Raw genomic sequence first — 57671 nt, forward strand, 5'->3', positions numbered from 1 at the left:
CCAAGGCGGATTTTCGGCGAGCCGGCGTGGGATATACTTCTGGACCTGTACATCGCCAGCAAACGCGGCATGGAAATCCAGGTTTCCAGCGTGTGCATCGAGGCCGGTGTCCCTTCCACCACCATCCTGCGGTGGATTGCCCGACTGGAAAAGGAAGGCCTGCTTTACCGCAAGGCTGACCGGGGAGATGCGCGCCGCCGCTTCGTGCGCCTGACCGATGAAGGCCATGCCGTGATGCGGCGCGTGTTGCGCGCGATCGGGCCGATCAGCTGAGAAGCGGCGGACCGTGGTGATTCCCGACGGTCGCTGCGAGCCGTCGCTGGCGCGTTCCTGAAGCGTTCGACCCGCCGGTTGGAACGGGCCACCGGCGGGTCGTCGCGTCTTTAGAACCGGCGGTTTCCGGTCTGGATGTCACCAGAAGTATCTGGGCGTTACCAGAAGAAATCGTAGATCACGTCCACGACCTCGCCGGAATAGACATCTACCAGCAGGACGTCGTTGTAGTAGCGAACCCAGCGATAGGGGCCGTACACGTCCGGCAGACGATAGGACCACGGATCGTTGATCCAGTACTGGTTGCCGAAGAACACGCTATCCAGGAAGAAGCCTACCCTGAGGCGGCTGTACGAATACCCGCGATAGGGCGCATAGTAGGGCCGGGACCGGAAGATGCTGCGGTTTTCGGCACGATAGCCGCGCCAATCGTAGCGCCGGTCACGCCGCCAGTCGCTGTTCCAGCCACCGCCATTGTTCCAGCGTCCGCGGTCCCCCCGCCAGCTTTCACCCGAGCGCCAGCCGTCGTTGCCGCGCCAACCATCGTTGCCACGCCAGCGATTGTCCCGCCCGCGATCGTATCCGCGATTGTCGTTCCGCCACTGGCCGTTGCCATAATGGACGCCCACGCCATCGCGATAGGTCGGCCCGGGGCGGGTATTGTCGGGACGCGGGCCATCGGGCCGGCGACCGTCCGGGCGCGGGTTCGGATTGCCGCGCTGCCAGTCGCCATTGCGGCCTCCCTGCCAGCCACCCCCCTGCCAGCCACCTCCTTGCCAGCGATCACCGCGGTCCTGCGGCGCCGGACGGACACCACCATCGCCGCCTCCCTGCCAGGAGCGGGGCGCGCGTGGCGCCTGCTGCTGGGGCATGGAGGGTTGCGATTGAGGACGATTCTGGTTCCAGCCGCCCGGATTGCCGCCACCCCAGTTGCGTTGCGGCTGGGGCTGGGGCTGGGGCTGCGGTTGGGCCTGTTGTGGAGCGGGGCGATTCCAGCCGCCTCCACCGCCGCCGCCACCATTGCCCCCTCCGTTCCAGCCGCCACCCCGGTTGCCACCGCGGCCCGGACCGGGCTCAGTCCCGCGCGCCTCGCGCCCCGCGCCGCGCCAGTCGCCCTGCTGGGCGAAAGCGGCCGTGGGAAGCGCGGCCACCGTCGAGGCGAGCGCGGCCGCCGCCAGCAGGCTGTTCCTGAAGAATGTGATCCCGGCCATGGCCGCTCTCCGATGCACCTGTGGTCACGGCCCATCCCGTGACGTCATGTGACACAGTGTTACCGGAGTCGCGCTGTCGCGCCGCTGAACCGCTTGCAAGGGCATTCGTTCAGCTTTCCCGAAACGGCACAGCGAAACGGGGCGGGAACCGTGCTCCCGCCCCGCACCGTGTTTCAGGCTCCGCCGATGGAAATCAGCGTGTCAGTTTCTTGTAGGCCAGCGCGGTGGGCCGGTCGGCCGCGTCGCCCAGGCGACGGCGCTTGTCTTCCTCGTAAGCCGCGAAGTTGCCTTCGAACCATTCGACATGGCTGTTGCCCTCGAACGCGAGGATGTGCGTGGCCAGACGGTCGAGGAAGAAGCGGTCGTGGCTGATGACCACGGCGCAGCCGGCGAAGTTCTCGATCGCGTCTTCCAGCGCCGCCAGCGTTTCCACGTCGAGGTCGTTGGTTGGTTCGTCGAGCAGCAGCACGTTGCCGCCGGCCTTTAGCATCTTGGCCATGTGCACGCGGTTGCGCTCACCGCCCGAAAGCTTGCCGACGTTCTTCTGCTGGTCCGGACCCTTGAAGTTGAACGCGCCGACGTAGGCGCGCGTCGACATGTCCTGCCCGTTGACCTTCATGTAATCGAGGCCGTCCGAGATTTCCTGCCACACGTTGTTGGCCGGGTTCAGGTCGTCGCGGCTCTGGTCGACATAGCCGAGGTGGACGGTCGAACCGATTTCCACCGAACCGGTGTCTGGCGTTTCCTTGCCGGTCAGGATCTTGAACAGCGTGGATTTGCCCGCGCCGTTCGGCCCGATCACGCCGACGATGCCGCCGGGCGGCAGCATGAACGACAGGTCTTCGAACAGCAGCTTGTCGCCATAGGCCTTCGAGATGTTCTTCACCTCGATCACCTTGCCGCCAAGGCGCTCGGGCACCTGGATCACGATCTGGGCCTTGCCGACCGGACGGTTGTCCTGCGCGTTCTGCAGTTCCTCGAACTTGCGGATACGCGCCTTGGACTTGGTCTGGCGCGCGGCCGGGGTCTGGCGGATCCACTCGAGTTCGCGCTGCAAGGCCTTCTGCTTGCCGCTTTCCTCGCGCTCTTCCTGGGCCATGCGCTTGGCCTTGGTTTCGAGGTAGGTCGAGTAGTTGCCCTCGTAGGGGAAGTACTTTCCGCGGTCGAGTTCGAGAATCCAGCCCACCACGTTGTCAAGGAAGTAGCGGTCGTGGGTGATCATCAGCACCGCGCCAGCATAGTCCTTGAGGTGGTTTTCCAGCCATTCGACGGATTCGGCGTCAAGGTGGTTGGTCGGTTCGTCGAGCAGCAGGATCGAAGGCTTCTGGATCAGCAGGCGGGTCAGCGCGATGCGGCGCTTTTCACCGCCCGAAAGGCTTGCCACCGACCAGTCGCCGGGAGGGCAGCGCAGCGCTTCCATGGCGATCTCGAGCTGGTTGTCGAGCGTCCAGCCATCGACCGCGTCGATCTTGTCCTGAAGCTCGGCCATCTCCGCGCCCAACGCGTCGAAGTCGGCGTCTTCCTCGGCCATTTCCATGCCGATCTGGTTGAAGCGCTCGACCATGTCCGCCGTCGCGCGCGCACCGTCCTTGACGTTTTCGAGCACGGTCTTGCTCTCGTCGAGCTGCGGCTCCTGCTCGAGATAGCCGACGGTGATGTTCTCGCCCGGCCATGCTTCGCCGGTGAAGTCCTTGTCGATCCCGGCCATGATCTTGATCAGGGTCGATTTACCGGCGCCGTTCGGGCCGACGATGCCGATCTTGGCGCCCTGATAGAACTGCAGGTTGATATTGTTCAGCACCGGCTTCTGTGCGCCGGGGAAGGTCTTCGTCATGTCCTTCATGACGTAGGCGTATTGGGCGGCCATGATCGTTCCTTGGTGGAATGGCGTGCGAACTCGGCACTTGATGCGGCCTCTAGCCAAGCGGGAAGGGCCGGGCAAGCGGGCGTTTTGGCGGATAGGGTGTTGGCAGGAGAGCACCCCAAAGATAGGAGAGGTTTCATGCGAAACAAGCTCCGCGCGCTCGCGCTCTCCGCCGCCTTCGTTCCCCTCGTTGCCGCGCAGGCGGAACCGCCGAAGGACGATGTCGCGTGGAACATCGTGGCGGGGCTGACCACCGATGTCGGCCCGCGCCTTGCTGGCAGCGAGGCAGAGGCCCGGGCACGGGTATGGGCGTCGGAAAAGCTGAAGGCGCTGGGCTTCCGCAATGTCGCGGTCGAGCCGTTTCCCATCCGCGGCTATGTGCGCGGCGTGGATCGCGCGCGGCTGGTCGCGCCGGTGCCGCAAAATCTGGCCGTGACCGCGCTGGGCTATAGCGGCACCACCCCGGATGCCGGGATCGAGGGCGAACTCGTCTATTTCCCCACACTGGACGCGCTGAAGGCCGCGCCGGACGGTTCGCTCGCCGGCAAGATCGCCTACATCGACCACGCCATGCGCGCGGCGCAGGATGGCAGCGGCTACGGCCCCTATGGCAATGCCCGGCGGCAGGGTCCGGCCATCGCCGCGCGCAAGGGCGCGATCGGCGTGGTGATCCGCTCGATCGGCACCGACAGCCATCGCAACCCGCATACCGGCGCCACCAACTGGCCCGACGGCGTGAAGCCGATCCCGGCCGGGGCGGTTTCGAATCCCGATGCCGATCTGATCGCGCGCACGGTGGCCGGCGGCAAGGCGGTGCGCATCGCGCTCACGCTAACCGGCAAGACGGCAGACAACCTGCCGTCCGGCAACGTGATCGGCGAACTGCCGGGCAGCGATCCATCGCTGCCGCCGATCCTGGTCGGCTGCCATCTCGATAGCTGGGATCTCGGCACCGGGGCCATCGACGATGCCGCCGGCTGCGCGATCGTGACGGCCGCCGCGCTGAAGGCGCAGGAAGGGGGCAAGCCCTTGCGCACGATCCGCGTGCTGTGGGCGGGGAGCGAGGAACTGGGCGGCTTCGGCGGCAAGGCCTATGCGGACAAGCATGGGGAACCGCACGCGCTGGCGATGGAAAGCGATTTTGGCGCGGATCGGGTGTGGCGCGTGATCACGAAGTTCGCCGCGGGCAACAAGGCGCTGGGCGATCGCATCGCCGTCGCACTTGCGCCGATGGGCATCGTCGCCGGCCATGGCGAGGTGGAGGGCGGAACCGACGTGGGCTTCGTGATCGCCAGGCAGAAGCTGGCCGTGGTCGATCTCAACCAGGACGGCACGCATTATTTCGACCTGCACCACACGCCCGACGATACGCTCGACAAGGTCGATCCGCAGGCGCTGGCGCAGAACGTGGCGGCGTGGACGGCGGTGCTCAAGGTCGTGGCCAACGCGGCGGAGCCGATCCAGCTGGTCGAATGACGCGCGGCATGTAAAGCGCGTCATCCCCGCGAAAGCGGGGATCTCGTGAGGTCGGGCGGTGCCTTGTTCCCCTGTAAAGGCCTGAGGCCCCCGCTTTCGCGGGGGCGACGGTGTACTGTATCAGATCCGTTCGATGATGATCGCGGGCGCCATGCCGCCGGCGGCGCACATGGTGACGAGACCATAGCGGCCGCCGGTGCGCTCCAGTTCGTCGAGCGCGGTGCCGATCAGGATCGAGCCCGTGGCGCCGATCGGGTGGCCCAGCGCCATCGCGCCGCCGTTGGGGTTCACCTTCGACCGGTCGAGGTCGAGATCGCGGATGAACTTTTCGGCGACCACCGCGAAGGCTTCGTTGATTTCCCAGACGTCGATGTCGTCCTTGGTCAGCCCGGCCTTGGCGAGCACCTTCTTCGCCGCCGGAACCGGGGCGTTGAGCATAAGCGTGGGGTCGTCACCCTGGTTGGCGTAAGCGACGATGCGCGCGCGCGGCTTCAGCCCGTGCTTGTCGGCATAATCCTTCGACGTGACGAGGATGGCGGCGGCGCCATCGACCACGCCCGAGGAGTTGCCAGCATGGTGGAAATGCTGGATTTCCACGTCGGGATAGCGGCGGTTGATCTGCTTGCGGAAGGTGGTTCCGCCAAGGTCGAAATCGGCCAGCCCGGCGAAGCTGGGCTTAAGCGCGGCGAGGCCCTCGGCGGTCGTTTCGGGGCGGGGGAACTCCTCGCGATCGAGCGCGACCGAGCCGTCCTCGTTATAGACCGGCACCACGGATTTGGCGAAGCGGCCTTCCTTGATCGCCACGTCCGCACGCTGCTGGCTGACGAGCGCGAGAGCATCGAGCGCTTCGCGGCTGATGCCCTCGATCGAGGCAATCGCATCGCCGCAAACGCCCTGGTGCGATTGCGGGTGGATGGCGTCGAGCGCCGCATTGCCCGAACCCATGCCCAGCGGCTTGATGCCGGCATTGGCCTGTTCCGCGCCGTGGGCGGCGGTGAAGCTCATCATTTCGGTGCCGCCGGCGATCACGCAGTCTTCCATGCCCGACATGACCGAGGCACAGGCGAGGTTCACCGAGGTAATGCCACCGCCGCAGAACCGGTCGAGCGTGGTGCCGCTGGCGGTGATGTCATAGCCGGCGGCCAGCGCCGACATGCGGCCAAGGTCGCCACCCTGCTTGCCGACCTGCGACGAGGTGGACCAGATGATGTCGTCCACGGTGGAGGTGTCGAGGTGGTTGCGGTCCTTGATCGCCTTCAGCACGGTGGCGGCGAGGTGCTGCGGATGCAGGTGCGAAAGCGCGCCCTTGCCGGGCTTGCCCACGCCGCGCGGCGTGCGGACGGCGTCGATGATGTAGGCTTCGGCCATGGTCAGTCTCTCCCTGTGGCGGTGCCGGGCAACGGTGTCCGGCGGCGCGCTGGATGAAGTATTTAATCGATCGATTAATACGCGTGAGCGGTCTCTGCAAGTCCAATTCGCCGGGCGCAACCATGCGGCATCCGCATCCGCCCCTCTCGACACCGTTTCGGCGGCGTGCCTATGATGTCCGTCATGCTCACCGACCAACTGCTCGATCAGGCGCGTGGACTGTCCGAACGGATCGTCTCCTTGCGCCGCGCGATTCACGCCGAACCGGAACTGGGTCTGCAGACGCCGAAGACGCGCGACAAGGTGCGCGCCGCGCTGGCCCATCTGCCGCTCGAATGGCGGGAAGGGCCGTCCACCACCGGCCTTGTCGCCACGTTGAAGGGCGGCGCGGGGGAAGGGCGCACCGTGCTGCTGCGGGGCGACATGGATGCCCTGCCGATGCCCGAGGAAACCGGGCTACCCTATGCCTCGACCATTCCCGGCGCGATGCACGCCTGCGGGCACGATACGCATACCGCGATGCTCGCCGGCGCCGTCGAGCTGCTGGCGGCACGTCGGGAAAGCTGGGCGGGCGAGGTCCGCTTCATGTTCCAGCCGGGCGAGGAAGGCTGGCACGGCGCGCGCTTCATGCTCGAAGACGGTCTGCTGGGCGGTGATGATCGCCCGCTGCCCGAGGCGGCGTTCGCGCTGCATATCATGCCCAACAGCCCGCATGGCCTTGTTGCCGGGCGTGCCGGCCCGCTGATGGCCTCGGCCGACCAGTTCGAGATCGTGGTTCGGGGCAGCGGCGGCCACGCCTCCATGCCGCATTACACGCTCGATCCCGTGCCGGTTGCCTGCGAGATCGTGACCGCGCTGCAGGCCATGGTCACGCGCAAATTCCCGGTCGCCGATCCCGTCGTCGCCACCGTGGCCAAAGTGGAAGCCGGCACGGCGCACAACGTGATTGCCGATACCGCGACGTTGGGGGGCACGCTGCGCACGCTCTCGCCCACCAACCGCGAGGCTCTGCGCGAGGGATTGCGCACGCTGGCAACGCATATCGCCGCGGCGCACGGTATGACGGCAGACGTGACGCTCACGCCCGGTTTCCCGGTCACAGTCTGCGATGCTCGCGCGGTCGATCTTGGCGAAAAGGTGGCGCGGCAATTGCGCGGGCCGGATGCGTTCCACCGCCTGACCGACCCGATCATGGGGGCGGAGGATTTCTCCTACGTGCTGGAAAAGGTACCGGGCGCGATGTTCTTCCTGGGCGTTGCGCACGAGGGGACCGACTGGCGGCACGCCTGCGGCATCCATTCGACGCGGATGGTTGTGGATGAGGCTGTCCTTCCATTGGGAACGGCATTGCTGGCGGGATGTGCCGAGGCGTTTCTGGCGGAAGGTTTCGCATGATCTGGTGGAATGGGGAGATGCCCTCGCTCGAGCGGCTGACGCGCATGGGCACGAAGGCCATGCCCGCGCTGCTGGGTATCGAGTTCGACGATTGCGGGCCGGACTGGATCCGGGCGCGAATGCCGGTGGACGAACGCACGCACCAGCCGTTCGGGCGGCTGCATGGCGGAGCTTCGGTGGCACTGGCGGAAACAGTCGGCTCGATGGCGGCGGCGATGACCGTCGATCCGGACAAGTTTGTCGGGGTCGGGATGGAGATCAACGCCAACCACGTTCGTCCCGTCCGCGATGGATGGGTCTATGCGACAGCCCGGCCGGAGGCGCTGGGCCGCACCACGCACGTCTGGTCGATTCGCATCGAGGACGGGGAAGGCCGGCTGGTGTGCGTTTCACGCCTGACCGTGGCGATCATTCCGCTCGACCGGAAGTAACGTGCCGCCAACTATCAACATGGTCGCTGTCAAAATTTACCGTGTGCTGGAACCATCCGGCGGGAAAAGCATTGTGGGCGGTATCGAAGACCAGCGGCAATGCGGCCGCGCCCGGGACAAATCGGTTTGGTGACGCAGGACAACAGCTATTCGGGCATGACCGGTGCCGGTGACCATGAAAGTCCCAAGCGGATTCTGGTTCTGGACGACGAGCCGTTGATTCTGCTGGATCTGGAATGCGCCGTCGCCGATGCCGGGTGCGTGCCGCTGACCGCCCTTGAACCTGACGAAGCTCTTCAAATCCTTGATATCGAGCCGGTCTGCGCGGCCATTCTCGATGTGTCGCTGGGGCAGGGCAAGACCTGCGAGCCGGTCGCGCGGGCGCTCGCCGCGCGCGGCGTGCCCTATGTGCTGCATACCGGGGATGTCGAGCGGCTGGACATTGCGGTGCGCGATCTGGGCGGGATTCTCGTGCCCAAGCCGACGCCGGCCTCCGTCGTGGTGACGCGTGCCCTGCAATGCGCTTGCGGTGACGCCCGGCAGATATGAACCACCCGCGTTAACCGTCACTGTCTTGCAATCGGCCTGCCGCAGGGCAACAAGGCATCCCGAACGAGGAGCCTGACTAGATGATCGATGCGGACACCCGCGTCCTGCCCATGCAGGGTATTCACAACTTTCGGGACTACGGCGGGTATCGCGCGCGCGGCGGTGCCATCCGCCAGGGCGTGCTGTGGCGATCGGGCCAGCATGGCGATGCCACGGCGGACGATCTCGATGCGGTGCATCGGCTGGGCATCGCCACGGTGATCGATCTGCGCGGCGATAGCGAGCGCGAAGCCTGCCCGTGCCTGCGCCATCCCGAATTCGAAGGGCACGTCCTGTTTCACCCGGGCGAGACGGCCAGCGCGCATGGCCGGGCGGCGCACGAGGAAGCGGCCGAGCAGGTACGCACCGCCGCCGACGCGCACGCCGCGATGATCCGGCTCTACGAAACCCTGCCGTTCCGCCCCGTGCTGGTCGGCACTTATCGCCTCTATCTGCGCGCGCTGGTCGATCGGGACGGGGCAAGCCTGCTGCATTGCCTGGCCGGCAAGGACCGGACGGGCGTGGCCGCCGCGCTGGTGCATCACCTGCTGGGCGTCCACCATGACGATATCGTGGAAGATTACCTGCTGACCAACACGGCGGGTAACGCCGAGGCGCGCATAGCGGCCGGCGCGCGCCACGTGCGCGCCGGGTTCGGCCGGCACATGGACGATGCGGCGGTGCGGGTGCTGATGTCGGTCCACGCCGATTACCTCGACACGAGCCTTGCCGCGATTCGCGAACAACATGGCTCGGTAGAGGCCTATGCCGATGCGGTGCTGGGCTTCGGCCAGGCCGATATCGCCGCGCTGGAGCGGCGCCTGATAGTCTGACCTCGCCGATCACAAGGCGAATTTGCCGGATAACCGGACCGCGCGGACTCGCATTCCGCGCCCCGGTTTCCTATGTCGCGTGCCCAGTTTCGGCATCCGTTGCCAAGGCCCCGACCGGAGTTCACCATGGCCACCACGCACAAGACCCGCATGCTCATCATCGGTTCCGGCCCCGCCGGGCTCACCGCCGCGATCTATGGCGCGCGGGCGGGAATGGAGCCGATCGTGGTGCAGGGGCTGCAGCCGGGCGGCCAGCTGACCATCACCACCGATGTCGAGAACTATCCCGGTTTCCGCGAAGCCGTGCAGGGGCCGTGGCTGGTGCAGGAAATGCAGGCCCAGGCCGAGCACGTCGGCACGCGGATGCTGTGGGACACGATCACCGAGGTCAGCCTGGAAGGCCCGCCGTTCCGCGCCGTGGGCGATAGCGGCGACATCTACGAAGGCGATACGCTGGTGATCGCCACGGGCGCGCAGGCCAAGTGGCTGGGCGTGCCGGGTGAAGTCGAGTTCGGTGGCAAGGGCGTTTCCGCCTGCGCCACTTGCGACGGCTTCTTCTATCGCGGCAAGAAGGTCGTGGTCATCGGCGGCGGCAACACCGCTGTCGAGGAAGCGCTCTACCTCACCAACCATTCGCAGGACGTGACGATCATCCACCGCCGCGATTCCTTCCGCGCCGAAAAGATCCTGCAGGACCGCCTGTTCGCGCATCCCCATGTGAAGGTGCTGTGGAACAAGAAGGTCGACCGTTTCGTGGGCGAGCCCGGCAAGGGCCTGACCGGCGTGGCAGTGATCGATACCGAAACGGGCGAGCAATCGGTGGTGGAGACGGACGGCGCCTTCGTCGCGATCGGCCACGCCCCGGCCACCGAACTGTTCAAGGGCAAGCTGGAACTGGACGAGAGCGGCTATATCGTCGTCCAGCCCGGCACGCCCAAGACGGCGATCCCCGGCGTGTTCGCGGCCGGCGACGTGATGGACCACACCTATCGCCAGGCGGTGACGGCGGCCGGCACCGGTTGCATGGCGGCGCTGGATGCGGAACGGTTCGTGGCCGAACTGGATTTCGCGGCCAGCAAGGCCGAAGCGGTCGGCTAATCCAGCACGCCCAGCAGGCGCGCGAACAGCCATTCGCGCGCCGCATCGTCGGAAAAGCTGTGCGATGCGCTGGCGATCCGCTGGATGCGCGCGTCGTCTTTGGGCCACGCCGCCTCGAACAGTTGCGCGGTGCGGTCATCGCTGGCGAGCAGGATGGTGAGCGGCCCGGCGAATGCGTCTGCCCCGGCGTGCAACGCATCCACCAGGGAGGAGGGCGCGGCCGCCGGCGCGGCGGCGCTGCGCAGGCCCCGGATCAGCTTGGCGAGGTTTACGCCGCCCGTCAGCAGGCGCAGCACTTCGCGCGGGTTCTTCAGCTTGGCGAGATAGCGCTGGCGGATCGCGGCGGCGGGCATCGCTGCGGGCGCTTCCTCGCCATCGATCGTCCACGGGTTCGCCAGCACCAGCGCATCGATGCCAAGGCCAGCGTGGTGCAGCAGTAGCGCGGCGGCGGCATCGCAATTGCCGAAAGCGACCACACGGCGGACTTGCGGCGCCGCCTTGCGGAACGCGGCGAGCGCGGCGGCCAGATCATCGCGGCTGGAGCGGAACCCGCCGTTGGCGCCTTCGCTGTCCCCCACGCCGCGCCGGTCGAAGCGGAACACGGGAACGCCATGGCGCGCGAGCCGGGCCGCGAGTTGAGCCTGTCCGGCCCACGCCCCGGCGCGGACCTCATTGCCGCCCGAAACGATGAGCAGGCCCGTAGTCCCCGTGGCGGCGGCCATGTCCAGCGTGCCCGCCAGCGCCGCGCCCGCGCACGGAAAGGTCAGGTGCAGGCGGTTCACGCGGCGATCTCGCGCGCGATCATGGCGGCCAAGGCATCCGACTGCGCGGCATCCTCGCCCGGTTCGGCGCGCAGCCACAGCGCGCCGCCGCCAAGCTCCGCCTGCCGGATCGTGCGCTGCCCCTCGTCCGCCGGCAGGGCCGTCTCCAGCCCCGCGATCAGCGAGGCGCCGCAGCGGTATCCGGCGAGGTCCAGCCCTTCGGCGCGGCCGTGCTCCAGCAGCGATGCGCTGTCCTCCTCGCGCCCGGCCTCGCGCGCGGAGAGCGTGCGGGCGCGGAGCATCTGGCGCAGGACCGTGGCGCCCTTGACCGGCTCCAGCACCCAGCCCGGCAGCGAGGTGGGAAAGACCAGCGCCCCGCCACGCACCGCCAGCACATGCGTGACCGCGAAGTGCGCCGCCGCCTGAGCCATGGCGGTGCGCCAGGCGTGGAGGCTCTGGGCGGCGAACTCTTGCGGACTTTCGTTGCAGCCGGGCAAGTCGGGCAGGAAGCTGTCGATCCCGGCGGCGTCGAGCCGACGCATGGTTTCGACCAGGAAGCGCCGCGTGCGGTTCGCTTCCTCGAACAGCGCGGGCACGATCAGCAGGCGGTGCGCGCGGTCACGGTCAAACGCGAGCGCCTGTTCGTTGGCGGGGCCTTCCGGGCCGGGGCAGGGCCAGTCGGCGAACACCGCGATCAGGCGGCCGCGCGCTTGGCCTGCGCGAAGGCGAGCAGGTTGCCGTAGGTTTCCAGCAACTCGCCATCGACTTCGTCATCATCGATCACGATGTCGAAGCGGTCTTCCATTTCGGTGAGCAGGCCTGCCACGGCCATCGAATCGAGTTCGGGCAGCGCGCCGAACAGCCCGGTATCCGCATCGAACGCGGCAACGCGGTCCGCCGCGAGACCCAGAACGTCGCGCAGGATCGCGCGGAGCAGCGTGTCGGTTTCGTCGTTGGCCAGACCGGTCACTATCGAACCTTCCCTGATATCATGGTTTTCGCGGCGTCTAGCCAGCGCGGGAGTCCGGAGCAAGGGGCGTTACGTCCGCCCGCCGCGCACGAGCGCCTTGGCGATGGCCGGCCAGCGGCGCGGAGCGAGCGGACGGTAGAACGCCACCTGCCAGCGCGTGCGGGTGCTTTCCATCCAGTCGCGCTTGTAGGGATCGTCGCCGGTGCCGAAGTCCACTTCGCGCACGCGGTCGCGATCGATCACGTGTTCGAACAGCGCGGCGGTCAGCAGCGTGCCCGGCGAATGGGCCTTGGCGCTTTCATCGTGCGCCAGCTTGTGAATGAAGGCGGTGCCGCCTTCCACCGTCCAGAACTGCGCGGCCACAGGCTTGCCGTCGATCGTGGCGATGCCCAGCCGCAGATTGCCGGCCGCGCTTTCGGCTTCGGCGAAGCGGCGCAGGAAGGCGGGGCTGCCTTCTTCCGGCTTCCAGCTCAGCCGATAGATCGTTTCATAGGCGGCCCAGTCCGCTTCGTTGAACGCGGTGGCGATGCGCAGATCGACCACCCCCTTCTTGCCCTTGCGGCGCACGGTTTCGCGCAGGCGGCCGGGGCGGGCGGCCCAGTATTCGGCAAAGCTGCGGCCATCGACCGGCAGGATATGATTGGTATCGCAGGGCGTCGCGAACGCCAGCCAGCCCGCCTTGCGGAACGCGGCGGTCAGCGGGGCCACGTCTTCCTCGGGCAGCGGCGACAATACGATCCCGTCGTGCGTGCGTGACAGGTCGCGCGCGATGCCTTCGAGCAGCGCGGCGCCCTGATCGGTCCAGCGCGCGCGGGTGAAGAAGCTGTACCAGTTGCCGAGCGGTTCCAGCGTGCCCGGCGCGGTCTGGCGCACCGGCAGCACCGCGCGTTCGTCCCCATCGCGGGCGGTCGCCAGGAAGCAGCGCGCGGGATCGAGGCATTCGCGTGCCAGCAGCGCGTACCAGTCCAGCCGGTCGAACGGCGCGTGCTGCATCTCGCGCCCGAGCAGGCGCGAAAGCGCGGCGTCTTCTTGCGCTTCGTTAAGACTGGCGTGATAGACGATGGCGCCCAAGAACCGAATTCCCCGTTGCGAAGGTCCGAAAGCCGCGTGTCCGCCGATCCCGATCCTACCGTTCATCCGCTGGACCATCTGCCGTTGCGCGGCGCGCCGGGAGGCCCGGCGCTGGTCCTGCGGAACGAGACCCTTAGCTTCGAGGCGTTAAATGACCGTGTAGGCCGGCTTGCCGCATGGCTCGCCCGGCAGGTGCCGGAAAAGGGCGCGCGAGTGGCGACATGGCTGGCCAAGACCGAACTGGCGTGCCTGATGCCGCTGGCGGCGGTGCGCGCCGGGCTGGTGCATGTTCCGGTCAATCCGCTGCTCAAACGGGCGCAGGTGGCGCATATCCTGGCCGACAGCGGCGCGCGGCTGATGATTTCCAACACGGCGCGGCTCGATACGCTGGAGCCGGGCGATGCCGGGCAGGCCGCGCTGTGCGAGGAAGCCGGCGTGCGCGCGGGTCTTGCCGGGGAGGCCGATCCGCTGCCACCGAGCCAGGCCATGTCCGACGATCTGGCGGCGATTCTCTACACCAGCGGATCGACCGGCCGGCCCAAGGGCGTGGTGCTCAGCCATGCGAACCTGTGGCTGGGCGCGGTCAGCGTGGCGCACTACCTGAAGGTGACGGCGGTGGACCGCGTGCTGGCGGTGCTGCCCTTCGCGTTCGATTACGGCCAGAACCAGCTGCTGTCGACCTGGTACGCCGGCGGCGTGGTGGTGCCGCTCGATTACCTGACCCCGCGCGATGTGGTGAAGGCCGTGGCGCGAGATGGCGTGACCAGCATTGCCGCGGTTCCGCCGCTGTGGCTGCAACTGGTGGAGCAGGACTGGCCCGAGGATGCCGCCCGGCAACTGCGCCGGCTGACCAACAGCGGCGGCGCGCTGACGCCCTCGCTGGTGCGTGCCTTGCGCGCGAAGTTTCCCGAAGCGCGGCTCTATCCGATGTACGGGCTGACCGAGGCGTTCCGTTCCACCTATCTCGATCCCGATCTGGTCGATCGTCACCCCACCTCGATCGGCCGGGCGATTCCCTTTGCCGAGATCATGGTCGTGGCCGACAGCGGCGCCGAAGCCGCGCCGGACGAGGAAGGAGAACTGGTGCACGCCGGGCCGTTGGTGGCGCAAGGCTATTGGCAGGATGCCGCACGCACCGCCGAACGCTTTCGCCCCGCGCCGGCGTTCTCCGCGCTCGGCGGCATGGCGGTCTGGTCGGGCGATCGGGTGCGGCGCGACGCCGAAGGGCTGCTGCATTTCGTGGGGCGTCGCGATGCCATGATCAAGACCTCGGGCAACCGCGTCAGCCCGCAGGAAGTGGAGGAAGCGGCGGTCGCCACCGGGCTGGTTGCCGAAGCCGTGGCGCTGGGCCTGCCCGATCCGCACCTGGGGCACGCGATTCATCTTGTCGCCCGGCCCGCCGTTGCGCCGGAGAAAGCCGAGGCGGAACTGCTGCCCGCGCTGACCCGCGCGCTGCCCAATTTTATGGTGCCGCGCCACGTCCACTGGCGGGCGGACATGCCGGTCAGCCCCAACGGCAAGCTGGACCGCGTGGCGCTGGCCGCCGAACTCGCGGGCGGAGAGAACGCATGAAGCCGCTCGGCCCCATCCCGCCCGGTTTCGCCGCGATCGACGGGGAACTGGCCATCGCCGGTCGCAAGGCGAGCGATCTTGCGGCGGACGCGGGGAATACCCCGCTGTTCGTCTATGCGCGCGAATTGCTCGACCGGAAGATGGCCGGGTTGCGCGCCGCGATGCCGGAGCGGCTGGCGATCCACTATGCGGTGAAGGCCAATCCGTTCGGGCCGCTGCTCGCGCATATGGCCGGGCTGGTCGACGGATTCGATATCGCATCGGGGGGCGAACTGGCGATGGTGGAGGCGGCCGGCATCGACCTGGCGCTGGTGAGCTTCGCCGGTCCGGGCAAGCGCGATGCCGAACTGGAAGCGGCGATCGCCAGGGGCGTGACGCTCAATCTCGAATCGGAAGGCGAGGCGGAGCGCGCCCTGGCCATTGCCGAGCGGCTGGGTCAGGCGCCGCGCCTTGCCATCCGGGTCAATCCCGATTTTGATCTCAAGGGATCGGGCATGAAGATGGGCGGCGGGGCCAAGCCGTTCGGGATCGATGCGGAGCGCGTGCCGGCGCTGGCGCGCCGCCTGATCGCGGCGGGCGCGGAATGGCGCGGTTTCCATATTTTCGCGGGAAGTCAGGCGCTTGATACCGCCGCCATCGCCGATACGCAGGCGCAGACGCTGCAGCTGGCGGCGCGGCTGGCGGAAGAAAGCGGCGCACCGCTGCCCAAGTGCAACCTGGGCGGCGGCATGGGCATTCCCTATTTCCCGGGCGACGAGCCGGTGGACGTCGCGGCCGTGGGCGCGGCTCTTGCCGAACGCTTCGCCGACCTGCCGGCGGTGCTCGCCGACACGCACTTCTGCATCGAGCTGGGCCGCTATCTGGTGGGCGAAGCGGGCGTCTATCTGACCCGGATCGTCGATCGCAAGGAAAGCCACGGCGAGATCTACCTCGTTACCGATGGCGGGCTGCATCACCAGCTTGCCGCCAGCGGCAACTTCGGCACGGTGGTGCGGCGCAACTATCCCAGCGCCATCGCCACGCGGTTCGGCGCCCCGGTGGAGGAAGAGGCGAGCATCGTCGGCTGCCTCTGCACCCCGCTGGACCGGCTGGCCGACAAGGGCGGCTTTCCCCGCGCCCATCCGGGCGATCTGGTGGCGATCTTCTGCGCCGGGGCCTATGGCGCCAGCGCCAGCCCGGCGATGTTCCTGGGGCAGGGGCCGGCCGCCGAAATCCTCGTATGAATCCGTAACGGAGCGGATTTTCATACTGTCCGCCCGATCCGTGCCGTTTCGGGACTGGCCGCAAATTCCCGCTGTTTCGCGGGCGCGGTTCAGTGAAGGCTAACGGTATCTTCACCCTTTTTGGCGATAGCCGACACTGAATAGCGGTGCCTTTCGCGTCCCTTGGCGGGACGGCGGAAGCGATGCCGCTGGCTCGGAAAAGGACAGTCCATGCCGATCGATACGCGTCTGACCCGCCTGCTTGCCGGCACCGCCATGGCAAGCCTTGCCCTGACGGGCTGCGCGGGTTCGGGCGGCAAGCCGCAGCTTCCGCCGGCCTCGTTCGTCTCTCTGCAGGAAGGGCCGGGCGAGGAATACGTGATCGGTCCGCTCGACGAACTGACGATCTTCGTGTGGCGCAACCCCGAACTCGGCGCCAGCGTGCAGGTGCGGCCCGACGGGCGCATCACCACGCCGCTGATCACCGACATGCCGGCGGTGGGCAAGACGCCGTCGATGCTGGCGGAAGACCTCAAGCTCCAGTTGTCGCAGTACATCCAGGAGCCGATCGTCTCGGTCATCGTCAACAAGTTCGCCGGCACGTTCAGCCAGCAGGTGCGGATCGTGGGGGCCACGGAAAAGCCGGCCTCGATCCCCTATCGCGCCAACATGACGCTGCTGGACGCGATGATCGCGGTCGGTGGCCTCTCGGAATACGCCGCCGGCAATCGCGCCCGCCTGATCCGCTTCGACAAGCAGACCGGCAAGCAGAAGGAATACGCGGTCAAGCTGGGTGATCTGCTGCGCAAGGGGGACAGCAAGGCCAACGTCCTGCTCATGCCCGGGGATGTGATCATCATCCCCGAGAGCACGTTCTGAGCGGCGGCGGGACGAGGGGGCCTTTCCGGCGATGACCAACATCTATGAAGAAGTGCGCATCGCGCTTTACGGCATTTGGCACCGGCGCTGGCTGGCGCTGGGCATCGCCTGGCTGGTCTGCCTTGTCGGGTGGGTCTTCGTGGCGATGGTGCCGAACAGCTACGAATCGAAAGCGCGCATCTTCGTCCAGACCGACAATGTGCTGTCCGACCAGATCGGCGTGGGCAACGACGGCAAGCGCGATATCGAGCGCGTGCGCCAGACGCTGACCAGCTCGGTCAATCTCGAGAAGGTCATCCGCGCGACGCGGCTGGGCGACAAGATCACCAGCGACAAGCAGATGGAATCGGCCGTCCAGGGCCTGGGCGCGCGGATCAAGGTGGTCAGCCAGCAGGACAACCTGTTCGAGATTTCCGCCAGCTCCGGCAGCGGCGGCTACACCGATGTGCAGAACGCCAAGCTGGCGCAGGACATCGTGCAGAAGATGATCGACATCTTCCGCGAGGAGAACCTGGCCGGCGGCCGTGGCGAGATGAGCAGCACGCTGGCCTTCATGGACCAGCAGCTGGCCGATCGGCAGAAGGACCTCGAAACCGCGGAGCAGAAGCGCCAGGAATTCGAGGCGAAGAACACCGATCTCATTCCCGGCAGCGGATCGCTGGGCGCGAAGCTGGAAAGCGCGCGTTCCGAACTGCGCGGCGTCGAATCCGATCTGCTGGCGGCGCAGAGCGCGCTCGCCTCGATCAACGGCCAGCTTTCGGGCACGCCGCAGACGATCATGGTGCCCGGCGTATCGGGCGGCGCCAAGGGTGCGCTGGCACAGGCGCAGTCCGATCTCGCTTCGATGCGCGCGCGCGGCCTTACCGACAGCCACCCCGACGTGATCGCGCTCAAGAGCCAGATCGCCAGCCTTTCCCGGCAGGCGGCATCGGAAACGGGGCACGTCGGCGGTACGCCCAACCCGGCCTATTCCTCGCTCCAGTCGATCAAGGCGGATCGCGAGGCAAGCGTGGTGGCGCTGCAATCGCGCAAGGCATCGCTCCAGGGCGAAATCGGCCAGCTTACCGGCAAGCAATACAGCGAACCGGCGGTCGCCGCCGAAGCGGCGCGGATCAATCGCGATTATGACGTGCTGAAGGAACAGTACGACAAGCTGCTGCGCGATCGCGAACAGCTTCGCCTGCGCGGGCAGGTGGAATCCGAACACGATGCGGTGAAGTTCGACGTGATCGATCCGCCGTCCACGCCGCGCGCGCCGACGGCCCCGGATCGGCCCTTGCTGCTCATGCTGGTGCTGATCGTGGGCCTTGGAGCGGGCTGCGGCGCGGCTTTCGCGGTGGCGCAGTTGCGATCGACCTATACCACCACCGGCCAACTCGAACGGGCCTCCGGGATGCCGGTGCTGGGTTCCGTGTCGCTGACGCTGACGCGCCAGGCGCGCGCGTTGCGCAACCGGCACCTCAAATGGTTTGCCGGCGCGAGCGCGGGCCTTGTGGCCGTGCTGGTGCTGCTGCTGGCGGTCGAGTTCATGAAGCGCGGCATGGTGGCGTGAGGAAGCGGGGTTGAAGATGACCGACCAGAGCAAGATTCCGCTGCCGCCTACCGGCCCATCGCTGATCGAGCGGGCCGCGGGGACGTTCGATTTCCGCAAGGTGTTGCAGGCTCCCGTGCCCGCCGCGCCTGGCGCGCCGGCTGCGGATACGCCTGCGCCTCCGCCCGTTGCCGCGCCCGTTTCGCCCCTCGCGCCCGTGCCACCAGTGCCGGCGGCCGTGGATCGTCCTGCTCCGGTGGACGCGCAGCCCGTGCTCGACGGTATCCCGGCGCAGCAGGTCTTCAAGGGCAAGCTGCATCCCATCGACCGCCTGCACTTGCGCGAACAGTGCCTGATCGAACCCGATGGCGCGGTGACGGAGCTGCTGGAGGAATTCCGCATCGTCAAGCGCCAGCTGCTGCTGACGGCGGCGGATTCGCGCGCAGGGCGTGGTGCCCCGCATGGCGAGCGCATTCTCGTCTGCTCCGCCCATCCGGGCGAGGGCAAGACGTTCTGCGCCACCAATCTGGCGCTGTCGATCGCGGCGGAAAAGGACAACGAGGTCCTGCTGGTCGATGCCGATTTCGCCAAGCCCAGCGTGCTGTCCGCGCTCGGCCTGCCCGGCGGCCCCGGCCTGATGGACGCGCTGGCCGATCCGTCCGTGCGAGTAGAGGACTGCATCCTCGGTACGGACATTCCCGGCCTGTTCGTGCTGCCGGCCGGCAATTCGACCGGGTCGGACACCGAATTCCTGGCGTCCGCGCGCACGCGTACGGTTCTGGACCGGCTGACGGCGCACGCACCCAATCGCATCGTCATCTTCGATAGCCCGCCCGCGCTGGCGGCCTCTCCGGCTTCGGAGCTGGCCATGCACGTGGGGCAGGCGATGATGGTCGTTCGCGCGGACCAAACCGGCGAAGCCGAGCTGCGCGACGCCGTGAACATCCTTTCCGGCTGCGAGAACATCCGGCTGCTGCTCAACTGCACCCGCTTCTCGCCCACGGGCCGGCGGTTCGGTTCTTATTACGGGTACAAGGAATGATAATGGCCCGCTTTTCCTCGCGCCGGGGTGCGCAATCCGCCCTGTACGGTGCCGTCGCGCTGCTGGCGCTTCATGGTGCGCCCGCGCTTGCGCAGCAGCTTGACTACGGCAACGTCGATGATGCTTCGGGCGGAAGCGCCACGGGCGGCGATGCTGGCGCGAAAGGACGCGGCGGGCACTCGATCCGTTCCGCCGGTGGGGGAGCGCGGACCACCATCCAGCCCTATCTCGAGGTGTCGCAGAACCTGCTGGCGGAACTGAAGCCGGGCGACGATGTGCTGACTTATACCGCGATTGCGGCCGGGGTCGATGTCGCGCTTAACGGGCGCAACACGCAAGGGGCGGTGTCCTTCCGCTATGAACGGCGCATCACCGAAAAGGGCAATACCGCTAACGGCGACACGATCTCGGGCCTCGCTCGCGTGAAGCATGATCTGATCCCCCGCACGCTGTCGGTGGAAGCCGGTGGCCTGGCGACGCGGACCCGTGTGGATGCGACCGGGGCGGGCAGCCTCAACCCCGTGGCCACCAGCAGCGCGACCACCCAGATCTATTCGGCCTATGCCGGGCCGGCGCTGGCAACCCATGTCGGCGACGTGGCGGTCAACGGCTCCTACATGGTGGGCTACACCAAGGTGGATACCAAGAACGGCGTGACCGCCGTGGCCGGGCAGCCCAGCTCCAACATCTTCGATCATTCGCTTTCGCAATCGGCGCAGCTTTCGGCAGGCGTACGCCCCGGCGTGATCGCGCCGGTGGGCGTGACCGCCAGCGGCCGTTATGCGCAGGAAGACATTTCCAACCTCGACCAGCGCTATCGCGAACTGAACGCCGGCGTGCAGGTGACCCTGCCGGTGACGCAGGACCTCGCGCTGGTGGGCGATGTCGGGTATCAGGACGTGCAGGTTTCGGCCCGCGATGCGGTCTATGATGTCAACGGCGTGCCGGTGATCGGCAGCAACGGCCGCTTCGTTACCGACAAGTCCAAGCCGCGCGCCATCGCCTATGATTTCAGCGGCCTCAGCTGGGATGCCGGCGTGATGTGGCGGCCCAGCCGGCGCACATCGCTTTCGGCCTTCGTCGGCCGCCGGTATGACAGCACGACCTATTACGGCAGCTTCAGCTATGCGCCCAACGCGCGCAGCGCGCTGGGTATCTCGGTCTATGACGGCATTTCGGGCTTCGGCTCCTCGCTCGGCAATGCGCTGCGCGACGTGCCGACCGACTTCGAGGTCGGCCGTGATCCGTTCAACGGCAACATCAGCGGTTGCGGCATCGGTTCGACTGGCGGCGGCTGCGTCAACGGCGCGCTGGCCTCGCTGTCGTCGTCGGTGTTCCGCGCCCGCGGCGTCAACGCGACCTACGGCATGACCGTGGGCCGTCTGCGCGCGGGGATCGGCGCCGGCTATGTACGTCGCAAGTTCATTGCCGCGCGCGGGACCGTGCTGGGCCTTGCGGATGGCACCGTGGACGAAAGCTGGTATGTCGATGGCGGCGTGTCCGGCCGGCTCGATCGGCGGTCCAGTTTCGCCGTGGCCGTGTACAGCGCCTGGTACAACAGCGGTTCGGCTGGCAATGCCAAGAGCAACGCGGTGGGCGCGAACGCTTCCTACTTCCGCAACCTGACCGATCGTCTGGTCGGTAGCGCGGCGGTGGGGATCGATGGCTTCAGCCGCAAGGCGGCGCCGGATGAACTCGTCGCATCGGGCCGGATCGCCCTGCGCTACAATTTCTAACCCCCGGGGGGCTTCGATGTACGATACGTTCTATGGGCTGACAGGACGTCCCTTCCAGCTCACGCCGGACCCGGATTTCTATTTCGAGAGCACGACGCACCGCAAGGCGCTGTCGTACCTCGGTTATGGTCTGGCGCAGGGCGAAGGCTTCATCGTCATCACTGGCGAAGTCGGCGCGGGCAAATCCACGCTGGCCGCGCACCTGATGGCGACGATCGACCGCCAGCGGCTGACCGCCGGCCAGATCGTCACCAGCAAGCTCGACGGCGAGGAACTGATCCACGTGGCCGCGCGCGCGTTCGGGCTGCATGTGCCGGGGCACGACAAAGCGTCCGCGCTCGCGGCGATCGAGGTGTTCCTGCACGAAGAGGCCCGTGCCGGCCGCCGCTGCCTGCTGGTGGTGGACGAGGCGCAGAACCTTTCGATCGGCGCACTCGAAGAATTGCGGATGCTGTCGAACTTCCAGCTTGGCGCGCATCCGCTGCTGCAGATGCTCCTGCTGGGACAGCCGGAATTTCGTACGCTGCTGCAGACATCGCCCGAACTGGAACAGTTGCGCCAGCGCGTGATCGCCTCGCACCATCTCGATGCCATGGAAGCGGGCGAGGTGGGGCCGTATATCGAACATCGCCTCGCGCGTGTGGGCTGGACGGGCAATCCCGCGTTCGAGCCACGCGTCTATGCCGATCTGGCGCGGGCAAGCGGTGGCGTGCCGCGCCGGATCAACCAGATCGTCAGCCGGCTGCTGCTCATGGGGGCAATCGAGCAGTCCCCGCGCATTGACAGCGCCATGCTGAAGGACGTGCTGACCGACCTGGATCGCGATGCGGCGGGCGGTGCCGTTGCCGCGCGGCCGGCCCCCGCGGCCGAACCGGCGCTGGCCGATGCATTGCCGGTGATGGATTCCTTCGCCGCGCCCGAACCAGCGCTGGAGCACGGTGTTCAGCCGGTTGGCGAAGCCGAGCCCCAGGCGCATGCCCAGCCGGCGTTCGACCTGTCGATGATCCAGCAGGCGCTGGCCAGCCGCGACGAACAGATCGCCGAACTGCAGCAGGCCGTGATCGAACTTGCCGAACTGCGCCCGGCCGCAACGACGGAAGACCCGGCCCGCGATGAACTCGCCGCCGCTCTGACGGATGCCAACGGTCGCGTCGCTGCGCTGGAAATGCGGCTGGCCGAGCAGGAACAGGCGATCCGCCATGTCCTGACCATGCTGATCGAATGGCTGGAAAGCGAACAGAAGCCGCGCCTCGCGGCTTGAGGAAGGGAGCGTGCCGATGACCTGGCCTAGCTCAGGGCCCAGCTCAGGGCCCAGCAGAGGGCCCGCCCAGGCGCCGCGCAACGGCCTTTCGGTCGATGTCGAGGACTGGTTCCAGGTCGGCGCGTTCGAAACCGTGATCGATCGCGGGGACTGGGATGGCCTTTCCTGCCGTGTCGAGCGCAATTGCGACGTGATTCTGCGCATGTTCGCCGATGCCGGGGTGAAGGGCACGTTCTTCACGCTGGGTTGGGTGGCGCAACGCTATCCCGCGATGATCCGCCGGATCGCCGACGAAGGGCACGAGATCGCCAGCCACGGCTGGGACCATGCCCGCGTGTTCACGCTGGGCGCCAAGGCCTTTGCCGAGGACATCGCGCGGGCGCGGGCGGTGCTGGAAGATGCCGGCGGCCAGCGCGTGACCGGCTATCGCGCGCCCAGCTTCTCGATCGATGCGCGCACGCCCTGGGCGCACGAGGTGCTGGCCGAGCAGGGCTATGCCTATTCTTCCAGCGTCGCGCCGATCGTGCACGATCACTACGGCTGGCGCGAGGCGCCGCGTTTCGCCTTCCGTCCGGTCGCAGGTGCGGACCTCATCGAGATCCCGGTAACGACGGCCGAAGTGGCCGGCCGGCGTATGGCGGCCGGCGGCGGTGGCTTCTTCCGCCTGCTGCCCTATACCGTTTCACGCTGGGCGATCCGGCAGGTCAACACCGTGGATGGCCGGCCGGCCGTGTTCTATTTCCATCCGTGGGAAATCGATCCGGAACAGCCACGCGTCGCTTCCGCGCCGCTGCGCTCGAAGGTGCGGCACTATACCAACCTCACGGTCATGGCGGCCAAGCTGGACCGGCTGATCCGCGATTTCCGTTGGGGGCGCATGGACGAGGTGGCCGCAGGCCAGATGGCCCTGGCTCTGCCGGCGCAACCCGTACTGGGGAAGGCGGCATGAACGCGCCATTCCGCTTCCTGGCGGCCCGCGTGCGCCTTGCCGATCCGGGTGACCGCCCGGCTATGGCGCGGTTCCTGGCCTAAGACCCCGCCGCCACGGCCTTCCACCGCCTGGAATGGATCGACGCCGTGGAGCGCGCCACCGGGCACCGCGCGCACCTGCTGCTGGCCGAGCGTGATGGCGCGATTACCGCGATGCTGCCGTTGCACGCGGCGCACTCCCCGCTTTTCGGCCGCGCGCTGGTCTCGACCGGGTTCGCAGTGGGCGGCGGGCTGATCGGCGATGCGGGCGAAGCCACGGCGCTGTTCGATGCCGCGCGCGAACTGGCCCGCCGCCTGTCCACGCCGACGATCGAACTGCGCGGCGGCGTGATGCCAGACGGCGCGGGCTGGCACATCAAGCAGGATAGCCACGCCGGCTTCGTCCTGCCGCTGGCCGCCGACGACGAGGCGCAGTTGCTTGCCGTTCCGCGCAAACAGCGCGCGGAAGTGCGCAAGGGGCTGGGCAACGATCTGGAAGTGCGGGTCGGCCGGTCCGGGGCGGATCGCGCGATGCACTACGCGGTCTATGCCGAATCCGTGCGCAACCTGGGCACGCCGGTATTCCCCAAGTGCCTGTTCGACGCGGTGATGGACCTCTTCGTTGCGGATGCGGATATCCTGACGGTGCTGCACCAGGGCAAGCCGGTCGCCAGCGTGCTGAGCCTGTACCATCGCGGCGCGGTCATGCCCTATTGGGGCGGTGGCGTGTTCGCGGCGCGCGCGCTGCGCGCCAACGACGTGATGTACTACGCGCTGATGAACCACGCGCGCGGCCGGGGTTGCGACCGGTTCGATTTCGGCCGGTCCAAGACCGACAGCGGCGCCTACCATTTCAAGCGCAACTGGGGCTTCGTGCCAGAGCCGCTGTCCTATGCCACTTGGTCCGCCGATGGCGTTCCTCCGCGCGACGTCAATCCGCTCAGCCCGCGCTATCGCGCCAAGATCGCCGCGTGGCAGAAACTGCCGCTGCCGATCGCGAACCGGCTCGGTCCGCTGATCGCGACCGGGCTGGCGTGACGGGCGCGGCCATGGGCGAAATCCTGTTTCTGGCGCACCGGATGCCGTTTCCGCCCGATCGCGGCGACAAGATCCGCTCGTGTCACATGCTGCGCCGGATCAGCGCGCTGGCGCCGGTTCATGTCGCGTGTTTCGCCGATGACGAGGCGGACTGGTCGCACGAACCGGAACTGGCGGCGATTTCGGCCAGCCTGTGCCTTGTCGCGCGGACCAAGTCGGTTCCCGTAGCCGCCGCGCAGGCGCTGGCAACGGGCAAGCCCGTCAGCCTGACCGCGTTTTCCTCGCCGGCCATCCGCCGCTTCGTGCGCGAAACGCTGGCCACCCGGCCGATCTCGGCGATCTTCGTGTTCTCCGGGCAGATGGCGCAATACATTCCGGAGGATTTCACCGGGCCGGTGGTGATGGACTTTGTGGATGTCGATTCCGCCAAGTTCGAAGCCTATGCGCGCGCAGGCAATCCAGCGGTGCGGGTGATGTACCGGCGCGAGGCGAACCTCCTGCGCCGGTTCGAGGAAAAGATCGCGCATCGCGCCACCGCCAGCGTGTTGGTGACCGATGAGGAAGCCACGCTGTTCCGCGATCGCCTGCAGCATCGGCGCGGTACGCGGGTGATGGCGCTGCCCAACGGCATCGACTGGCGGTTCTATGATCCATCCGGCATTGCACCCGCGCCAGACATGCTGCGCGCCGGGCCGCAGATCGTCTTCACCGGGCAGATGGACTATCCGCCGAACGTGGCGGCGGTGGAATTCTTTGCGCGCCAGGTCATGCCGCGCGTGCGCGAACGCTTTGCGCAGGCGGAATTCAACGTGGTCGGTCGCGCGCCCGTTGCCGAGGTGCAGGCGCTACACGGGCGCAACGGATGCCGCGTGACCGGCACGGTGCCCGATGTCCGTCCGTGGCTGGCCGGGGCCGATCTGGTGGTCGCGCCGCTGCTGATCGCACGCGGGGTGCAGAACAAGGTCCTGGAGGCGATGGCCATGGCGCGCCCCGTGCTGGCGACGCGAGCGGCGGCCACCGGTATTCCCGCGCGCGTGGGGCAGGACCTCGCGGTCGCGGACGGGCCGGAGGATTTCGCCACGCACACGATGACGCTGCTTGCGGATACGGCGCTGGCGCGCAGCATGGGCGCGGCGGGGCGGCGCTTCGTGGTCGACCGGTGCGGCTGGGACCGCGCGCTCGACCCGCTGCCGGCCCTGCTGGGCGCGGACCGCAGGGGGGATCGCCATGCGGCCTGATGCCGCGCCCTTGTCCTCAATCCAGCGTTTCGTTTTGGCCCTGCCGGAAAGCTGGCGGCGGCCGTTGCTGTTCGTCGCCACGGCATGGCTCGGCGTGTTCGCGCTGTTCGCCGGCGATTGGCGCGACATGGCGCTGCAATGGTGGGACAGTTCGACCTACAACCACGCGCTGCTCATCCCGCTGATACTCGGCTGGCTGGTCTGGCTGCGGACGGACGGATTGCTGCGCCTCGTGCCGTCCGCCTGGTGGCCGGGGCTGCTGCCGTTCGGCGGGGCGTGCTTCCTGTGGATGCTGGGCGATTTCTCCGGCTTTTCGCTGGCGCGGCAACTGGCGGTGGTGGTCATGTTGCAGGCGAGCGTGCTGACGCTGCTGGGGCCTCGCGTGGGCGTGGCGCTGGCGTTTCCGCTGTTCTACATGCTGTTTCTGGTGCCCGCCGGGGACGAGATGATCCCGACGCTGCAGACCGTGACGGCCAGGATCACGATGCTGCTGCTGTCCGTGGCGGGAGGCCCCGCCACGATCGACGGCGTGTTCATCACCGCCCCGGGCGGCTACTTCGAAGTGGCGGAAGCCTGTTCGGGCGTGAAATTCCTGATCGCGATGGTGGCCTATGGCACGCTGGTCGCCAACGTCTGCTTCCGCAGCTGGCCGCGCCGTGCGGCGTTCATGGCAATGGCGCTGGTGGTGCCGATCCTCGCCAACGGCGTGCGCGCGTGGGGCACGGTGTTCATCGCCGGAAAGGTCGGCATCGGCTTCGCCGCCGGGTTCGACCATGTGTTCTATGGCTGGGTGTTCTTCGCCATCGTGATGGCGCTGGTCATGGCCGCCGGCTGGAAGTTCTTCGACCGCGCGATCGATGATCCGATGATCGATGCGGATGCGATCGCGGCCTCTCCGTTGCTGGGCCGGCTGGCCCGCTTGCGCTGGCCCGAAGGCCGGGCGCTGGGCGCGCTGGCGGGAACCGCCGCGCTGTTCATGGGCTGGGGGGCGATGGCCAACCGGCTGGAAGCGCCCGTCCCTGCGCAAATACTGCTGCCCCACGTGCCGGGCTGGCACCGGGTAGACATGGCGCCTGCCGCGCCCTGGCAGCCGTTGCACACGGGCGCCGAGCATCGCTTGCTGGGCAGTTACGCCGATGCGAAGGGCCATCGGGTGGAGGTGTCCTACGCGCTCTATGCCGGGCAGGCCGAAGGCAAGGAGGCTGGCGGCTTCGGGCAGGGTGCCTTGCCGCTGGGCAGCAGCTGGGCCTGGGAAAAGCCGGGTCTGGCGCTGGAAGGTGCGAAGTCCGATGTGATCCAGGCGCCGGGGCCGGTCCACCGCCTCGCGCTCACCTGGTATCGCACCGGCGATCTGCTGACCGGCAGCAACGCGCGGCTCAAGCTGGCCAACATCGCTGACCGGCTGCTGTTGCGTCGCCGGCCCACAGCCGCGTTGATCGTGTCGTCCGAAGGCAGCGATGGGCAGACGGAAGCCGCCGTTCGCGCGTTCCTGGGTGCTACCGGTCCGGTAGCGACCTGGATGGACCGCACCGGCAACATGCGATAGGCGCGGAGGCATGTGCGGCATCGCGGGCATTTTCCACACGGAGGGCATGAAGCCGGTCGATCCGGCGCGGCTGGAGCGGATGTGCGATGCCATTGCGCATCGCGGGCCAGACGGGCAGGGGATATGGACTGCTCCCGGCGTGGCGCTGGGGCACCGCCGGCTGGCGATCATCGATCTGGCGGGATCGCCTCAACCGATGGCCGCCACCGATGGTTCGGCGATGCTCGTCTTCAACGGCGAGATTTACAATTTCCGCGAATTGCGCCGCGAATTGCAGGCCGATGGCGCGCAGTTCCACACTGACGGCGACAGCGAGGTAATTCTGGCTGCGTGGCAGCGCTGGGGCGTCGATTGCCTGCCGCGCCTGCACGGCATGTTCGCCTTCGCGCTTTATGACCTGCGGCAGCGGACGCTGCTGCTGGCGCGCGACCGGCTGGGCGTGAAACCCCTGTTCACCGCGCAACTGGCCGATGGCAGCGTGATCTTCGGTTCGGAACTGAAGGCCCTGCTCGCGCATCCCATGCTGCGGCGGGATATCGATCCGCTGGCGATCGAGGACTATCTCGCCTGGGGTTACGTGCCCGATCACCGATCCATCCTGAAGGGCGTGGAAAAGCTGCCGGCGGGCCATTACCGGCTGCTGCGCCACGATGCGCCGCCTGCACCGCCGGTGCAGTGGTGGGACATCTCCTTTGCCGACCGGGAGCCGGGCAATACCGCCGATCTGGGCGCGCACCTGCTGCACCGCCTGCGCGAGGCGGTTACCTCGCGCATGATGGCCGATGTGCCGCTGGGTGCCTTCCTTTCGGGCGGGGTCGACAGTTCCAGCGTCGTGGCGCTGATGGCGGAAGCCAGCACCGATCCGGTGAAGACCTGCAGCATCGGCTTCGACGTGCAGGCGCTGGACGAGACGGCCTATGCCGACAAGGTGGCCGCGCTGTTCAGCACCGAACACCGCAAGCGGGTGGTAGCGTCGGACGATTTCGCGCTGATCGACCGGCTGGCGGGCATGTTCGACGAGCCTTTCGCCGATGCCTCCGCCCTGCCGACGTTCCGGGTCTGCGAACTTGCGCGCGAGCATGTGACCGTGGCGCTTTCAGGCGATGGCGCGGACGAAGCTTTCGCCGGATACCGCCGGCAGGTGTTCCAGCATCGCGAGGAATCCGTGCGGGCGCTGCTGCCGCAAGGCTTGCGAACGCCGGTGTTCGGCACGCTGGGGCGGCTCTGGCCCAAGGCGGACTGGGCGCCACGCCCGCTGCGGGCCAAGGCAACCTTCCTCAATCTCGCGCGGAGCGGAGAGGAGGGCTATGCCCGATCGCTCTCCGTCACGCCGGTCGAACTGCGGGAACGCCTGTATGGCGAGGATTTCCTGCGGCTGCGGGGCGATTATCGCGCCGAACAGCCTTTTGTGGAGATGATGCGCCGGGCGCCGGGGCGTTCCGGGCTGGACCGGGCGCAATACGCCGATCTCAAGTTCTATCTGCCCGGCGACATTCTGACCAAGGTGGACCGGACGAGCATGGCGGTCAGCCTTGAAGCGCGCGAGCCGCTGCTCGATCATCGCTTGCTGGAATTCGGCGCGCGGCTGCCCGAGGCCATGCGGGTGCGCGGCGCGACGGGCAAATGGCTGATGAAGGACGTGATGCGCCGTTATCTGCCCGAAGACGTGCTGTTTCGCCCCAAGATGGGTTTCGTCACCCCGATCGCCGCATGGCTGCGCGGACCGCTGGCCGGAGAGGCCAGGGCGGTGGCAGAAGGTGGCGTGCTGGCGCGAACGGGCTGGTTCCGTGCTCCTGTGCTGCGCGATATCGCCGAGGCTCATATCGCGGGCCGTGCCGACCATTCCCGCCTGCTGTGGCAAGTGCTGATGCTGGATCGCAGCCTGGCGCTGCTATCCTGATCCGCCCCGCCGCGGGAGGGCGTGCGCTTCCGTGCGATCGCCGGGAGCGTGCTTCACCGCCTGTTCAATTTGGTTGATGGGCGGTAACCATGGTAATGTCATATAAACCATTTCGGATTAGACGCCGATCGTAACCTTTTTCGTGACGGTCCATGCGAAACTTTCTGCGATCGCCAGTTTCAATCTCGGTGCTCATTGGGCTGATATGCAGCCTGGTGTTCATTGCCGAGCCGTTGGACCAGATCTACTGGAACGTTCGCTATCGCCTCTCAAGCCACGCGATCTCGCAGCCGGTTATCGTTATCCCGCTGGATAACCAGGGTTCGGGATCGACGAAGAGCAGCGGCTGGACCACGATGGAACAGGCCCGGTTGCTCGAACTGGTGCGACGGCAGGTTCCGCGCAAGGTCGTGCTCGACGCGCGCGTCGATACCGGTCAGTCGATCTGGGGCGATCGCGCGCTGGCGCGTGCCATCGGTGAACTGGGGGACGATTTCTCGCTGGTTCTGCGCAACAACAGCGTGGATGCGGATTCGCACGGCGAGTTCCTGTTCCCTGCCTCCTCCGTGGTGCCGCGTTCGCGCATCGCCATTTCCAAATGGAATGCGAACTTCATCGATTTCGCCACGACCGCGCCCTATGCGGTGCGGATCGATGGCAAGTCCTATCCCACGGTCGGCCCGGCGGTTGCCGGTATCCGCGGGCGTGAGGGCGGGGTCTATGTTCCCGATTTCTCGCTCGATCCGGATTCGGTGCCGCAGCTTCCTGTCAGCAAGCTGCTCAACGGCAAGTTCGCGCCGGGCCTGCTGACCGGCCGCACCGTCGTCATCAGCGATTTTGGAACGGCAGGCCGACCGATCGGATACTTCGGGCACGGTCGCACGCCCGACATCGCGCTGGCCTTCGCCGGATCGGAGGGTTTGCGGCGTCCTTTCGCCATCGTGCTGCCGCGCCTTGTGCTGCTCGGCCTGCTGGCGGTCTGCCTCGCGCTGGCGGCGAATGCCCGATCGCGTCGGGAAAAGGCGCTGTTCTATATCGCCGCCTGCGCCGTCACGTTCGTGCTGCCCGCCATTCTCGTCGAATTTGGCATCCTCAGCTTCACCGATCAGCTTCTCGCCACGATGGCGATCTATGGCAGCATCCGCCTGTGGCAGAAATGGCGCCGTCGCGTGCAGCACACGAGCGCGTCGGGCCTGCCCAATCTTCTGTCGCTCACCTCGAAGCAAATCGAGGTCGGGCGCGACGTGGTGGTCGCGGTGATCGCGCGCTATGAGGAAATCCTCGCGACGCTGCCCAAGGAACTCCATGGGGAATGCGCGCGGCAGATCGCGCGCCGCCTGTCCGTCGGCTCGGGACGCAGCGAGATCTACAACGGCGATGGCGGTCATTTCGCTTGGACCGAGGAAGCGCGGCCGCTGGAAATGCAGCTCAACCACCTTGAAGGGTTGCGCGCGCTGTTTTCGGCTCCGCTGCAGATCGGCGAGCACACGTTCGACACCAACATCCATTTCGGTCTCGACCGCAACGAGGGCGTGGATGCCCTTGCGCGCGTCAATTCCGCGCTCGCGAGCGCCAACGAGGCGTTGACCAGCGGCCGGTCGATCGAACTGTTCGAAGCGGCTCGCCTTGCCGAAGCGCCGTGGGAACTTTCGCTTCATGCGCGCATCGATGAAGGCCTGCGCAACGGCGATATCTGGCTGGCCTTTCAGCCACAGTGGGACTTTGCCGAAAAGCGCTTCTGCGGCGCGGAAGCCCTGATCCGCTGGAACCACCCGACGCGCGGGCCGATTGCGCCCGATGCCTTCATCCTGCAGGCGGAGCGGCCAGGGCGGATCGACGCGCTGACCTTCTGGGTTCTGGAAGAGGCGATTACGGCCGCGCTGGAAATCAACGCCCTGGGGCCGCGTTTCCAGATGAGCATCAACCTTTCGGCACAGATGGTCGACAAGCCGAACCTGGTGTCGAACATCGCCGAGGTGGTGCAGCGGCGCGGGATCGATCCCTCGCTCCTGACCATCGAGGTCACCGAAACCTCCAGCGTCCACAACCGCCCGGCGGCACGTCACAATCTTTCGCAATTGCGCGCACTGGGCTTCCGCCTTTCGATCGACGATTTCGGCACCGGCGAGGCGAGCCTTTCCTACCTGGCCGAATTGCCGAGCGATGAGTTGAAAATCGACCGCCGGTTCGTTTCGCGAATCACCACGGCAGAGCGCGAACGCGCGATCGCGGCCTATACGATCGCCTTGGCGCACGATCTTCACCAGGAAGTGGTGGCCGAGGGGATCGAGGACGAGGCGACGCTTCAGCTTCTGATGGAGCTGGGCTGCGACTACGCGCAGGGGTACTACCTCGGCAAACCGCAATCCTTCGCGGACTTCATCCAGACCTACCGCAGATCGGCCGACATCCAGATCGGAATCGTTTAGGGATTGTTAACCCTCGACGTTAATGATAATTTTTGCTTCCAACCGTGGATGGAGGCAAAAGCTATGTCGATTTGGCGTTGGCTGCTTCAGCTGATCTGAAGCACTGAAAATACGGGCATTTCCGCAAGGAAGTGCCCGTTTTCTGTCATTCCTGGGTTTTCTGATTTCCACGGATTTTGGTGGAGCCCGGGTTATTGATTTTGAGTTTTTTGGTTAACCCGTGCGGTTTCGCGCGGGTTTTTTGTTGGGTGATTCGCGCCAGCGGATTGGTGGATCGGGTCGCCGGGGGCGCAAAAGAGCGGCAGCCGCTGTCGGTATGAGCCAGGCAGGTTCGCCACGTAGGCGTTGTCAGTTCTCGCCGTGTCCCAGCGCGAGATAGTCCTGGCTTTGCATTTCCATCAGGCGGCTGATGGTGCGATCAAACTCGAAGCGACCATCGCCGCTTTCGTAAAGATCGCCGGTTCCGCATCCGCGGCGGCGATCAGCTTTACCTTGTGTTCGTAGAGCGCGTCGATCAGCGTGACGAAGCGCGCGGCCTCGTTGCGGTTTTCCGGCCCCAGGCGCGGGATGCCGACGATGATCACGGTGTGGTACTTGCGGGCAATGGCCAGATAGTCCGCCGCGCCGCGGGCTTCGGCGCAGAGCCGCTTGAAACTGAACACGGCCACGCCCTTCAGGCTCTTGGGCACATGCAGCATTCTCCCGCCGCCCACGTCGATATCGGCGGACGGGACGTGCAGGCTGTCTTCGGGGGGATAGTCGGTCAGCCGGAAGAACGCTTCGCGCGTGGCCTCCGTGGCTGCCGGTCCGTTGGGCACATGCCAGGTGCCGACGCCGCGCATCCGCTCCAGCCGGTAATCGGTGGGGCCGTTGAGCGTCAGCACGTCCAGCCGGCTTTCGACCAGCGCGATGAACGGCAGGAAGTGCTCGCGGTTCAACCCGTCCTTGTAGAGTTCCGACGGCGCGCGGTTGGATGTGGTCACCACGGTAACGGCATGGTCCACGATCAGCGCGGTGAACAGCCGGCTCATGATCATGGCATCGGCACTGTTGTTCACGACCATCTCGTCGAAACACAGCACGCGCGTTTCCTGCCCGATCGCGGCCGCGACCGGCAGGATCGGATCGCCGCTTTCCTTCTTGCGCTCCTCGCGCAGGCGCGCGTGCACGTCGAGCATGAATTCGTGGAAGTGCGAGCGGCGCTTGGCGGTGATAGCAAGGTTGTCGTGGAACAGGTCCATCAGCATGGACTTGCCGCGCCCCACGCCGCCCCACATGTACAATCCGCGCGGCTGGTCTTGCGCCTTGCGGCCCAGCAGCTTGCCGAAAAAGCCGGGCGTGTGCGCTGGTGCTTCCAGTTCCTGCTGGAGTCGGTCGAGCCTGGCGGCGGCGGCGGCCTGTTCCGGATCGGGCCGCAGTTCTCCCGCCGCGACCAGTTCGGCATAGCGTTCCGAAACGCGGGTCATTTACGCGAAGGTTTGCGGACCGTGCCGGTAAAAGACGCGACGGTTTCGTCTTCCTGCACCACCAGGCCGCGCAGGAACACGAGCCGGCCGGTTTCGCGCAGGACTTCGCACACCGAATCAAGCGGCTGGCCGATCCGGCCGGCGCCGATGAACTGCGTCGCGAGGTCGAGCGTGACGGAACCCGCCGCATCGCCGTTCAGCAGCAGGCGCATCGCAGAAAACAGCGAGATGTCGATCAGCGCCAGCGTGACCCCACCGTGGACCGCATCCAGCAGGTTGCTGTGGCGGCGTTCGGGAAACATGCGCAGGCGAACCTGCCGCTTGCCGCCCGGCGCCTCTTCCTCGCGCACCACAAGGTCGCCCATCGTCTGGGCGTTGAACCGGGTCGGGTCCGCGAGGTTCCAGGTAAACCAGCCGGGATGCTGGTCCGAAGGCCCGTAGCTGAAGGCCATCTGCGGGTCAGACCGCCCGCTCGGCCTGCATCTTCTTGATTTCGGCGATCGCGCGCGCCGGCGACAGGCCCTTGGGGCAGACGTTGGCGCAGTTCATGATCGTGTGGCAGCGGTAGAGGCGGAAGGGGTCTTCCAGCTCGTCCAGCCGTTCACCGGTCATTTCATCGCGGCTGTCGGCCAGCCAGCGATAGGCCTGCAGCAGGATCGCCGGGCCAAGGAACTTGTCCGAATTCCACCAATAGCTCGGGCAGGAGGTGGAGCAGCACGCGCACAGGATGCATTCGTAAAGGCCATCCAGCTTTTCGCGCTGTTCGGGCGACTGCAGTCGCTCCTTGCCCGAGGGCGTGGGCGAAACCGTCTGCAGCCAGGGACGGATCGAGGCGTACTGCGCGTAGAAGTGCGTGAAATCGGGAACAAGGTCCTTGATCACTTCCATGTGCGGCAGCGGGGTGATGCGGATATCGCCCTTGAGATCCTCGATCGCCGTGGTGCAGGCCAGGCCGTTGCGGCCGTTGAGGTTCATCGCGCACGAACCGCAGATGCCCTCGCGGCAGGACCGGCGGAACGTCAGCGTCGGGTCCTGCTCGCTCTTCATCTTGATCAGCGCGTCGAGCACCATCGGGCCGCACTGGTCCAGATCGATCTCGAACGTGTCGTAGCGGGGGTTCTCGCCGCTGTCGGGGTCGTAGCGATAGACCTTGAACTTCCGGATCCGCCCCTGGGTCGCCGCCGCGTGATGACGGGACTTTCCGGTGATCTTGGAATTCTTCGGAAGCGAGAAGGTCGCCATCAAAATGTCCCCGTTGCGCGTGGTTGGCTCCAATTCGAGTCGGTCATTAGCGAAACCGGCGCGCGGGGCAAGGGGGACAGACGGGTAATGCCCCTTGCGGCGCACAATTGGTTGGGGCGGCTTGCCGTCGCTCTGGCGGAACCATGCTGCGGAACGCGCGGTGTTTCCGGCTTGTCGAAGATTGTGGGCATGCGCACTCTGCAACTGAAGCGTGAAAGGCGAGCGAGAGGGAGAGGGATGGGTATCAGACAATGGTATGAGGACAAGATCCTGCCACGGATGATCCGATGCGCGTGCAGCGCCGATGCGATCATGGAATTGCGGGCCGGCGTGGTGCCCCAGGCGCGCGGTCGCGTGTTCGAGCTCGGCTGCGGCGGGGGCATAAACCAGCAGTTCTACGATGCCGATGCAGTAACCGCGTTCGCCGGGCTGGACCCCTCGGGCAAGCTGCTGGACTATGCCCGCGCGGAAGTGGAAAGGAAGGGCTGGCAGGCCGATATCCGCGAAGGCGTGGGCGAGGCCATTCCGTTCGCGGACGACAGTTTCGATACGGTTGTCTGCACTTACACGCTGTGCTCGGTGGGGGATTCCGCGCAGGTCCTGCGCGAAATGCGGCGCATCCTGAAGCCCGGCGGGCGGTTGCTGTTCCTCGAACACGGGCAGGCGCCCGATCCCGGCGTGCAGCGCTGGCAGCGCCGGCTGGAGCCGCTCTGGGTTCCATTGATGGGGGGATGCCATCTGACGCGGCCGGTGATCGCGTCCGTCCGGCAGGCGGGCTTCGCCGTGGAAGACAGCGGTCAGCGGTACATGCCGAAGATGCCGCGCTGGGCGTCCTGGATGGAATGGGGCAGCGCGTTCAAGACAGCGTAATGCGCCGGCCTGCACGAAAAAGCCCTCCCCGGCTGTCCGGGGAGGGCTTTTTGTTGTCCAATGACGGGTGCCGTCAGGCGCCGAACGTGCGCTGCCACCAGCCGCGACGCGATGCGCCGCCTTCGGCTTCGGCATTTTCGGCGTCGGCGGCCGGATCGGCGGCAACCGGCTCGGCTGCCTCGACGGCCACGGGCGCTTGTTCTGCCGCTTCGTCCGCCGGAGTAGCGTCGGCCTTCTTGCGGCGGGTGCGCTTGGGCTTGGCCGGAGCTTCCTCGGCGGCAGCGGGTTCGGCGGGGGCCGCTTCCGCAGCGGGCGCTTCCTCGGCAGCCGGAGCGGCCTCTGCCTTCTTGCGGCGGGTGCGCTTGGGCTTGGCCGGAGCTTCCTCGGCGGCAACCGGTTCAGCGGGGGCCGTTTCCGCAGCCGGCGCTTCCTCGACCGCCGGAGCGGCCTCGGCCTTTTTGCGGCGGGTGCGCTTGGGCTTGGCCGGAGCCTCGTCCGCAGGCGCGGCTTCGGCAGTGACCGTCTCAGCCGGTGCTTCGGCAACCGTTTCTTGGGGCGTTTCTTCCGGCGCTTCTTCCGGAGCAGCCGCTTCTTCCGCCGCGCTCAGCTCTTCACCGCCTTCGGTGCCATCCGTTTCACGACCGCCGCCACGGCGGCGACGGCTGCGCCGGCGACGCTTGCGGGGGCCGCGGTCACCCTCAGCATCCTCGCCAGCGGCAACGTTGCTTTCGGTTTCCTCGGCATCATCGGCATCGTCTGCCGTTTCAGCATCACGCGCTTCGGTTTCGCCATCGCCGTCGTCGGCCGAACGGCCGTCCTCGGTCTGCGCCGTTTCGTCGTCGCGCCGGCCACGGCCGCGACGGCGCTTGCGCCGCTTGCGGCGGCCATTGCCATCGCCGTTGTCGCGGTCGTCGCCGCGCGCCTCGGCTTCTTCTTCCTCGTCCTCGTCGTCGAACGCCTCGTCGGCGAGGTCGTCTTCCTCCGGTTCGACGATGGGTTCGAAGCGCGGCTGGAACTCAGGCTTCGGCCCGCGCGAGGCAACGCGCATCTTGGCGCCTTCGTTCTCGCCTTCGGGGATCACTTCCACCGTCACGCCATAGCGGGCCTCGATCTCGGCAAGATCGGCGCGCTTGGTGTTGAGGACGTAAATCGTCGCTTCCTGGCTGGCGTAGAGCGTGATGACGCTGCCACGGCCCTTGGCGGCTTCGTCCTCGATCATGCGCAGCGCCGAAAGGCCGGCGGACGAGGCGGTGCGGACCAGGCCCGAACCATCGCAGTGCGGGCAGGCGCGGGTGGTCGCTTCCAGCACGCCGGTGCGCAGGCGCTGGCGGCTCATTTCCATCAGGCCGAAGCCGGAAATGCGGCCCACCTGGATGCGCGCGCGGTCGTTCTTCAGCGCGTCCTTCATCGCCTTCTCGACCTTGCGGATGTTCGATCCGTACTCCATGTCGATGAAGTCGATGACCACAAGGCCGGCCATGTCGCGCAGGCGAAGCTGGCGCGCGATTTCGCGGGCCGCTTCCAGGTTGGTGGAAAGCGCGGTCGCCTCGATGCCGTGCTCCTTGGTGGAGCGGCCCGAGTTGATGTCGATCGAAACGAGCGCTTCGGTCGGGTTGATGACGAGATAGCCGCCCGACTTCAGCTGGACCACCGGATCGTACATCGCGGTAAGCTGGTCTTCCGCGCCGTACCGCTGGAACAGCGGCACCGGATCGGCATAGTGCTTCACCCGCTTGGCGTGGCTGGGCATCAGCAGCTTCATGAAGTCCTTGCCGGCACGGTATCCGGCTTCGCCTTCGACGATCACTTCCTCGATGTCGCGGTTGTAGATGTCGCGGATCGCGCGCTTGATCAGGTCGCTGTCCGAATGGATCAGCGCCGGCGCGCTGGAATGCAGCGTGCGCTCGCGGATTTCGTCCCACAGGCGGGCGAGATAATCGAAGTCGCGCTTGATCTCGGGTTTGGTGCGCTGCAGCCCGGCAGTACGGACGATGCAGCTCATCGACTTGGGCAGTTCCAGTTCGCCGATGATCGACTTCAGCCGCTTGCGGTCCGAAGCGCTGGAAATCTTGCGGCTGATGCCGCCGCCATGGCTGGAATTTGGCATGAGCACGCAATAGCGGCCCGCAAGGCTCAGGTAGGTGGTCAGCGCCGCGCCCTTGTTGCCGCGCTCTTCCTTGACGACCTGGACCAGCAGCACCTGCCGGCGCTGGATCACGTCCTGGATCTTGTAGCGGCGGCGCAGCGCCATGCGCTTGGCGCGCAATTCATCGGCTTCCTTGGCCTGGCCGCGGCCCTGCCGGCGTCCGCGCCGCGGGCGGCGACCGCCGTTATCGGCAGAGGCGTCTTCCGCCTCGGCGTCCTGTTCGGCCTCTTCGTTTTCCCCTTCGACCACGCCGCCTTCGATCGTGGCGACATCGTCCTTTTCCGAAGTGTCGACTTCGGTCACGCCTTCTTCATCGCCGAAGGCATCGCCTTCATCGCCAAAGCCGTCGTCCGCGTCTTCCTCGGCCGCGCGCAGGGCGGCTTCTTCCTCGGCATGCGCGGCTTCTTCCGCCAGCAGCGCCTCGCGATCCTCCTTGGGGATCTGATAGTAATCCGGATGGATTTCGCTGAAGGCCAGGAACCCGTGACGGTTGCCGCCGAAATCGACGAACGCCGCCTGCAGCGACGGTTCGACGCGGGTTACCTTGGCGAGATAGATGTTGCCCTTGATCTGCTTGTGATCAGCCGATTCAAAGTCGAATTCTTCAATACGGTTGCCCTTGAGCACCGCCACCCGGGTTTCTTCCTGGTGGCGCGCATCGATTAGCATGCGCGTGGTCATTATGGAATCTCCAGCCGCGCCGCCACGGGATCGTATCCGGGTACCGGGCGCGGTTCTTTGGTGAAGCGCGAACGCCGGACAGCCGGGCGATGGCCCGGCCATGACGTATCGCGAATGCGGAAATGCCGGTTCGGAGCGCCTGAACCTCGGTCCTGTCGCGCTCTCCGCCCGGCGGCGGTTGGTTTGCGTCTGCAGTGCTGACAATGCGCGGCGAAATGCGCGCGCCGGCTTCCGTCAGGCTTCGGCCTGTCGGAAGCGGTATCGACCAAGCGCGAGCGGCCCTTCCGGGGCGCTTCTGCTCAATCGAAACTCGGCTCATCATCACAGCATCAACCTTCACGGCGCGGGTGAGTGAGCGTTTCTGCTTCGTCATCCCCGCGTTCCGGATTTTTGCCAGCGGCTCCACATTGCCTGGTTCCGCCGTCCTGTCCGGTCAAATGGGGGCAGGGAGGGCATATTCAAGGCTGGCGCCGGTGCTGGCTTGCCCCGGTGGAAGGGTGCTAGCATTACAAATCCAAACCAGCAATTAAAACAATGGCGATGATTTCCCCGGAGCAATTCCCGGCGGCATTTTTGATGCGTGTGGGGCGGGCGGGAAGTGCCGTCCACGATTCCGGCTGGACCGACCGAAACCGGACCTGCATAGCGGATGGCGATGTTGCGGCGGGTCGGGATCATCGCGGGGTTTGTGCTGCCTTTGGCGGCCTTGCTGCTGTGGGGATATTTCGTGCTGCGCATCGGCAATCCCGGCGATGGATACGTCCTGCGGCTGACGCTGCCTGATGGATCGCGCGGGATTGGCCTGCCACCCGTCGAAGGGCCGGCGGATGCCAGCCGGCCGCTGGTGGTGATCGATGCCGGTCACGGTGGTCACGATCCGGGCGCGAGCGGCGAGGGCACGTTGCGCGAAAAGAACGTCACGCTGGCCCTCGCCAAGGCGCTGCGCGAAGCGCTGCTCGCCGATGGCCGCGTGCGCGTGGCAATGACGCGCGACAGCGACCGGTTTCTCGTGCTGGAGGAACGCGCCGGCATAGCCCGACAGTTGAAGGCCGACCTTTTCGTGTCGATTCACGCGGATGCGGCGGAAACGCCGGACGCAAACGGCGCAACGGTTTATACTCTGTCGGATCGCGGTTCCGATGCGGTGGCCGATCTGGTGGCGCAACGCGAAAACCGCGCCGATGATGTCAACGGCGTGGCGCTGGGCGGAAAGTCCAATGCGGTCGCGACCATTCTGGTCGATCTTTCGCGGCGCGAGATGCGGGAGCGGTCGCAGCGCTTCTCCGATCTGGTGGTGCGGGAAGGGCAGGGGGTGGTCACGTTTCATGCCAATCCGCAGCGGCAGGCCGCTTTCGTCGTGCTGAAATCGCTGGATCTTCCTTCGGTGCTGGTGGAGGCGGGCTATATCAGCAGCCCCGACGACGCCCGGCGCCTGATCGATCCCGCCTGGCGCAAGCAGTTTGCGGGGCGCGTGGCGCAGGCCGTGGAGATTTTCCTGGCCCGGCAGGAGGCGGCGGGGATTGCTCCATGATGCGCGCGCCTACTGGCTTATGACGGAAAGGGCGTGCTAGAGGGCGCGCACGATGGCCGAAGATACGCCCCAGAAGAGCATCAGCTACCGCATCCGCCGTGAGGCATCGGGGCTGTTTGCATGGTTCCGCCAAACCTGGCGCGAAAGGAAGTGGTTCCGTTTCGGGGGTTATGCCCTTGGCGCGCTGGTCGCGCTCTATTTCCTTGTCTGGGTGTTCGTGGCGCGGGGGCTGCCCTCGGCCGACAAGCTGCTGACCTATCAGCCGCCGCTGCCCACGATGGTGCGTGGCGCGGATGGCGAGATCGCGTCGTCCTATGCGCGCGAACGGCGCGTGCAACTGCGCTTCGTCGATTTCCCCGAGCCGCTGATCAACGCCTTCCTTTCGGCAGAGGACAAGACGTTCTGGACGCACGGCGGCATCGATTACACCGGCTTCGTTGGCGCGGTGTTCGATTATGCCACCAAGTTCGGCTCCGGCCAGCGCGCGCGGGGCGGGTCCACGATCACCCAGCAGGTCGCCAAGAACATCCTGCTGGGCGACGAATACTCGATCACGCGCAAGCTCAAGGAACTCATCCTGGCTCGGCGCATCGAGGGCGTGCTGACCAAGCAGCAGATCCTTGAGCTCTATCTCAACGAAATCCCGCTGGGCCGCCAGAGCTTCGGGGTGCAGGCGGCGTCGCGGGCCTATTTCGACAAGGATGTGGGCGATCTGAAGCTGCACGAGGTGGCCTTTCTCGCCATCCTGCCCAAGGCGCCGGAGAAGTATGGCCGCGCCAAGTTCCATCACGAGGCGGTGACGCGCCGCAACTGGGTGCTGGACCAGATGGTCCGCAACGGCTGGGCCACGCAGGCGCAGGCGGACGAGGCCAAGGCGCAACCGCTGGGCCTGGTGGCGCGGCGGGCGGAGAACTACACCGCCGATGCCGGCTATTTCCTGGAGGAAGTGCGCCGCCAGCTGATCGACAAGTTCGGCGAAAAGGCCGAGGATGGCCCCAACAGCGTCTATGCCGGCGGGCTGTGGGTGCGGACCTCGCTCGATACCCAGTTGCAGACGGCGGCACAGGACGCGTTGCGCGCGGGCCTGCTGCGCTATTCGGGCGGGCGGCCGTGGCACGGACCGGTGGCGACGATCGACCTCTCCGATGGTAACTGGCAGACCCAGCTCATCACCAGCAACCTCTCGATCCGCTATCTCGACTGGCGCGTCGGCGTGGTGCTTTCGCGCAGGGGCGATAGCGGCCAGATCGGCTTGGCCGATGGCACCACGGGGCCGCTCTATGGCATGCCGCAGGCGATGAAGCCGGGCGACGTGATCACGGTGGCGCCCAACGGCAACGCCTGGGCGGTGCGGACCGTGCCGGAAGTCTCGGGCGGCATGGTGGTCGAAGACCCGCAGAGCGGGCGCGTTCTGGCCATGCAGGGCGGTTTCGATGCGCGGCTGGGCTCGTTCAACCGCGCTACGCAGGCACAGCGCCAGCCCGGCTCCACGATCAAGCCGTTCGTCTATGCCACTGGCCTCGATAACGGGATGACACCGGCCTCCATGGTCGTCGACGGCACGTTCTGCGTCTATCAGGGCGCGGCGCTGGGCCAGAAGTGCTTCCGCAACTTCGGCGGTGAAGGCGGTTCGGGCAGCCACACGATGCGCTGGGGCCTCGAACAGTCGCGCAACCTGATGACCGTGCGCATCGCCAACGATACCGGCATGGATCGCGTGGTGAAGACGATCCGCGATGTCGGCATCGGCGATTACAAGCCGTTCCTGTCGATGGCGCTGGGCGCTGGAGACACCACGGTGCTGCGCATGGTCAACGCTTATTCGGCGCTGGCCAACCATGGGCGCCAGCACGATCCGTCGGTGATCGATTTCGTGCAGGACCGCAACGGCAAGGTCGTGTGGCGCGCCGACAACCGGCCGTGCGACGGGTGCAACATGGCGCGGTGGGACGGCAAGCCCATGCCCCGCCTGAAACCGTCGGGCCGTCAGGTGATGGATGCGCGCACCGCCTACCAGGTCGTCCACATGCTCGAAGGCGTGGTCATTCGCGGCACGGCGGTGACGCTGCGCGATCTCAACCTGCCACTGTTCGGCAAGACCGGTACGACATCCGGGCCCACGAACGTGTGGTTCGTGGGCGGTTCGCCCGACATCATCGCCGGTGTGTACATGGGCTACGACCAGCCGCGCAGCCTGGGCGGCTATGCCCAGGGCGGGCGCATCGCCGCGCCGATCTTCAAGCAGTTCGTCCAGTCCACCCGCGCGCGCTGGGCCGATGTGCCGTTCCCGGTGCCCGAAGGCGTGCGTATGGTGCGCATCGATCGCGTCTCGGGCAAGCGCGTGTTCGGCGGCATGCCGAACAACGATGAACCCAAGGCGTCGGTTATCTGGGAGGCGTTCAAGCCCGATACCGAGCCACGGCGCACGATCCACCAGGAAGAACTGACGACCAAGGAAGCCGTGCTCGATGCGCTGCGCCGCGCTCGCGCCGCGCGCCACGGGGCGGCGGCCGCGCCCGAAGGCGGGGAGGAAGGCTTCGTGGAGGAACAGGGCGGGATCTACTGACCCGGCCCTGTTCCCGCTTCGTCGCCCTATCGGGCAGCCCGCGTTTTGGCATCTCCCCGCGTGGCGCGGAGCCTGCTATATTAGAGGGATGATCCCACGCTCCATCAAGGCTGCCGCCGCGGCCATCGCCCTTGTCCTCCCGTTCGCCGCGCAGGCGGAATTGCCGCAAGGGGCGCGCGCGCCCGATTTCGCGGCGCAAGGCGCGCTGGGCGGGCGGACGTTCCAGTTCAACCTGCGCCAGGCGCTGCGCCGTGGCCCGGTCGTGCTCTATTTCTACCCCAAGGCGTTCACGCAAGGCTGCACGCTGGAAGCGCACGCCTTTGCCGAGGCGACCGACCAGTTCCGTGCCGCCGGGGCCACCGTGGTCGGGATGTCGGCCGATGACCTGCCGACGCTCCAGAAGTTTTCGCGCGAAGCCTGCCGCGATAAGTTCGCCGTGGCCGCCGCCACGCCGCAGGTGATCGCGGCCTATGACGTCGATCTCAAGCGCGATGGCACGTCCACCGGGCTGACCAAGCGCACCAGCTATGTGATCGGGCGCGATGGCCGGGTCGTGCTGGTGCATTCGGACATGGACTATCGCGATCACGTCCGCCTGACGCTGGAAGCGGTGCAGCGCCTGCGCGCGCGCCGCTAGGCCCCTTTTCGAGCGCCATAACCCGCATCGGCGGGCGCCGGGCAATGATAACCGGCCTTTACTTGGCGCGCCGCTTCGCTAAGCGGTTCCGCTCATTTACGGAGTTCAGGTGTCATGCGGGCCGAAGGTCAGGCTCATATCGATCGCATCGAAGCGTCGCTGGCGCTGGTGCGCAAGTTCCTCGATTGGGATCGCGCCGTCCGCCGGCTCGATGAACTCAACGCGCGCGTCGAAGACCCGAAGCTGTGGGACGATCCCAAGAAGGCCGAGGAAGTGATGCGCGAGCGTCGCCGGCTGGAAGCCGCGATCGGCACAGTCAACCAGATCGGCCAGGAAATGGCCGACGCGATCGAGTTCGTCGAACTGGGCGAGATGGAGGACGACGAAGCCACCATCAACGAAGGGCTGGCGACGCTGGCGGCGCTGGCCGAACGGGCGGACAACGACAAGGTGCAGGCATTGCTGGCCGGCGAGGCCGACGCCAACAACGCCTATCTCGAAGTCCACGCTGGCGCGGGCGGCACCGAAAGCCAGGACTGGGCGGAAATGCTCCAGCGCATGTACACGCGCTGGGCCGAACGGCATGGCTACAAGGTCGATCTGGTCGATTACCACGCCGGCGAAGCCGCCGGCATCAAGTCGGCCACGCTGCTGATCAAGGGCGAGAACGCTTATGGCTATGCCAAGACGGAAAGCGGCGTCCATCGCCTCGTCCGCATCAGCCCCTATGACAGCTCGGCGCGGCGGCACACCTCGTTCAGCTCGGTCTGGGTCTATCCCGAAATCGACGACAACATCGAGGTCGATATCAATCCGTCCGATCTGAAGATCGATACCTACCGTGCATCGGGCGCGGGCGGGCAGCACGTCAACACCACCGATTCTGCCGTGCGCATCACCCACGTGCCGACCGGCATCATCGTCGCCAGCCAGAACGACCGTTCGCAGCACAAGAACCGCGCCACCGCGATGAACATGCTGAAGGCGCGGATCTACGAAGCCGAACTCGCCAAGCGCGAGGCGGCGGCGAGCGGCGAATATGCTGCCAAGACCGAAATCGGCTGGGGCCACCAGATCCGTTCCTACGTGTTGCAGCCCTACCAGCAGGTGAAGGACCTGCGCACCGGTGTGGTTTCGACCAATCCCACGGACGTGCTGGATGGCGCGCTCGATCCGTTCATGGCGGCGGCGCTCTCGCAAAAGGTGACCGGCGAAAAGGTCGCCGTGGAAGACGACGATTGAGCAGGCTGGCTGCCCTGGGCCTGCGGGCGGGCCTGATCGGGGTGGCCTGCGTGGCGCTGGCGTCGTGCCAGCGGCCGTCCGACGAGGATCGGGCTCCGACTGCGCGGGCGTTCCCGCGTGCGGACAGGCCCGTATCGGGACCGGGCGGCAGTGGCTTCACCACCGAGGCGGAGCGCGACAACCGCAAGGAAGCGCAGACGGTCATGGACCTGGCCGCGATCCAGCCGGGCATGACCGTGGCCGATATCGGCGCGGGCGAGGGCTATTACACCGTCCGTCTGGCGGCCCGTGTCGGCGCCAAGGGGCGCGTATTGGCGCAGGACATCGACGAGGCGGCGCTGCGCAAGCTGGGCGCGCGCGTCGAGCATGACCGGCTCGACAACGTGTCGATCAAGCCCGGCGCGGTCGACGATCCGCGCATTCCGGAACACAGTTTTCGACCGCGTGTTCCTGATCCACATGTATCACGAAGTGGGGGAGCCCTATGCGTTCCTGTGGCGCCTCTGGCCCGCGCTGCGGCCGGGTGGACGCGTGATCGTGGTCGATCTGGACCGGCCGACCGAACAGCACGGAACGCCGCCGGCGCTTCTGTTCTGCGAATTTGAGGCGGTGGGCTTCCGCTTGAGTGAATTTCAACGTAAGCCCGAAATAGCGGGCTATTATGCACAGTTCGAAGCCGCGCCCAGGCGGCCCGAACCCGGTAAGATAAAGCCGTGTCGGCTGGAAGCCGGGCAGGTCACGCGCGCGAAGGGTCGTTGAGAGGGGTTTATGTCTGCGTTCAAGGGGTTGAAGCCGATTCTGTATGGCGGCCGTGAAGTCTGGCCGCTGGTTGAAGGCGGCAAGGGCGTGGCGGCCACCAATCATGCCAGTTCGGGGGCATGGGCGGCTGCGGGCGGAATCGGTACGGTCAGCGCCGTCAACGCCGATAGCTATGACGCCGAAGGCAAGATCATTCCGCAGATTTACAACGCCATGACTCGCCGTGAGCGGCACGAGGAACTGATCCGCTACGCGATCGACGGCGCGGTCGAGCAGGTGCGGCGCGCCTATGATATCGCCAGCGGCCCCAACGGCATGCGTGGCGCGATCAACATCAACGTGTTGTGGGAAATGGGCGGTGCGCAGCAGGTGCTGGAAGGCGTGCTGGAAAAGACGCGCGGCCTTGTTACCGGCGTGACCTGCGGCGCGGGGATGCCCTACAAGCTCTCGGAAATCGCGGCGCGGTTCAACGTCAACTATCTGCCGATCGTCTCCTCCGCGCGCGCCTTTCGCGCGCTGTGGAAGCGGGCCTACCACAAGGTTTCCGATCTGATGGCCGCCGTGGTCTATGAAGACCCGTGGCTGGCGGGCGGCCATAATGGCCTGTCGAATGCGGAAAACCCGCTGACGCCGGAAGATCCCTATCCCCGCGTTGCCGCGCTGCGCGATACGATGCGCAAGGAAGGCGTTTCGGACGACGTGCCGATCGTGATGGCCGGCGGTGTATGGTTCCTGCGCGAATGGAACGACTGGATCGACAATCCGGAACTCGGCAGCATCGCCTTCCAGTTCGGCACGCGGCCGCTGCTGACGCACGAAAGCCCCATTCCGCAGGCGTGGAAGGACCATCTGCGCACGCTGGAACCGGGCGACGTGCTGCTGCACCGCTTTTCCCCCACGGGGTTCTACAGCTCGGCCGTGCGCAATCCCTTCCTGCGCAATCTCGAAGCGCGTTCGGAACGCCAGATTCCCTATTCCAAGGTCGCGGCGGGCGAACACACCGTGCAAACTCGATGTCGGGGTGAAGGGCAAGAACTTCTGGGTCACGCCAGCCGATCTCGATCGCGCGCGCAACTGGTTTGGTGCGGGCTATACCGATGCACTGCGCACGCCGGACGATACCATCGTGTTCGTGACGCCCGCCGAGCGTGAGGAAATCCGCAAGGATCAGGCCGATTGCATGGGCTGTCTTTCCCACTGTGGCTTTTCGTCCTGGAAGGATCATGACGACTATACCACCGGCCGGCTCGCCGATCCGCGCAGCTTCTGCATCCAGAAGACGTTGCAGGACATCGCGCACGGCGGCCCGGTGGATCAGAACCTCATGTTCGCCGGCCACGCAGCCTATCGTTTCAAGCAGGACCCGTTCTATTCGAACAACTTCACGCCCAGCGTGAAGCAATTGGTCGATCGTATCCTGACGGGGGACTGACGCCGAAGACCTTGCGCGGGTAAGTGGTGCGGCCGCGCCTTCAGCCCCAGAGGCTGAAGGCGACGATGATCGGCAGCCATGCCAGCAAGGCAAGGCCGATCCAGATCGCCAACTTCGCGCGGGGCGAGAACACTTCCTGCGATCGCTGGTCCGCCGGGATCGTCACCTGGCCATGCAGCGCGGGCGAACGCAGCAGCAGCGCGCTGACGGTGGCGCGGCTGATCGGCGTAACGAATTCGCAGCCGTGGCGCGTGCCCGCTGTCCACACGACGACCGCCTCGGTGGCCGAGGCCGTTTCGGGCAGACCGATGTCTACCACATCGCCTTCATCCAGCGCGGTATCGCTTTCGAGCAGGAAGCCGCGTTCCGACAAGTCGAGCAGCCTGGCGTCGACGGGCGTACCCGCTGCGGTGACATTGGCTTCTACCGACAGCGTCAGGCGGCGTCGATGCGCGGTCCTCGCCTCAAGGGCGTCCGCCAATTTGTGCTGGACCATCACATCACTCCTTCGGAAATGACGTATCAATGGCCGGTAAAAGAATCGTTATCGATCAGCAGGGTAAGAAGCAAAATCGGCATCGACGGTGATTTCGGGACGATGACCCGAACGTTCGGGGAAGGCCGGGTCGCCCGCCGTCAGTCCATTTCCCACGCCCGTTCGCCGTGGCTGGTCAGGTCCAGACCGTCCCGTTCCTCGTCTTCGGTGACGCGCATCGGGATCACCATCGAAACCATCAGGGCAGCGATGGTGGTGGCAAAGGCGCTCCAGATCGCCACGATGCCCACGCCGCCGACCTGCCCGACGATCTGGCGTGCCATGCCCATGCCATCGGCATAGCCGGTGCCGCCCAGCGACGGCGAGACGAACACCGCGAGCAGGATCGACCCGAGCATGCCGCCCACGCCATGCACTGCGAAAACGTCAAGCGAATCATCGATATGGAGCTTGTGCTTCACAAGCAGAATCATCGGATAGCATACCGCCGCGGCGGCAACGCCGAGCAGCATCGCCGCACCCGGCGCGATGAAGCCGGCGGCCGGCGTCACCGTGGCGAGGCCGGCGATCGCGCCGGTGGCGAAGCCCACCGAGGTGGGTTTGCCCACGGTCAGCTTTTCGATCAGCAGCCAGGCCAGCGCCGCCGCGCTGGCGGCGGCGTGGGTGTTGATGATGGCGGAGGCCGCGTCGTCGTTGGCGGCCAGCGCCGAGCCGCCGTTGAAGCCGAACCAGCCCACCCACAGAAGCGCGGCGCCCGCCAGCGTCAGCGCAGGACTGTGCGGCAGCATCAGCGACTTGGGAAAGCCGTTGCGCTTGCCCAGCAGCATCGCAACGACCAGCGCCGAGACGCCAGCCGTGGTGTGAACCACGATGCCGCCGGCGAAATCCAGCGTGCCGAGCTTGGTCGCCAGCCAGCCGCCGCCCCAGATCCAGTGCGCGACGGGCGCATAGACGATCAGGCTCCACAACGCCGAAAAGGCGACGACCCAGCCGAACCGCGCGCGATCGACCCAGGCGCCGACCATCAGCGCGGGGGTGATCAGCGCGAAGCACATCTGGAACAGGGCGAACGCGCTTTCGGGCACGCCATAGCTGCCGCGCACATTGCCGAGATTGAGCAGCATCCAGGCATTGCCGGCACCAATCCAGCCATTGGTCACTTCGCCGAAGGCCAGTGTATAGCCAGCGGCGATCCACAGCAGGGAGGCAACGGCGATGATCGCGCCGGTCTGCACCATCACCGCCAGGAAGCCCTTGGCGCGCACCAAGCCGCCGTAGAACAGGGTAAGGCCCGGAGCGGCCATCATCAGCACCAGCGCCGAAGCCGCGAGAAGCCAGGCGGTATCGCCGCTGTCGGCGGAATCGAGCGTAGTGGCGGTCTGGGCCTGCGCCAGTGCCGGGATGGCCGATGCCGCGGCCATCGCGGCCGTTGCCAGAAACTTGCGCACTCTTGCCCCTCCGTCCGCGCTTGCGGTTATGCGGTGTCCGTTCAAGCCCCTAGGCGAAGCGCTTGGCCCTGTACAGGCAGAGGAGGCGATGGCGCCGGATCGGCGGCGTCAGGCCCAGCCTTCCAGCACCTGATCGGGCGGGCGATGTCCGTCGGCCCAGAAGCGGATGTTGGCCATGACCTTTTCGCCCGATGCGATGCGGCCCTCGAACGTGGCGCTGCCCATGTGCGGCAGGATCGCTACATTGTGGTGCGCCAGCAGGCGCGGATCGACCTGCGGCTCGTGCTCGAACACGTCGAGTCCCGCGCCACCGATACGCCCTGCCACGAGCGCTTCGATCAGCGCCTGTTCGTCCACGATCTGCCCGCGCGCGGTATTGATGAGGTAGGCTTCGGGCTTCATCAGCGCGATCCGCCGGGCATCGAGCAGGTGGTGCGTTTCGGGCGAGGCGGGGCAGTGCAGTGACAGGATGTCCGCATCGCCAATCAGGGTGTCGAGATCGGCGACGTAGCGTGCGCCCAGCATGGTTTCGAGCGCTTCGGGCAGGCGGTGCCGGTTGTGATAGGCGACCTGCAGGCCGAAGGCGCGGGCGCGGTGCGCCACGGCCTGCCCGATCCGGCCCATGCCAATGATGCCCAGCGTCTTGCCGTTGAGCCGGTGGCCAAGCAGCGTGGAAGGTGCCCAGCCTTCCCACTTGCCGGCGCGCAGGATGCGGCCGCCATGGTTGAGCCGCCGCGCGACGGAAATGATTAGCGCCAGTGTCATGTCCGCCGTATCGTCGGTGAAGACGCCGGGCGTGTTGGTCACAATGATCTTGCGGGCGCGGGCGGCCGCCAGGTCGATATGTTCGATGCCGGCGCCGAAATTGGCGATCAGGCCCAGCCGGTCGCCCGCTTCGGCAATCATCCCGGCGTCGATCGTGTCGGTCACGGTCGGCACCAGCACATTGCAGGATCGCATTGCGGCGACGAGCTCGTCGCGCGTCATCGCCCGGTCATCGGCGTTCAGTGTCACGTCGAACAGTTCGCGCATCCGCTGTTCGGTTTCCGGCAGCAGGCGACGGGTGACGATGACCGAGGGTTTCCCCTCGATCCGGCGTTTGACGGCTTCGTGCGCGGTGCGCGCGCCGGCGGCGCTCTGGTGCGTTGGCATGATCGTATCGCTATGCCTGCGGGGCAGGGATGGTCAAGCGCGTGGTTGCCCTGTCGTGCCAATGCTGTATCGCATGGCGGGCAAGTTTTTGTTGGATTTGGTCTGGGGTTTCCGTGTCGTGCGTGCCGTGAAGTATGTCCTGCCCTGCGTCCTTGCCGTGTCCGCCGGTCTTTCCAGCCACGCCGCGCGCGCGGAGGATGGCGGCGCGCCATACTGGGTTTCGCTGCGCAAGGATGAATCGAACATGCGCGTCGGCCCCGGCCGGGAATACCGGATCAACTGGACCTACGTGCGCAAGGGGCTGCCGATGAAGGTGCTGCGCGTGATGGGCGGCTGGCGGCTGGTGGAGGACCCGGACGGTTCGCGCGGGTGGATGCTCGCCCAGTTCCTGGCGCGCGCCCATACCGGCATGGTCAAGGGCGGCGTCGCGGAGATGCGCGAAAAGGCCGACGGTTCGGGGCGGCTGCTGTGGCGGCTGGCGCCCGGCGTGGTGGGCACGATCGGCGATTGCGGCGCCGGCTGGTGCCAGTTCGATGTTAATGGCCGCAAGGGCTATGCCCAGCAAGCGGCCATCTGGGGGGCAGGGGCACCGTAACGCCGGCGCCCCGCCATTTTCTTGCGGGTCAGACCAGCTCTATCGCCAGCGCGGTGGCTTCGCCGCCGCCGATGCACAGGCTGGCCACGCCCTTGGTCTTGCCGTGGCGCTTCAGCGCGCCGATCAGCGTGGTGACGATGCGCGTGCCGCTGGCGCCGATCGGATGGCCCAGCGCCGTGGCGCCGCCGTGCACGTTGATCTTCTCGTGCGGGATGCCCAGGTCATGCATCGCGAACATCGCGACGCAGGCGAAGGCTTCGTTCACTTCGAACAGATCGACATCGGCGATCGACCAGCCGGCCCGTTCCAGCACCTTGTTGATCGCGCCGACCGGGGCGACGGTGAAGTCCTTCGGCTCCTGCGCGTGCGCGGCCAGCGCGACAACCTTCGCCACCGGCTTCAGGCCTTCCGCATCGGCAACGCTCTGGCGAGTGATCACCACGGCGGCGGCGCCGTCGGAAATCGAGCTGGAGGTGGCGGCCGTGATCGTGCCGTCCTTGGCGAAGGCGGGCTTGAGGGTCGGAATTTTGTCCGGGCGGCCCTTGCCGGGCTGTTCGTCGGTATCGACCACGACATCGCCGCCGCGCGACTTCACGGTAACCGGCGCGATTTCGTCCACGAACGCCCCTTCGGCGATCGCGGCCTGTGCGCGGCGCAGCGATTCGATCGTGTAGCCATCCTGCGCTTCGCGGGTCAGCTGGTATTCGTTGGCGGTATCCTGCGCGAACGTGCCCATCGCGCGGCCCGGCTCGTAGGCGTCTTCCAGGCCATCGAGGAACATGTGATCGTAGGCGGTATCATGCCCGATGCGCGCGCCCGAACGGTGCTTCTTGAGCAGGTATGGCGCGTTGGTCATGCTTTCCATGCCGCCGGCGACGATCATGTCGACGCTGCCGGAAGCCAGCGCCTCGGCGCCCATGATCACGGTCTGCATGCCGGAGCCGCAGACCTTGTTGACGGTGGTCGCCTGCACGGACTTGGGGAGGCCAGCTTTGATCGCGGCCTGGCGCGCGGGCGCCTGGCCGAGGCCGGCGGGCAGCACGCAGCCCATGTAGACGCGGTCGATCTTGTCACCCGCCACGCCGGCACGTTCGACGGCGGCCTTGACGGCGGTGGCGCCGAGGTCGGTAGCGGCGGCATCGGACAGCGCGCCTTGCATCGAACCCATCGGAGTGCGCGCGTAAGACAGGATGACGACCGGATCTGCGGCGGAAAACTGGGCCATGGCGATCACACTCCTTCAATGGTCGGGTCAGGAAAGACCCGGATATGGGGTCGGTCCGGGCGGGCGGCAACCATCTGACGATCCGTTGCTGTTCGTTGGCGGTTCCTGTGGCCGCGATCGCGCCGGGGCTGGACTTGGCGGGGCCATACTGCCACGCCGCGCTCATGGCAATCGAGCCGACGGGGGAGTCACGAACGCGTGGCATATGCCAGCCTGCCGCTGATCTGGTCCGCGTCGGCGATGCTGGGCGCGATCGTCGGGAGCTTCCTGGGCGCGGCGCTGGCGCGGTTGCCGGAGGAACGGTCGGTCGTGACAGGGCGGTCGGCCTGCGATCATTGCGGGCGGACGCTTGGCCCGCTGGAGCTTGTGCCGGTGTTGTCCTGGCTCGTGCAGCGGGGGCGCTGCCGGACCTGCGGCGGTGCGATCGGTGGCTGGCAGCTTAGCTGCGAACTGGGCGGCGCGACGGTGGCGCTGGTTTCCGTCATCGCCATGCCCGATCGCACCGCGCTGGCCGCGATGGTGCTGGGCTGGCAACTGCTGTTGCTGGCGTTGCTCGATCTGCGGCACTTCTGGCTGCCCTTGCCGCTGGTGGGCACGCTCGCCGGTTCCGGGGGCGCGCTGGCGCTGCTGCGCGGGGCGGTGGAGCGCGATAGCGGCCCGGTCCTGTGGGCCGGGGCGGGCGCGCTGGCCGGTTTCGGCATGCTCTGGCTGATCGCCGCCTACTATCGCCGGGTGCGCGGCCGCGAAGGCATGGGGGGAGGGGACCCGCTGCTGCTGGGCGCGATCGGCCTGTGGCTGGGGCCGGTGGGGACGGTCGCCACCCTGCTGGGAGGCAGCGTGATCGGGCTTCTCGCAACGGTTGCTTTGCTGGCGGGAGGCCGTAAGGTCTCGCGCCAAACGGCCCTGCCGCTCGGAACCTGTCTCGCCGCCGCCGGCTGGCCGGTCTTCCTGTTCCAGGGCTTCGGATAAATCGGACCGGCACAAGCGGTTCGGGGACGGGGATTGTGATGAACGAGACGAATCGCACGGACATGCTGGCCGTTCTGGAACGCCAGCGCACGGCCTTCACGGCGGCGCGCCCCGAAGCGCTTTCGGTGCGGCACGACCGGCTGGAGCGTTGCGCCACCATGCTCAAGGAGCATGGCGAGGCGTTCGCCAAGGCGATGAGCGCCGATTTCGGCCATCGCAGCCACGAACAGTCCATGCTGACCGACATCATGCCCTCGGTCAGCATCGTGCGCTATTCGCAGAAGCGGATGAAGCGCTGGTCGCGTCCGGAAAAGCGCCACGTCAACTTCCCGCTGAACTTGCTCGGTGCGCGGGCGGAAGTGCGCTACGAACCCAAGGGCGTGATCGGCATCGTCGCGCCGTGGAACTTCCCGGTCGGGCTGACCATGGCCCCGCTGGCCCAGGCTTTCGCCGCCGGCAACCGCGCGATGCTCAAGCCTTCGGAGTTTACCGAGCGCACGTCCGAACTGATGCAGGAACTGTTCCCGCGTTATTTCGCGGAAGAGGAAGTGGCCGTCATCACGGGCGGGCCGGAAACCGGGCAGGCGTTTTGCGGGCTGCCGTTCGACCATCTGCTGTTCACCGGGGCGACGCCGATCGGCCGCCACGTGCTCCATGCCGCCGCCGATCACCTCGTGCCGGTCACGCTGGAACTGGGTGGCAAGTCGCCAACGATCTTCGGCCGCAGCGCCGATCTCCAGCGCAGCGCAGAGCGTGTGGCGCTGGGCAAGATGATGAACGCGGGGCAGATATGCCTCGCGCCCGACTACATGATGGTGCCCGAGGAACTGGAGGATCGCGCCATCGCCGCGGTCGCCGCCGGAGTCAGTTCGATGTATCCGACGCTGCTCGCCAACGACGACTACACCTCGGTCATCAACCGCCGCCACCGCGATCGTCTGGCGGGGCTTGTGGAGGATGCGCGAGAGAAAGGCGCCGAGGCGATCGTCGTCAATCCGGGCGGCGAGGACTTCGCCGGCACCAACGGCAACAAGATGCCGCTGACCATCCTGCGCAACGTCAACGACGACATGCGCGTGATGCAGGAGGAAATCTTCGGTCCGGTCCTGCCGGTGAAGACCTATCGCGCGATCGACGAGGTGATCGATTACGTCAACGCGCACGATCGTCCGCTGGGGCTGTACTACTTCGGTCAGGATAAGGCCGAGGCGGAGAAGGTACTGACCCGCACCATCTCGGGTGGCGTTACCGTCAACGACGTGATCTTCCACGTTTCGGCCGATGACCTGCCGTTCGGCGGAATCGGGCCTTCGGGAATGGGCAGTTATCATGGCGTGGAAGGTTTCCGCACGTTCAGCCATGCGCGCGCGGTCTATCGTCAGCCGAAGGTCGATCTTGCGAAGCTGGCAGGGTTGCGGCCGCCCTATGGTGCCGCGACGCAGCGCACCCTGAAGATGCAACTTAAGTAAGCCCCGCATACGATCGCGGGAGGCCCGGAAACGGGGCTGTAATCGGCACGGGAAGGCCAAAAGGGTGGAGAAACTGCCCTTGCGGGCGCTGCACGGCACTTGCGCGCGGGCGGCGTCGGGACTAGGGCGCGGAGCGAACACCAGCTAGGCGAGTCAGCCCCTTGGTCGATCTGTCACAATATCTGCCGATCCTGATCTTCCTCGGGATCGCTCTCGCGCTTTCCAGTGCCTTTGTGTTCCTGCCGATGGGCGTTTCCCGCTTGACGGGAACCTACAATCCCAACGCGGAGAAGCTCAGCGAGTACGAATGCGGCTTCCCCGCGTTCGAGGACCCGCGCAGCCAGTTCGACGTCCGGTTCTACCTGGTCGCGATCCTGTTCATCATCTTCGATCTGGAAGCGGCGTTCCTGTTTCCCTGGGCGGTCAGCCTGAAGGAAACGGGCTGGGCCGGCTGGTTCACGATGATGCTGTTCCTGGCGGAACTGGTCGTCGGGTTTGCCTACGCCTGGAAAAAGGGAGCGCTGGATTGGGAATGAGCAACATGGTCACCGCTCCGACTGCAACCGGCGCTGCCGCCGGCTCCGCCATCACCGCGCCCGATCAGGCGTTTTTCGAAAGCCTCAATGCCGAGGTTTCGGACAAGGGGTTCCTCGTCACCTCGACCGAGGAACTGTTCCAGTGGGCGCGCACCGGTTCGCTGTGGTGGATGACGTTCGGCCTGGCCTGCTGCGCGGTCGAGATGATCCACGTGAACATGCCGCGCTACGACATGGAGCGCTTCGGCGTCGCGCCGCGCGCATCCCCGCGCCAGTCGGACGTGATGATCGTGGCCGGCACGCTGTGCAACAAGATGGCCCCGGCGCTGCGCAAGGTCTATGACCAGATGTCGGACCCCAAGTACGTCATCTCGATGGGATCGTGCGCCAACGGCGGCGGTTATTATCACTACAGCTATTCGGTGGTGCGCGGCTGCGACCGCATCGTGCCGGTTGACATCTACGTGCCGGGCTGCCCGCCCACTGCCGAGGCGCTACTCTATGGCGTGATGCAACTGCAGCGGAAGATCCGCCGCGTCGGCACGCTCGAGCGTTGAGGAGAAGGGCATGACGGTCGTTCATTCCGCCCCGCGCTTCACCTCGAACGAAGGCGTACTGGACACGCTTTCGGCGGCGCTGGGCGCCATGCTGGTTTCGGCGAAGGAAGAGCATGGCGAAGTCCTGCTGACCGTCGCGCGCGACCGCGTGGAGGACGCGCTGCGCCTGCTGCGTGACGGGCACGAATACCAGCAGCTGATGGAAATCGCCGGCGTCGACTATCCGCAGCGGCCCGACCGTTTCGAGGTCTGCTACTGCCTGCTGTCGCTGACGAAGAACCATCGCGTGATCGTCAAGGTTTCGACGGACGAGGCGACGCCGGTGCCGACGGTGACGACGCTGTGGCCCGTCGCCGGCTGGTACGAGCGCGAGGTTTACGACATGTTCGGCGTGCTGTTCGCCGGCCATCCGGACCTGCGCCGCATCCTCACCGACTACGGCTTCCAGGGGCATCCGTTCCGCAAGGACTTCCCGCTGACCGGCTATGTCGAGCTGCGCTATTCCGAAGAGGACAAGCGCGTGGTCTATGAACCCGTCGAGCTGGCGCAGGACCTGCGGCAGTTCGATTTCATGAGCCCGTGGGAAGGCGCGGAATACGTGCTGCCGGGCGATGAAAAGGCGGCGGCTTCGCCCGCGCCGGCGGCGCCCGCCCCTGCGCCCAAGGTTGATACGCCGAAGGTCACCGAAAAGCCCGCCGATACCGGCGCGGGCGACAAGGCCAATGCCGAAGCGGCGAAGCCGGTCGCAGGCGCGCCCAAGACGACGGCCAAGGACGAACCCGGCGCTCCGGCAAAGACCGACCGCAAGGTTGAAGGAGACGGCGCATGAGCTTCCAGCTCGAAGAATCGCCGACCACCGGCGACGAGGTCATCACCAACTACACGATCAACTTCGGCCCCCAGCACCCGGCGGCGCACGGCGTGCTGCGCATGGTCATGGAGCTGGACGGCGAGATCATCGAACGGATCGATCCGCACGTCGGCCTGCTTCACCGCGGCACCGAAAAGCTGATCGAGTACAAGACCTATACCCAGGCGCTGCCGTACTTCGACCGGCTCGACTACTGCTCGCCGCTGGGCATGGAGCACTCCTACGTGCTCGCGGTCGAAAAGCTGCTCAACCTCGAGGTGCCGCTGCGCGGTCAGTACCTGCGCGTGCTGTTCGCGGAGCTGACGCGCATCTGCAACCACATGCTCAACATCGGGTCGCACGTCATGGACGTGGGCGCGATGACGCCGAACCTGTGGCTGTTCGAAATCCGCGAGGACTGCCTCAACTTCTTCGAGCGCGCTTCGGGCGCGCGGATGCATTCGGCCTGGTTCCGCCCCGGCGGCGTGCACCAGGACGTGCCGCTGAAGCTGCTGACCGACATCGGCGACTGGCTCGACACGCGCCTGCCGCAGCTGTTCGAGGACGCGATGAGCCTCCTCATCGACAACCGCATCTTCAAGCAGCGCAACGTCGATATCGCGGTGGTCAGCAAGGAAGACGCGATCCGCTGGGGCTTTTCCGGCCCGATGATCCGCGGCTCGGGCATCGCGTGGGATTTGCGCAAGGCGCAGCCCTATGACGTCTATGACCGCATGGACTTTGAAATTCCGGTCGGCACCAGCGGCGATTGCTATGATCGCTTCATGGTGCGCGTGGAGGAAGTCCGCCAGTCCGCGCGGATCATGAAGCAGTGCCTGGCCGAAATGCCCGAAGGCCCGGTCAGCTCGACCGACCGCAAGGTGGTTCCGCCCAAGCGCGGCGAGATGAAGAGCTCGATGGAATCGCTGATCCATCACTTCAAGCTCTATTCGGAAGGCTTTCACGTTCCGGCCGGCGAAGTCTATGTCGCCACCGAAAGCCCCAAGGGCGAATTCGGCGTCTATCTTGTATCGGATGGCAGCAACAAGCCGTACCGCTGCAAGATCCGGCCGACGGCGTTCAGCCACCTTCAGGCGATGGACTTCATGTGCAAGGGCCACATGCTGCCCGACGCGACCGCGATCCTTGGCGCCATCGACGTGGTGTTCGGGGAGTGCGACCGGTGAGCAGCCCCGAAGAATCCAACCTGCGCACCGCGAAGGCAATGATCGCGGCCTACAACGCGCAGGATGTGGACACCTACGTCGCCTACATGACCGAAGACGCCTGCGAGGCGAACTATCGCGGCGATGTGGTGCGCGAGGGCAAGGAAGGCACGCGTTCCGGCCTTGCCGCCGCGTTCGCCCGCTGGCCGCAGAACCATGCCGAGATCCGGGACGCGCAGGCGATCGGCAACTACGTGCTGATGCGCGAACACGTCACGCGCGGCCCCGCCACCGACGGATCGGCGCTGGTCGAACCGTTCGACGTGATCGCAGTCTATACTTTCGAGGGCGACAAGTGCTCTCGAGTGGAGTTTATTCGCTGATGGCTGACCGCTATATCGAACCGGATACCCCGGAATTGCGCGCCCGCTGGGGCGCCTTTGCCTGGACTGCCGAGAACGCGGAGAAGGCGAAAGAGATCGTGGCGCGCTATCCCGAAGGGCGGCAGCGCTCGGCGGTGATGCCGCTGCTCGATCTGGCCCAGCGGCAGGTCGGCGCGGAACTGAACACGCAAGGCTGGCTGCCGATCCCGGTGATGGAATACGTCGCCGCCTATCTCTCCATGCCGATCATTCGCGTGGTCGAGGTCGCGACGTTCTACACGATGTACAACATCGCGCCGATCGGCCGTTTCCACGTCCAGGTCTGCGGCACCACGCCGTGCATGCTGCGCGGGTCGGACGACATCATCGCCGCGTGCAAGAAGCGCGGGATGAAGGCGGGGCACATCACCGATGACGGCCTCTGGTCGTTCACCGAGGTCGAATGCATGGGCAACTGCGCTTCGGCCCCGATGGTCCAGATCAACGACGACAACTACGAGGATCTGACCCCCGCCGACATGGAACGCATCCTTGACGAACTGGCGGCGGGCAAGCAGCCCAAGACCGGTAC

At 66.6% G+C, this 57671-nt stretch carries 46 protein-coding genes and 5 pseudogenes (2 of these 51 running past the window's edge); 36 read left to right on the forward strand and 15 right to left on the reverse strand.

Going from position 1 to position 57671, the window contains the following annotated elements:
• On the forward strand, positions 1-273 hold the 3' portion of the coding sequence (locus F1640_RS16665; RefSeq protein ID WP_124807966.1) for a winged helix DNA-binding protein. Its footprint begins 90 nt before the window's first position; the window shows 273 of its 363 coding nt (coding positions 91-363); the start codon falls outside the window, past its left edge; its stop codon occupies positions 271-273.
• A 158-nt stretch (positions 274-431) separates the two neighbouring features.
• Here the strand turns inward: F1640_RS16665 and F1640_RS16670 are convergent, their stop codons facing one another.
• Positions 432-1484 carry an RcnB family protein gene (locus F1640_RS16670; RefSeq protein ID WP_194920201.1) on the reverse strand — a complete coding sequence of 351 codons (1053 nt, stop codon included), beginning with the start codon at positions 1482-1484 and terminating at the stop codon, positions 432-434.
• A 193-nt stretch (positions 1485-1677) separates the two neighbouring features.
• On the reverse strand, positions 1678-3351 hold the full coding sequence (gene ettA / locus F1640_RS16675) for an energy-dependent translational throttle protein EttA (protein WP_194920203.1): 1674 nt from the start codon (positions 3349-3351) through the stop codon (positions 1678-1680).
• 135 nt (positions 3352-3486) lie between these two features.
• On the opposite strand from ettA, the gene F1640_RS16680 reads away from it, so the two are divergent.
• Positions 3487-4824, forward strand: a complete 1338-nt coding sequence (locus F1640_RS16680) for a M28 family peptidase (protein WP_194920205.1) — start codon at positions 3487-3489, stop codon at positions 4822-4824.
• Between the two features lie 120 nt (positions 4825-4944).
• Here F1640_RS16680 and F1640_RS16685 read toward each other — a convergent pair whose 3' ends face one another.
• Positions 4945-6192, reverse strand: coding sequence for an acetyl-CoA C-acetyltransferase (locus tag F1640_RS16685; RefSeq protein ID WP_124807962.1), 1248 nt, complete (start codon positions 6190-6192; stop codon positions 4945-4947).
• A gap of 183 nt (positions 6193-6375) precedes the next feature.
• On the opposite strand from F1640_RS16685, the gene F1640_RS16690 reads away from it, so the two are divergent.
• From F1640_RS16690 to trxB, 5 genes are all read left to right on the forward strand, one after another.
• Positions 6376-7587: a M20 family metallopeptidase gene (locus F1640_RS16690; RefSeq protein ID WP_125955036.1), complete on the forward strand. Its 1212-nt coding sequence runs from the start codon at positions 6376-6378 to the stop codon at positions 7585-7587.
• Positions 7584-8018, forward strand: a complete 435-nt coding sequence (locus tag F1640_RS16695; protein WP_124807960.1) for a hotdog fold thioesterase — start codon at positions 7584-7586, stop codon at positions 8016-8018. Before F1640_RS16690 ends, F1640_RS16695 begins: the two co-directional genes overlap by 4 nt.
• A gap of 129 nt (positions 8019-8147) precedes the next feature.
• Positions 8148-8567: a response regulator gene (locus F1640_RS16700; protein WP_309229285.1), complete on the forward strand. Its 420-nt coding sequence runs from the start codon at positions 8148-8150 to the stop codon at positions 8565-8567.
• A gap of 80 nt (positions 8568-8647) precedes the next feature.
• Positions 8648-9439 carry a tyrosine-protein phosphatase gene (locus F1640_RS16705; protein ID WP_194920207.1) on the forward strand — a complete coding sequence of 264 codons (792 nt, stop codon included), beginning with the start codon at positions 8648-8650 and terminating at the stop codon, positions 9437-9439.
• Between the two features lie 126 nt (positions 9440-9565).
• Positions 9566-10537 (forward strand): thioredoxin-disulfide reductase, encoded by a 972-nt coding sequence (gene trxB, locus F1640_RS16710; protein ID WP_194920209.1) that lies wholly within the window; start codon positions 9566-9568, stop codon positions 10535-10537.
• Here the strand turns inward: trxB and F1640_RS16715 are convergent.
• The 4 genes from F1640_RS16715 to F1640_RS16730 all read right to left on the reverse strand — a co-directional run bounded on the left by F1640_RS16715 (position 10534) and on the right by F1640_RS16730 (position 13339).
• Positions 10534-11319, reverse strand: coding sequence for a hydrolase 1, exosortase A system-associated (locus F1640_RS16715; protein ID WP_194920211.1), 786 nt, complete (start codon positions 11317-11319; stop codon positions 10534-10536). The genes trxB and F1640_RS16715 overlap by 4 nt on opposite strands.
• Positions 11316-11987 carry a hypothetical protein gene (locus F1640_RS16720; protein ID WP_194920213.1) on the reverse strand — a complete coding sequence of 224 codons (672 nt, stop codon included), beginning with the start codon at positions 11985-11987 and terminating at the stop codon, positions 11316-11318. Before F1640_RS16720 ends, F1640_RS16715 begins: the two co-directional genes overlap by 4 nt.
• 5 nt (positions 11988-11992) lie before the next feature.
• Positions 11993-12268 carry a phosphopantetheine-binding protein gene (locus tag F1640_RS16725; protein WP_124807955.1) on the reverse strand — a complete coding sequence of 92 codons (276 nt, stop codon included), beginning with the start codon at positions 12266-12268 and terminating at the stop codon, positions 11993-11995.
• A gap of 69 nt (positions 12269-12337) precedes the next feature.
• Entirely contained in the window at positions 12338-13339 is a 1002-nt protein-coding gene (locus F1640_RS16730) for a GNAT family N-acetyltransferase (RefSeq protein ID WP_223806457.1), read from the reverse strand.
• Between the two features lie 36 nt (positions 13340-13375).
• Between F1640_RS16730 and F1640_RS16735 the strand changes: the two genes are divergently transcribed.
• The 13 genes and pseudogenes from F1640_RS16735 (at position 13376) to F1640_RS25850 (ending at position 31682) form a co-directional block, all read left to right on the forward strand.
• A complete protein-coding gene (locus F1640_RS16735; protein WP_194920215.1) occupies positions 13376-14911 on the forward strand; it encodes an acyl-CoA ligase (AMP-forming), exosortase A system-associated in 1536 nt (511 codons plus the stop codon).
• Entirely contained in the window at positions 14908-16134 is a 1227-nt protein-coding gene (locus F1640_RS16740; protein ID WP_194920217.1) for a pyridoxal-dependent decarboxylase, exosortase A system-associated, read from the forward strand. The genes F1640_RS16735 and F1640_RS16740 overlap by 4 nt, the downstream gene beginning before the upstream one ends.
• A 210-nt stretch (positions 16135-16344) precedes the next feature.
• The gene (locus F1640_RS16745; RefSeq protein ID WP_124807951.1) at positions 16345-16992 is read left to right on the forward strand and encodes an XrtA/PEP-CTERM system exopolysaccharide export protein; all 648 of its coding nucleotides are present in this window, start codon (positions 16345-16347) and stop codon (positions 16990-16992) included.
• A 31-nt stretch (positions 16993-17023) separates the two neighbouring features.
• Entirely contained in the window at positions 17024-18544 is a 1521-nt protein-coding gene (locus F1640_RS16750; RefSeq protein ID WP_194920219.1) for an XrtA system polysaccharide chain length determinant, read from the forward strand.
• Between the two features lie 16 nt (positions 18545-18560).
• Positions 18561-19565, forward strand: coding sequence for an AAA family ATPase (locus F1640_RS16755; protein WP_194920221.1), 1005 nt, complete (start codon positions 18561-18563; stop codon positions 19563-19565).
• A gap of 2 nt (positions 19566-19567) precedes the next feature.
• Complete coding sequence (locus F1640_RS16760; RefSeq protein WP_194920223.1) at positions 19568-21301, forward strand: preprotein translocase subunit YajC; 1734 nt, start codon at positions 19568-19570, stop codon at positions 21299-21301.
• 16 nt (positions 21302-21317) lie between these two features.
• A complete protein-coding gene (locus F1640_RS16765) occupies positions 21318-22562 on the forward strand; it encodes an XrtA/PEP-CTERM system-associated ATPase (protein ID WP_194920225.1) in 1245 nt (414 codons plus the stop codon).
• Between the two features lie 16 nt (positions 22563-22578).
• Positions 22579-23511 (forward strand): XrtA system polysaccharide deacetylase, encoded by a 933-nt coding sequence (locus F1640_RS16770; RefSeq protein WP_124807946.1) that lies wholly within the window; start codon positions 22579-22581, stop codon positions 23509-23511.
• Positions 23508-24569, forward strand: a pseudogene (locus F1640_RS16775) (FemAB family XrtA/PEP-CTERM system-associated protein). Before F1640_RS16770 ends, F1640_RS16775 begins: the two are co-directional and overlap by 4 nt.
• Entirely contained in the window at positions 24503-25807 is a 1305-nt protein-coding gene (locus F1640_RS16780) for a TIGR03087 family PEP-CTERM/XrtA system glycosyltransferase (RefSeq protein WP_309229286.1), read from the forward strand. The pseudogene F1640_RS16775 and the gene F1640_RS16780 overlap by 67 nt, the downstream one beginning before the upstream one ends.
• Complete coding sequence (gene xrtA / locus F1640_RS16785; RefSeq protein ID WP_194920227.1) at positions 25797-27353, forward strand: exosortase A; 1557 nt, start codon at positions 25797-25799, stop codon at positions 27351-27353. The genes F1640_RS16780 and xrtA overlap by 11 nt, the downstream gene beginning before the upstream one ends.
• Before the next feature lie 10 nt (positions 27354-27363).
• Complete coding sequence (locus tag F1640_RS16790; RefSeq protein WP_194920229.1) at positions 27364-29253, forward strand: XrtA/PEP-CTERM system amidotransferase; 1890 nt, start codon at positions 27364-27366, stop codon at positions 29251-29253.
• A 215-nt stretch (positions 29254-29468) separates the two neighbouring features.
• Positions 29469-31682: an EAL domain-containing protein gene (locus tag F1640_RS25850; protein ID WP_309229287.1), complete on the forward strand. Its 2214-nt coding sequence runs from the start codon at positions 29469-29471 to the stop codon at positions 31680-31682.
• A gap of 348 nt (positions 31683-32030) precedes the next feature.
• Here F1640_RS25850 and zapE read toward each other — a convergent pair.
• The 3 genes and pseudogenes from zapE to F1640_RS16810 all read right to left on the reverse strand — a co-directional run bounded on the left by zapE (position 32031) and on the right by F1640_RS16810 (position 34390).
• Positions 32031-33148 (reverse strand): annotated as a pseudogene (gene zapE / locus F1640_RS16800) (cell division protein ZapE).
• Complete coding sequence (locus F1640_RS16805) at positions 33145-33600, reverse strand: PaaI family thioesterase (RefSeq protein ID WP_125955054.1); 456 nt, start codon at positions 33598-33600, stop codon at positions 33145-33147. The pseudogene zapE and the gene F1640_RS16805 overlap by 4 nt, the downstream one beginning before the upstream one ends.
• A gap of 7 nt (positions 33601-33607) precedes the next feature.
• On the reverse strand, positions 33608-34390 hold the full coding sequence (locus F1640_RS16810) for a succinate dehydrogenase iron-sulfur subunit (protein ID WP_124807940.1): 783 nt from the start codon (positions 34388-34390) through the stop codon (positions 33608-33610).
• Positions 34391-34627: 237 nt separating this feature from the next.
• Here F1640_RS16810 and F1640_RS16815 point away from each other — a divergent pair, with 237 nt between their 5' ends.
• A complete protein-coding gene (locus F1640_RS16815; protein WP_194920231.1) occupies positions 34628-35260 on the forward strand; it encodes a class I SAM-dependent methyltransferase in 633 nt (210 codons plus the stop codon).
• Positions 35261-35333: 73 nt separating this feature from the next.
• Here F1640_RS16815 and F1640_RS16820 read toward each other — a convergent pair whose 3' ends face one another.
• Positions 35334-38087 carry a ribonuclease E/G gene (locus F1640_RS16820; protein WP_194920232.1) on the reverse strand — a complete coding sequence of 918 codons (2754 nt, stop codon included), beginning with the start codon at positions 38085-38087 and terminating at the stop codon, positions 35334-35336.
• Positions 38088-38742: 655 nt separating this feature from the next.
• Here F1640_RS16820 and F1640_RS16825 point away from each other — a divergent pair.
• The 6 genes and pseudogenes from F1640_RS16825 (at position 38743) to F1640_RS16850 (ending at position 46254) form a co-directional block, all read left to right on the forward strand.
• Positions 38743-39618 carry an N-acetylmuramoyl-L-alanine amidase gene (locus tag F1640_RS16825; RefSeq protein WP_124807937.1) on the forward strand — a complete coding sequence of 292 codons (876 nt, stop codon included), beginning with the start codon at positions 38743-38745 and terminating at the stop codon, positions 39616-39618.
• A gap of 52 nt (positions 39619-39670) precedes the next feature.
• Entirely contained in the window at positions 39671-42184 is a 2514-nt protein-coding gene (locus F1640_RS16830; RefSeq protein ID WP_194920234.1) for a penicillin-binding protein 1A, read from the forward strand.
• A gap of 88 nt (positions 42185-42272) precedes the next feature.
• Positions 42273-42821 carry a peroxiredoxin gene (locus F1640_RS16835; protein WP_124807935.1) on the forward strand — a complete coding sequence of 183 codons (549 nt, stop codon included), beginning with the start codon at positions 42273-42275 and terminating at the stop codon, positions 42819-42821.
• Positions 42822-42935: 114 nt separating this feature from the next.
• Positions 42936-44063 (forward strand): peptide chain release factor 2, encoded by a 1128-nt coding sequence (prfB, locus tag F1640_RS16840; protein WP_194920237.1) that lies wholly within the window; start codon positions 42936-42938, stop codon positions 44061-44063.
• Between the two features lie 14 nt (positions 44064-44077).
• Positions 44078-44822, forward strand: a pseudogene (locus F1640_RS16845) (class I SAM-dependent methyltransferase).
• Positions 44823-44831: 9 nt separating this feature from the next.
• Positions 44832-46254, forward strand: a pseudogene (locus F1640_RS16850) (NAD(P)H-dependent flavin oxidoreductase).
• Positions 46255-46294: 40 nt separating this feature from the next.
• Here F1640_RS16850 and F1640_RS16855 read toward each other — a convergent pair.
• The 3 genes from F1640_RS16855 to F1640_RS16865 form a co-directional block, all read right to left on the reverse strand.
• Positions 46295-46750: a PilZ domain-containing protein gene (locus F1640_RS16855; protein ID WP_194920238.1), complete on the reverse strand. Its 456-nt coding sequence runs from the start codon at positions 46748-46750 to the stop codon at positions 46295-46297.
• 140 nt (positions 46751-46890) lie between these two features.
• Positions 46891-48198 (reverse strand): ammonium transporter, encoded by a 1308-nt coding sequence (locus F1640_RS16860; protein ID WP_375336194.1) that lies wholly within the window; start codon positions 48196-48198, stop codon positions 46891-46893.
• Positions 48199-48306: 108 nt separating this feature from the next.
• Complete coding sequence (locus F1640_RS16865) at positions 48307-49350, reverse strand: D-glycerate dehydrogenase (protein WP_194920244.1); 1044 nt, start codon at positions 49348-49350, stop codon at positions 48307-48309.
• A gap of 118 nt (positions 49351-49468) precedes the next feature.
• On the opposite strand from F1640_RS16865, the gene F1640_RS16870 reads away from it, so the two are divergent.
• On the forward strand, positions 49469-49945 hold the full coding sequence (locus tag F1640_RS16870; RefSeq protein ID WP_255504720.1) for an SH3 domain-containing protein: 477 nt from the start codon (positions 49469-49471) through the stop codon (positions 49943-49945).
• Positions 49946-49973: 28 nt separating this feature from the next.
• On the opposite strand, the gene F1640_RS16875 is transcribed toward F1640_RS16870, so the two are convergent.
• Complete coding sequence (locus F1640_RS16875; protein WP_125955062.1) at positions 49974-51170, reverse strand: acetyl-CoA C-acyltransferase; 1197 nt, start codon at positions 51168-51170, stop codon at positions 49974-49976.
• A 198-nt stretch (positions 51171-51368) separates the two neighbouring features.
• On the opposite strand from F1640_RS16875, the gene F1640_RS16880 reads away from it, so the two are divergent.
• The 8 genes and pseudogenes from F1640_RS16880 to F1640_RS16915 form a co-directional block, all read left to right on the forward strand.
• Positions 51369-52139 carry a prepilin peptidase gene (locus F1640_RS16880; RefSeq protein ID WP_309229288.1) on the forward strand — a complete coding sequence of 257 codons (771 nt, stop codon included), beginning with the start codon at positions 51369-51371 and terminating at the stop codon, positions 52137-52139.
• A 38-nt stretch (positions 52140-52177) separates the two neighbouring features.
• Entirely contained in the window at positions 52178-53608 is a 1431-nt protein-coding gene (locus tag F1640_RS16885) for a coniferyl aldehyde dehydrogenase (protein ID WP_125955063.1), read from the forward strand.
• A 161-nt stretch (positions 53609-53769) separates the two neighbouring features.
• Entirely contained in the window at positions 53770-54144 is a 375-nt protein-coding gene (locus tag F1640_RS16890) for an NADH-quinone oxidoreductase subunit A (RefSeq protein ID WP_124807926.1), read from the forward strand.
• Positions 54141-54701 (forward strand): NADH-quinone oxidoreductase subunit B family protein, encoded by a 561-nt coding sequence (locus F1640_RS16895; protein ID WP_124807925.1) that lies wholly within the window; start codon positions 54141-54143, stop codon positions 54699-54701. The genes F1640_RS16890 and F1640_RS16895 overlap by 4 nt, the downstream gene beginning before the upstream one ends.
• A gap of 10 nt (positions 54702-54711) precedes the next feature.
• Positions 54712-55530 (forward strand): NADH-quinone oxidoreductase subunit C, encoded by an 819-nt coding sequence (locus tag F1640_RS16900; protein WP_194920245.1) that lies wholly within the window; start codon positions 54712-54714, stop codon positions 55528-55530.
• Positions 55527-56738 (forward strand): NADH-quinone oxidoreductase subunit D, encoded by a 1212-nt coding sequence (locus F1640_RS16905; RefSeq protein ID WP_194920247.1) that lies wholly within the window; start codon positions 55527-55529, stop codon positions 56736-56738. Before F1640_RS16900 ends, F1640_RS16905 begins: the two co-directional genes overlap by 4 nt.
• A 38-nt stretch (positions 56739-56776) precedes the next feature.
• Positions 56777-57100, forward strand: coding sequence for a nuclear transport factor 2 family protein (locus tag F1640_RS16910; RefSeq protein WP_194921505.1), 324 nt, complete (start codon positions 56777-56779; stop codon positions 57098-57100).
• Positions 57100-57671 (forward strand): annotated as a pseudogene (locus F1640_RS16915) (complex I 24 kDa subunit family protein) (its annotated part continues 88 nt past the right edge of the window); the annotation flags it as partial. The gene F1640_RS16910 and the pseudogene F1640_RS16915, both read left to right, overlap by 1 nt.

Source organism: Novosphingobium sp. NBM11, from assembly GCF_015390225.1.
GTDB lineage: Bacteria > Pseudomonadota > Alphaproteobacteria > Sphingomonadales > Sphingomonadaceae > Novosphingobium.

Excerpts from the sequence above, each read along its gene's own strand:
- F1640_RS16740 (WP_194920217.1), top strand. The coding sequence starts at position 14,908 with ATGAAGCCGCTCGGCCCCATCCCGCCCGGTTTCGCCGCGATCGACGGG.
- F1640_RS16835 (WP_124807935.1), top strand. The coding sequence starts at position 42,273 with ATGATCCCACGCTCCATCAAGGCTGCCGCCGCGGCCATCGCCCTTGTC.
- F1640_RS16825 (WP_124807937.1), top strand. The coding sequence starts at position 38,743 with ATGTTGCGGCGGGTCGGGATCATCGCGGGGTTTGTGCTGCCTTTGGCG.
- F1640_RS16770 (WP_124807946.1), top strand. The coding sequence starts at position 22,579 with ATGACCTGGCCTAGCTCAGGGCCCAGCTCAGGGCCCAGCAGAGGGCCC.
- F1640_RS16805 (WP_125955054.1), bottom strand. The coding sequence starts at position 33,600 with ATGGCCTTCAGCTACGGGCCTTCGGACCAGCATCCCGGCTGGTTTACC.
- F1640_RS16760 (WP_194920223.1), top strand. The coding sequence starts at position 19,568 with ATGGCCCGCTTTTCCTCGCGCCGGGGTGCGCAATCCGCCCTGTACGGT.
- F1640_RS16830 (WP_194920234.1), top strand. The coding sequence starts at position 39,671 with ATGGCCGAAGATACGCCCCAGAAGAGCATCAGCTACCGCATCCGCCGT.
- F1640_RS16685 (WP_124807962.1), bottom strand. The coding sequence starts at position 6,192 with ATGGCCGAAGCCTACATCATCGACGCCGTCCGCACGCCGCGCGGCGTG.
- F1640_RS16895 (WP_124807925.1), top strand. The coding sequence starts at position 54,141 with ATGAGCAACATGGTCACCGCTCCGACTGCAACCGGCGCTGCCGCCGGC.
- ettA (WP_194920203.1), bottom strand. The coding sequence starts at position 3,351 with ATGGCCGCCCAATACGCCTACGTCATGAAGGACATGACGAAGACCTTC.
- F1640_RS16765 (WP_194920225.1), top strand. The coding sequence starts at position 21,318 with ATGTACGATACGTTCTATGGGCTGACAGGACGTCCCTTCCAGCTCACG.
- trxB (WP_194920209.1), top strand. The coding sequence starts at position 9,566 with ATGGCCACCACGCACAAGACCCGCATGCTCATCATCGGTTCCGGCCCC.
- F1640_RS16750 (WP_194920219.1), top strand. The coding sequence starts at position 17,024 with ATGACCAACATCTATGAAGAAGTGCGCATCGCGCTTTACGGCATTTGG.
- F1640_RS16855 (WP_194920238.1), bottom strand. The coding sequence starts at position 46,750 with ATGGTCCAGCACAAATTGGCGGACGCCCTTGAGGCGAGGACCGCGCAT.
- F1640_RS16790 (WP_194920229.1), top strand. The coding sequence starts at position 27,364 with ATGTGCGGCATCGCGGGCATTTTCCACACGGAGGGCATGAAGCCGGTC.
- F1640_RS16680 (WP_194920205.1), top strand. The coding sequence starts at position 3,487 with ATGCGAAACAAGCTCCGCGCGCTCGCGCTCTCCGCCGCCTTCGTTCCC.
- xrtA (WP_194920227.1), top strand. The coding sequence starts at position 25,797 with ATGCGGCCTGATGCCGCGCCCTTGTCCTCAATCCAGCGTTTCGTTTTG.
- F1640_RS16885 (WP_125955063.1), top strand. The coding sequence starts at position 52,178 with ATGAACGAGACGAATCGCACGGACATGCTGGCCGTTCTGGAACGCCAG.
- F1640_RS16875 (WP_125955062.1), bottom strand. The coding sequence starts at position 51,170 with ATGGCCCAGTTTTCCGCCGCAGATCCGGTCGTCATCCTGTCTTACGCG.
- F1640_RS16755 (WP_194920221.1), top strand. The coding sequence starts at position 18,561 with ATGACCGACCAGAGCAAGATTCCGCTGCCGCCTACCGGCCCATCGCTG.
- F1640_RS16810 (WP_124807940.1), bottom strand. The coding sequence starts at position 34,390 with ATGGCGACCTTCTCGCTTCCGAAGAATTCCAAGATCACCGGAAAGTCC.
- F1640_RS16905 (WP_194920247.1), top strand. The coding sequence starts at position 55,527 with ATGAGCTTCCAGCTCGAAGAATCGCCGACCACCGGCGACGAGGTCATC.
- F1640_RS16695 (WP_124807960.1), top strand. The coding sequence starts at position 7,584 with ATGATCTGGTGGAATGGGGAGATGCCCTCGCTCGAGCGGCTGACGCGC.
- prfB (WP_194920237.1), top strand. The coding sequence starts at position 42,936 with ATGCGGGCCGAAGGTCAGGCTCATATCGATCGCATCGAAGCGTCGCTG.
- F1640_RS16705 (WP_194920207.1), top strand. The coding sequence starts at position 8,648 with ATGATCGATGCGGACACCCGCGTCCTGCCCATGCAGGGTATTCACAAC.
- F1640_RS16745 (WP_124807951.1), top strand. The coding sequence starts at position 16,345 with ATGCCGATCGATACGCGTCTGACCCGCCTGCTTGCCGGCACCGCCATG.
- F1640_RS16900 (WP_194920245.1), top strand. The coding sequence starts at position 54,712 with ATGACGGTCGTTCATTCCGCCCCGCGCTTCACCTCGAACGAAGGCGTA.
- F1640_RS16910 (WP_194921505.1), top strand. The coding sequence starts at position 56,777 with ATGATCGCGGCCTACAACGCGCAGGATGTGGACACCTACGTCGCCTAC.
- F1640_RS16690 (WP_125955036.1), top strand. The coding sequence starts at position 6,376 with ATGCTCACCGACCAACTGCTCGATCAGGCGCGTGGACTGTCCGAACGG.
- F1640_RS16670 (WP_194920201.1), bottom strand. The coding sequence starts at position 1,484 with ATGGCCGGGATCACATTCTTCAGGAACAGCCTGCTGGCGGCGGCCGCG.
- F1640_RS16815 (WP_194920231.1), top strand. The coding sequence starts at position 34,628 with ATGGGTATCAGACAATGGTATGAGGACAAGATCCTGCCACGGATGATC.
- F1640_RS16865 (WP_194920244.1), bottom strand. The coding sequence starts at position 49,350 with ATGCCAACGCACCAGAGCGCCGCCGGCGCGCGCACCGCGCACGAAGCC.
- F1640_RS16820 (WP_194920232.1), bottom strand. The coding sequence starts at position 38,087 with ATGACCACGCGCATGCTAATCGATGCGCGCCACCAGGAAGAAACCCGG.